General features: G+C 35.7%; 63 protein-coding genes, 3 other RNA genes and 2 riboswitches (2 of these 68 cut by a window edge). Of the genes, 10 read left to right on the top strand and 56 right to left on the bottom strand.

Annotated features, from left to right (window positions below; genetic code table 11):
• From ACVWY7_RS13610 to ACVWY7_RS13595, 4 genes are all read right to left on the bottom strand, one after another.
• A protein-coding gene (locus ACVWY7_RS13610; protein ID WP_000964960.1) for a P-type ATPase crosses the window boundary here: on the bottom strand, window positions 1-147 show its 5' portion. 579 nt of this gene lie to the left of the window's left edge; only the first 147 of its 726 coding nucleotides appear in the window; its start codon is at window positions 145-147; the stop codon falls past the left edge of the window.
• A 343-nt stretch (window positions 148-490) separates the two neighbouring features.
• Window positions 491-656: riboswitch (M-box (ykoK) riboswitch) on the bottom strand.
• Between the two features lie 183 nt (window positions 657-839).
• Complete coding sequence (locus tag ACVWY7_RS13605) at window positions 840-1226, bottom strand: DUF350 domain-containing protein (protein WP_000606864.1); 387 nt, start codon at window positions 1224-1226, stop codon at window positions 840-842.
• Window positions 1223-2458 (bottom strand): glutathionylspermidine synthase family protein, encoded by a 1236-nt coding sequence (locus ACVWY7_RS13600; RefSeq protein WP_073522642.1) that lies wholly within the window; start codon window positions 2456-2458, stop codon window positions 1223-1225. The genes ACVWY7_RS13605 and ACVWY7_RS13600 overlap by 4 nt, the downstream gene beginning before the upstream one ends.
• 3 nt (window positions 2459-2461) lie before the next feature.
• Window positions 2462-2773, bottom strand: a complete 312-nt coding sequence (locus ACVWY7_RS13595; protein WP_000169023.1) for a hypothetical protein — start codon at window positions 2771-2773, stop codon at window positions 2462-2464.
• Between the two features lie 83 nt (window positions 2774-2856).
• Between ACVWY7_RS13595 and ACVWY7_RS13590 the strand changes: the two genes are divergently transcribed.
• Window positions 2857-3306: a hypothetical protein gene (locus ACVWY7_RS13590; protein WP_001235534.1), complete on the top strand. Its 450-nt coding sequence runs from the start codon at window positions 2857-2859 to the stop codon at window positions 3304-3306.
• Between the two features lie 54 nt (window positions 3307-3360).
• Here the strand turns inward: ACVWY7_RS13590 and ssrS (ACVWY7_RS13585) are convergent.
• The 5 genes from ssrS (ACVWY7_RS13585) to ACVWY7_RS13565 all read right to left on the bottom strand — a co-directional run bounded on the left by ssrS (ACVWY7_RS13585) (window position 3361) and on the right by ACVWY7_RS13565 (window position 5468).
• A non-coding RNA gene (ssrS, locus tag ACVWY7_RS13585) (6S RNA) lies at window positions 3361-3544 on the bottom strand.
• Between the two features lie 21 nt (window positions 3545-3565).
• Window positions 3566-3748: non-coding RNA, 6S RNA (ssrS, locus tag ACVWY7_RS13580), on the bottom strand.
• A gap of 116 nt (window positions 3749-3864) precedes the next feature.
• Window positions 3865-4704, bottom strand: a complete 840-nt coding sequence (locus tag ACVWY7_RS13575; protein ID WP_000637570.1) for a sulfurtransferase — start codon at window positions 4702-4704, stop codon at window positions 3865-3867.
• A gap of 2 nt (window positions 4705-4706) precedes the next feature.
• The gene (locus tag ACVWY7_RS13570) at window positions 4707-4979 is read right to left on the bottom strand and encodes a YpbS family protein (RefSeq protein WP_000451813.1); all 273 of its coding nucleotides are present in this window, start codon (window positions 4977-4979) and stop codon (window positions 4707-4709) included.
• A gap of 21 nt (window positions 4980-5000) precedes the next feature.
• A complete protein-coding gene (locus ACVWY7_RS13565; RefSeq protein ID WP_001103517.1) occupies window positions 5001-5468 on the bottom strand; it encodes a GNAT family N-acetyltransferase in 468 nt (155 codons plus the stop codon).
• Window positions 5469-5540: 72 nt separating this feature from the next.
• On the opposite strand from ACVWY7_RS13565, the gene ACVWY7_RS13560 reads away from it, so the two are divergent.
• Window positions 5541-5795 (top strand): DUF3931 domain-containing protein, encoded by a 255-nt coding sequence (locus tag ACVWY7_RS13560; protein ID WP_105989089.1) that lies wholly within the window; start codon window positions 5541-5543, stop codon window positions 5793-5795.
• Between the two features lie 3 nt (window positions 5796-5798).
• Here the strand turns inward: ACVWY7_RS13560 and ACVWY7_RS13555 are convergent, their stop codons facing one another.
• Window positions 5799-9458, bottom strand: coding sequence for a dynamin family protein (locus ACVWY7_RS13555; RefSeq protein ID WP_326969215.1), 3660 nt, complete (start codon window positions 9456-9458; stop codon window positions 5799-5801).
• Between the two features lie 548 nt (window positions 9459-10006).
• On the opposite strand from ACVWY7_RS13555, the gene ACVWY7_RS13550 reads away from it, so the two are divergent.
• Window positions 10007-11170, top strand: a complete 1164-nt coding sequence (locus ACVWY7_RS13550; protein WP_000193081.1) for a DUF418 domain-containing protein — start codon at window positions 10007-10009, stop codon at window positions 11168-11170.
• A 72-nt stretch (window positions 11171-11242) separates the two neighbouring features.
• Here ACVWY7_RS13550 and pbuX read toward each other — a convergent pair whose 3' ends face one another.
• From pbuX to ACVWY7_RS13535, 3 genes are all read right to left on the bottom strand, one after another.
• Window positions 11243-12565 carry a xanthine permease PbuX gene (pbuX, locus tag ACVWY7_RS13545; RefSeq protein WP_000809214.1) on the bottom strand — a complete coding sequence of 441 codons (1323 nt, stop codon included), beginning with the start codon at window positions 12563-12565 and terminating at the stop codon, window positions 11243-11245.
• Window positions 12566-12568: 3 nt separating this feature from the next.
• Window positions 12569-13162 (bottom strand): xanthine phosphoribosyltransferase, encoded by a 594-nt coding sequence (locus tag ACVWY7_RS13540; RefSeq protein ID WP_000866485.1) that lies wholly within the window; start codon window positions 13160-13162, stop codon window positions 12569-12571.
• 107 nt (window positions 13163-13269) lie between these two features.
• Window positions 13270-13371: riboswitch (purine riboswitch) on the bottom strand.
• A 116-nt stretch (window positions 13372-13487) separates the two neighbouring features.
• A complete protein-coding gene (locus ACVWY7_RS13535; protein WP_000628438.1) occupies window positions 13488-14234 on the bottom strand; it encodes a type I methionyl aminopeptidase in 747 nt (248 codons plus the stop codon).
• A 533-nt stretch (window positions 14235-14767) separates the two neighbouring features.
• On the opposite strand from ACVWY7_RS13535, the gene mphL reads away from it, so the two are divergent.
• A complete protein-coding gene (mphL, locus tag ACVWY7_RS13530; protein WP_000209423.1) occupies window positions 14768-15664 on the top strand; it encodes a macrolide 2'-phosphotransferase MphL in 897 nt (298 codons plus the stop codon).
• Between the two features lie 54 nt (window positions 15665-15718).
• Here mphL and ACVWY7_RS13525 read toward each other — a convergent pair whose 3' ends face one another.
• The 10 genes from ACVWY7_RS13525 to ACVWY7_RS13480 form a co-directional block, all read right to left on the bottom strand.
• On the bottom strand, window positions 15719-16192 hold the full coding sequence (locus tag ACVWY7_RS13525; protein WP_000386781.1) for a GNAT family N-acetyltransferase: 474 nt from the start codon (window positions 16190-16192) through the stop codon (window positions 15719-15721).
• Window positions 16193-16237: 45 nt separating this feature from the next.
• Entirely contained in the window at window positions 16238-17755 is a 1518-nt protein-coding gene (gene ypwA / locus ACVWY7_RS13520) for a carboxypeptidase (protein ID WP_326969213.1), read from the bottom strand.
• 101 nt (window positions 17756-17856) lie between these two features.
• Window positions 17857-19794, bottom strand: coding sequence for an ATP-dependent DNA helicase (locus ACVWY7_RS13515; RefSeq protein WP_000493711.1), 1938 nt, complete (start codon window positions 19792-19794; stop codon window positions 17857-17859).
• Between the two features lie 137 nt (window positions 19795-19931).
• Window positions 19932-20114 (bottom strand): DUF3921 domain-containing protein, encoded by a 183-nt coding sequence (locus ACVWY7_RS13510; RefSeq protein ID WP_000376886.1) that lies wholly within the window; start codon window positions 20112-20114, stop codon window positions 19932-19934.
• A gap of 61 nt (window positions 20115-20175) precedes the next feature.
• The gene (locus ACVWY7_RS13505; RefSeq protein ID WP_000521234.1) at window positions 20176-21315 is read right to left on the bottom strand and encodes a THUMP domain-containing class I SAM-dependent RNA methyltransferase; all 1140 of its coding nucleotides are present in this window, start codon (window positions 21313-21315) and stop codon (window positions 20176-20178) included.
• Window positions 21316-21495: 180 nt separating this feature from the next.
• An RNA gene (rnpB, locus tag ACVWY7_RS13500) (RNase P RNA component class B) lies at window positions 21496-21886 on the bottom strand.
• Between the two features lie 87 nt (window positions 21887-21973).
• Window positions 21974-22312, bottom strand: coding sequence for a cell division regulator GpsB (gene gpsB / locus ACVWY7_RS13495; RefSeq protein WP_000622433.1), 339 nt, complete (start codon window positions 22310-22312; stop codon window positions 21974-21976).
• A gap of 97 nt (window positions 22313-22409) precedes the next feature.
• Complete coding sequence (locus ACVWY7_RS13490; protein ID WP_000862921.1) at window positions 22410-22964, bottom strand: DUF1273 domain-containing protein; 555 nt, start codon at window positions 22962-22964, stop codon at window positions 22410-22412.
• A gap of 56 nt (window positions 22965-23020) precedes the next feature.
• Entirely contained in the window at window positions 23021-23446 is a 426-nt protein-coding gene (locus ACVWY7_RS13485; protein WP_000546288.1) for a CotD family spore coat protein, read from the bottom strand.
• Window positions 23447-23601: 155 nt separating this feature from the next.
• Window positions 23602-24081, bottom strand: coding sequence for a YppG family protein (locus ACVWY7_RS13480; RefSeq protein WP_000487704.1), 480 nt, complete (start codon window positions 24079-24081; stop codon window positions 23602-23604).
• A 177-nt stretch (window positions 24082-24258) separates the two neighbouring features.
• Between ACVWY7_RS13480 and ACVWY7_RS13475 the strand changes: the two genes are divergently transcribed.
• Window positions 24259-24450 carry a YppF family protein gene (locus tag ACVWY7_RS13475; protein ID WP_000242663.1) on the top strand — a complete coding sequence of 64 codons (192 nt, stop codon included), beginning with the start codon at window positions 24259-24261 and terminating at the stop codon, window positions 24448-24450.
• Window positions 24451-24475: 25 nt separating this feature from the next.
• On the opposite strand, the gene ACVWY7_RS13470 is transcribed toward ACVWY7_RS13475, so the two are convergent.
• Together ACVWY7_RS13470 and ACVWY7_RS13465 are read right to left on the bottom strand one after the other, a co-directional pair.
• On the bottom strand, window positions 24476-24820 hold the full coding sequence (locus ACVWY7_RS13470) for a YppE family protein (protein WP_000872959.1): 345 nt from the start codon (window positions 24818-24820) through the stop codon (window positions 24476-24478).
• 15 nt (window positions 24821-24835) lie between these two features.
• Window positions 24836-25078 (bottom strand): hypothetical protein, encoded by a 243-nt coding sequence (locus tag ACVWY7_RS13465; RefSeq protein ID WP_001252043.1) that lies wholly within the window; start codon window positions 25076-25078, stop codon window positions 24836-24838.
• An 85-nt stretch (window positions 25079-25163) separates the two neighbouring features.
• Here ACVWY7_RS13465 and ACVWY7_RS13460 point away from each other — a divergent pair, with 85 nt between their 5' ends.
• Window positions 25164-25340, top strand: a complete 177-nt coding sequence (locus ACVWY7_RS13460) for a hypothetical protein (protein WP_001982922.1) — start codon at window positions 25164-25166, stop codon at window positions 25338-25340.
• A gap of 271 nt (window positions 25341-25611) precedes the next feature.
• On the opposite strand, the gene ACVWY7_RS13455 is transcribed toward ACVWY7_RS13460, so the two are convergent.
• A complete protein-coding gene (locus tag ACVWY7_RS13455) occupies window positions 25612-26637 on the bottom strand; it encodes a DUF2515 domain-containing protein (RefSeq protein ID WP_000495641.1) in 1026 nt (341 codons plus the stop codon).
• Window positions 26638-26740: 103 nt separating this feature from the next.
• Between ACVWY7_RS13455 and recU the strand changes: the two genes are divergently transcribed.
• Together recU and ACVWY7_RS13445 are read left to right on the top strand one after the other, a co-directional pair.
• On the top strand, window positions 26741-27343 hold the full coding sequence (gene recU / locus ACVWY7_RS13450; protein ID WP_456523834.1) for a Holliday junction resolvase RecU: 603 nt from the start codon (window positions 26741-26743) through the stop codon (window positions 27341-27343).
• A 65-nt stretch (window positions 27344-27408) separates the two neighbouring features.
• Complete coding sequence (locus tag ACVWY7_RS13445) at window positions 27409-30102, top strand: PBP1A family penicillin-binding protein (RefSeq protein WP_001283115.1); 2694 nt, start codon at window positions 27409-27411, stop codon at window positions 30100-30102.
• Between the two features lie 23 nt (window positions 30103-30125).
• Here ACVWY7_RS13445 and ACVWY7_RS13440 read toward each other — a convergent pair whose 3' ends face one another.
• The 10 genes from ACVWY7_RS13440 to panB all read right to left on the bottom strand — a co-directional run bounded on the left by ACVWY7_RS13440 (window position 30126) and on the right by panB (window position 39291).
• Window positions 30126-30644: a YpoC family protein gene (locus tag ACVWY7_RS13440; RefSeq protein WP_000442691.1), complete on the bottom strand. Its 519-nt coding sequence runs from the start codon at window positions 30642-30644 to the stop codon at window positions 30126-30128.
• Window positions 30645-30647: 3 nt separating this feature from the next.
• The gene (gene nth, locus ACVWY7_RS13435) at window positions 30648-31295 is read right to left on the bottom strand and encodes an endonuclease III (protein WP_000933025.1); all 648 of its coding nucleotides are present in this window, start codon (window positions 31293-31295) and stop codon (window positions 30648-30650) included.
• A 15-nt stretch (window positions 31296-31310) separates the two neighbouring features.
• On the bottom strand, window positions 31311-32018 hold the full coding sequence (dnaD, locus tag ACVWY7_RS13430; protein ID WP_000728549.1) for a DNA replication protein DnaD: 708 nt from the start codon (window positions 32016-32018) through the stop codon (window positions 31311-31313).
• Between the two features lie 121 nt (window positions 32019-32139).
• Entirely contained in the window at window positions 32140-33327 is a 1188-nt protein-coding gene (aspB, locus tag ACVWY7_RS13425; protein WP_000761558.1) for an aspartate transaminase AspB, read from the bottom strand.
• 18 nt (window positions 33328-33345) lie between these two features.
• Entirely contained in the window at window positions 33346-33849 is a 504-nt protein-coding gene (locus ACVWY7_RS13420; protein WP_000758754.1) for a cell wall elongation regulator TseB-like domain-containing protein, read from the bottom strand.
• 7 nt (window positions 33850-33856) lie between these two features.
• Window positions 33857-34027: a YpmA family protein gene (locus ACVWY7_RS13415; RefSeq protein ID WP_000358352.1), complete on the bottom strand. Its 171-nt coding sequence runs from the start codon at window positions 34025-34027 to the stop codon at window positions 33857-33859.
• A 250-nt stretch (window positions 34028-34277) separates the two neighbouring features.
• Window positions 34278-37082 (bottom strand): ATP-dependent DNA helicase DinG, encoded by a 2805-nt coding sequence (gene dinG, locus ACVWY7_RS13410; protein WP_000044925.1) that lies wholly within the window; start codon window positions 37080-37082, stop codon window positions 34278-34280.
• Window positions 37083-37210: 128 nt separating this feature from the next.
• Entirely contained in the window at window positions 37211-37594 is a 384-nt protein-coding gene (gene panD / locus ACVWY7_RS13405) for an aspartate 1-decarboxylase (protein ID WP_000490176.1), read from the bottom strand.
• Between the two features lie 12 nt (window positions 37595-37606).
• Window positions 37607-38455, bottom strand: coding sequence for a pantoate--beta-alanine ligase (gene panC, locus ACVWY7_RS13400; protein WP_000707009.1), 849 nt, complete (start codon window positions 38453-38455; stop codon window positions 37607-37609).
• On the bottom strand, window positions 38452-39291 hold the full coding sequence (panB, locus tag ACVWY7_RS13395; protein WP_000851103.1) for a 3-methyl-2-oxobutanoate hydroxymethyltransferase: 840 nt from the start codon (window positions 39289-39291) through the stop codon (window positions 38452-38454). The genes panC and panB overlap by 4 nt, the downstream gene beginning before the upstream one ends.
• 405 nt (window positions 39292-39696) lie before the next feature.
• Here panB and ACVWY7_RS13390 point away from each other — a divergent pair, with 405 nt between their 5' ends.
• Window positions 39697-40086, top strand: a complete 390-nt coding sequence (locus ACVWY7_RS13390) for a cupredoxin domain-containing protein (RefSeq protein WP_062922144.1) — start codon at window positions 39697-39699, stop codon at window positions 40084-40086.
• A 100-nt stretch (window positions 40087-40186) separates the two neighbouring features.
• Here the strand turns inward: ACVWY7_RS13390 and ACVWY7_RS13385 are convergent, their stop codons facing one another.
• The 7 genes from ACVWY7_RS13385 to ACVWY7_RS13355 are packed head-to-tail and all read right to left on the bottom strand — an operon-like array spanning window position 40187 to window position 45741.
• The gene (locus ACVWY7_RS13385) at window positions 40187-41167 is read right to left on the bottom strand and encodes a biotin--[acetyl-CoA-carboxylase] ligase (RefSeq protein ID WP_001192044.1); all 981 of its coding nucleotides are present in this window, start codon (window positions 41165-41167) and stop codon (window positions 40187-40189) included.
• Complete coding sequence (locus tag ACVWY7_RS13380; protein WP_431174757.1) at window positions 41152-42345, bottom strand: CCA tRNA nucleotidyltransferase; 1194 nt, start codon at window positions 42343-42345, stop codon at window positions 41152-41154. Before ACVWY7_RS13380 ends, ACVWY7_RS13385 begins: the two co-directional genes overlap by 16 nt.
• Window positions 42332-43477 carry an N-acetyl-alpha-D-glucosaminyl L-malate synthase BshA gene (gene bshA, locus ACVWY7_RS13375; RefSeq protein ID WP_000768296.1) on the bottom strand — a complete coding sequence of 382 codons (1146 nt, stop codon included), beginning with the start codon at window positions 43475-43477 and terminating at the stop codon, window positions 42332-42334. The genes ACVWY7_RS13380 and bshA overlap by 14 nt, the downstream gene beginning before the upstream one ends.
• Entirely contained in the window at window positions 43474-44178 is a 705-nt protein-coding gene (gene bshB1, locus ACVWY7_RS13370) for a bacillithiol biosynthesis deacetylase BshB1 (protein WP_000015666.1), read from the bottom strand. The genes bshA and bshB1 overlap by 4 nt, the downstream gene beginning before the upstream one ends.
• A gap of 11 nt (window positions 44179-44189) precedes the next feature.
• A complete protein-coding gene (mgsA, locus tag ACVWY7_RS13365) occupies window positions 44190-44585 on the bottom strand; it encodes a methylglyoxal synthase (protein WP_000684755.1) in 396 nt (131 codons plus the stop codon).
• A 14-nt stretch (window positions 44586-44599) separates the two neighbouring features.
• A complete protein-coding gene (dapB, locus tag ACVWY7_RS13360; protein WP_431174758.1) occupies window positions 44600-45400 on the bottom strand; it encodes a dihydrodipicolinate reductase in 801 nt (266 codons plus the stop codon).
• Window positions 45400-45741: a nucleotide pyrophosphohydrolase gene (locus ACVWY7_RS13355; RefSeq protein ID WP_002108639.1), complete on the bottom strand. Its 342-nt coding sequence runs from the start codon at window positions 45739-45741 to the stop codon at window positions 45400-45402. The genes dapB and ACVWY7_RS13355 overlap by 1 nt, the downstream gene beginning before the upstream one ends.
• Window positions 45742-46123: 382 nt before the next feature.
• On the opposite strand from ACVWY7_RS13355, the gene ACVWY7_RS13350 reads away from it, so the two are divergent.
• Window positions 46124-47005: a YitT family protein gene (locus tag ACVWY7_RS13350; RefSeq protein ID WP_000203305.1), complete on the top strand. Its 882-nt coding sequence runs from the start codon at window positions 46124-46126 to the stop codon at window positions 47003-47005.
• A 28-nt stretch (window positions 47006-47033) separates the two neighbouring features.
• Here ACVWY7_RS13350 and ACVWY7_RS13345 read toward each other — a convergent pair whose 3' ends face one another.
• The 13 genes from ACVWY7_RS13345 to aroB all read right to left on the bottom strand — a co-directional run.
• Window positions 47034-47675 carry a uracil-DNA glycosylase gene (locus ACVWY7_RS13345; protein ID WP_000876857.1) on the bottom strand — a complete coding sequence of 214 codons (642 nt, stop codon included), beginning with the start codon at window positions 47673-47675 and terminating at the stop codon, window positions 47034-47036.
• Between the two features lie 101 nt (window positions 47676-47776).
• Window positions 47777-48457: a zinc metallopeptidase gene (locus ACVWY7_RS13340; protein WP_000499536.1), complete on the bottom strand. Its 681-nt coding sequence runs from the start codon at window positions 48455-48457 to the stop codon at window positions 47777-47779.
• A 104-nt stretch (window positions 48458-48561) separates the two neighbouring features.
• Window positions 48562-49350: a sporulation protein YpjB gene (gene ypjB / locus ACVWY7_RS13335; RefSeq protein WP_000831595.1), complete on the bottom strand. Its 789-nt coding sequence runs from the start codon at window positions 49348-49350 to the stop codon at window positions 48562-48564.
• A 107-nt stretch (window positions 49351-49457) separates the two neighbouring features.
• Window positions 49458-50144, bottom strand: coding sequence for a lipoprotein intramolecular transacylase Lit (gene lit / locus ACVWY7_RS13330; RefSeq protein ID WP_000739804.1), 687 nt, complete (start codon window positions 50142-50144; stop codon window positions 49458-49460).
• A 25-nt stretch (window positions 50145-50169) separates the two neighbouring features.
• Complete coding sequence (lhaT, locus tag ACVWY7_RS13325) at window positions 50170-50760, bottom strand: lipoprotein heptaprenylglyceryl N-acetyltransferase LhaT (protein WP_002198578.1); 591 nt, start codon at window positions 50758-50760, stop codon at window positions 50170-50172.
• A gap of 106 nt (window positions 50761-50866) precedes the next feature.
• Window positions 50867-51634: a menaquinol-cytochrome c reductase cytochrome b/c subunit gene (gene qcrC, locus ACVWY7_RS13320; RefSeq protein ID WP_000554610.1), complete on the bottom strand. Its 768-nt coding sequence runs from the start codon at window positions 51632-51634 to the stop codon at window positions 50867-50869.
• 43 nt (window positions 51635-51677) lie between these two features.
• On the bottom strand, window positions 51678-52352 hold the full coding sequence (gene qcrB / locus ACVWY7_RS13315) for a menaquinol-cytochrome c reductase cytochrome b subunit (RefSeq protein WP_000932700.1): 675 nt from the start codon (window positions 52350-52352) through the stop codon (window positions 51678-51680).
• Window positions 52353-52865 carry a menaquinol-cytochrome c reductase iron-sulfur subunit gene (gene qcrA / locus ACVWY7_RS13310; RefSeq protein ID WP_001290422.1) on the bottom strand — a complete coding sequence of 171 codons (513 nt, stop codon included), beginning with the start codon at window positions 52863-52865 and terminating at the stop codon, window positions 52353-52355.
• A gap of 143 nt (window positions 52866-53008) precedes the next feature.
• The gene (locus ACVWY7_RS13305; RefSeq protein ID WP_000871323.1) at window positions 53009-53464 is read right to left on the bottom strand and encodes a YpiF family protein; all 456 of its coding nucleotides are present in this window, start codon (window positions 53462-53464) and stop codon (window positions 53009-53011) included.
• 154 nt (window positions 53465-53618) lie between these two features.
• On the bottom strand, window positions 53619-54155 hold the full coding sequence (locus tag ACVWY7_RS13300) for a ReoY family proteolytic degradation factor (RefSeq protein ID WP_001095923.1): 537 nt from the start codon (window positions 54153-54155) through the stop codon (window positions 53619-53621).
• A 73-nt stretch (window positions 54156-54228) separates the two neighbouring features.
• Window positions 54229-55491 (bottom strand): tetratricopeptide repeat protein, encoded by a 1263-nt coding sequence (locus ACVWY7_RS13295; protein ID WP_001168680.1) that lies wholly within the window; start codon window positions 55489-55491, stop codon window positions 54229-54231.
• A gap of 312 nt (window positions 55492-55803) precedes the next feature.
• Window positions 55804-56916, bottom strand: coding sequence for a histidinol-phosphate transaminase (gene hisC / locus ACVWY7_RS13290; protein WP_001264007.1), 1113 nt, complete (start codon window positions 56914-56916; stop codon window positions 55804-55806).
• Window positions 56917-57053: 137 nt separating this feature from the next.
• On the bottom strand, window positions 57054-57671 hold the 3' portion of the coding sequence (gene aroB / locus ACVWY7_RS13285; RefSeq protein WP_456523833.1) for a 3-dehydroquinate synthase. The gene runs 468 nt beyond the window's last position; only the last 618 of its 1086 coding nucleotides appear in the window; the start codon falls outside the window, past its right edge — the gene reads right to left on this strand; its stop codon occupies window positions 57054-57056.

The raw sequence follows: 57671 nt of genomic DNA, 5'->3' as shown, positions 1-57671 counted from the left end.
TTTAAAATACGCAAATACAGATTTTACATCTCTCGTTGCGATTTCAATTAATAAATCTTTATTTTTTTGAAGCAATGTTTGTTCTTTCATTGATTTTTTACTTAATTTATATGACGTGTTACCCACAGTTTTGTTTGCATATAACATATTATCGTCTCCTCCTTTACAACATAGGAAGAAACGCTTTGTTTCTCAATTTATCCACTTTCCTGTGAAAGTGTCTAGCGCTTAAACATACATATAAACGCTACATGATGATAAATATAAAGGGAGGAACAAGTCGTTTCCTGCCTACATCATATATTTTTGATTTGAAGTATATGGGTAACGGAACCGAGTCAGAATTTGACATGCTCCTCACCTCCTCGTTTCATTTTATAGTTTATACTATGAAATTACGCATAGCTTTGTAACAAAAAGACCTTTACTCTGAAAAGAGTAAAGGCCATGACATACACAAATAAACGATTCCTAATACAATTAGAAATCTACGGACCTCTCCCTCGCCGAGTTTTAGCACTGTATAGCATAGGTACATTACCAGCTACGTTAAGAAAAACCTTAATTCGATCATTCCTGTTGACCCATTGGCGTCTCTCGACATTTTTGGGCAGTAGCATTTCTCTATACAGGAGCCTCACCTAACAGAGACTTATTTTTATTACATAGAAAATGTTACTCTTATTTAAAATAGATGTCAACACTTTGAATGGAATCTTTTCCTTATTACAACAACTCCCTCTCATATACATATTATTTCTCTTTCGACGCATCAAATGAATAAAGCACCCATTTCAAAATTAGTAAAAATAAAAACCTTACGTTTAAACGTAAGGCTTTTAATAAGTTATACAACCAGCAATTACGATCCCAATTGAAAGCGATAAAAACATAAGAAAAAGACCGACTGCTTGATTATCTTCTTCAAGACTTTTGTTTATATTAAAGCGTGGTGTAAGCCACTCAGCTAAATAAAAGACGATAATTTGAGCCAAAATCCCAACCGCTCCCCACGAAACCATATCAAGAAGTGAAATGGAATTAGCTGCTGTCGAATATAAAACAATAGCTAAACCAAGTAATCGCCCTCCAAGTACATAGCTTACCGCCTTATTTCCTTGGGCCATTAGCTTAAATTCTTTTACTTTCGTTGTCACTTCCATCAGGAGAAGACCAATGCATAAAAGGCCAAGTGTTACTGCTAAATATAATAAAAAATTAATCATATACTTTCCTCCTTTTTTATACCTACCGGTAAATAGTACGATTCATTCCCCGTAATTTTTTCCCCCGCACGAATACCGATACTACTCGCTTTTCCAGCAATTAAAAATGAACCAAACACATACGACAATTCCTCCACCCCTTTTTCTGTTTCCAAAGATACGACTGGAAGTTCTGTATACTTTTGAAATATCGGCAGCGACGCTTTATACGTTTGGTGTGCATTTTGAAGCATAATATGTTCGTTCTTATCGCGAATGGTGATCGTGTCTCCTTCTCTACCAAATGAAGGTTTTTGAACGAAAGAACCTTTTCCTAAAAACAAATCCGGTTCTAAAAATGTAGGTAACATATATTCTTTAATCCACTGTTGTTCCTCATTTGTATAAAAAGCCTCTTCTTCTGCTAACCCCCAAATAAGACACTGAACTGACTTGGGCTGAAGTAAAAATGCTGACAATGGATTGATTATAAAAAGCTTTCCGGCTTTTACAAGTTGCAACAATTCCACACCTACCAAATCTCCTGTTTCAGGATCTTGATCCTCAATTAAATCTTCTATTGGATATGTTTGGCGATATAACACATCAATTTGCACTCCATCCCTATCCACTAAAGCATCTTTTGTAATTCTAAGTTCTGACATTGGCACTACTTTATTTTCAACATGGCATAGCTGACTCAAATACATAGTCGTATTCCAATCCTCAATATGTTCATGATGTGCTGTAAAAACAACATTTGGGTTGTCTATTCCCTGTGTCGCTTCCATTACGGCTTTTGTAATACCAGAAGATAGTAATCGTTCTTGATCCGAATTTGGATCATCATAGCCTAGTTGCTCGCAAACTTTCCCATTCATTTGAAAGCATTCCATAATAAAAGTTGGTGTATCACTATTAAATTCAAGCATTTTAATTTGGTTATCATCTGTTAAAACGAAATCAAACCGTGAAATAACAGATTCAGGATATAATCCTTTTATTCTAATGAACGATAAGCTCGCGGGAGGAAACCCAAGTTCAAGAAGCTGGTCATCATTTAAATTACGCAGAAGTCTAGCAGTCTTAAAAAATATTTTCCCCATTCGTTCAGTTGCTAACTTTAATTGTTTCATAGTCTCATTTGTTATAGAGAAAACATGAAACAAACTATACTCACATTCATATAAATCCGACCAAAAATTCGGATGTTTCGAATAAAACTCTTTTCGATCCCTTATGTATTGCGACATGTTTTAGCCCCCAAATCCTCCCTTTGAACCGCTTCCAATTCCACCTTTAAATTCCGCAGACGATTGATAAGATTTAAACGCCGATGAATTTTTGAAAGTCGATTTATTTTGATAGTATCTCCCGCCATAGAAGTAATGCCCACGATAACTTGAGCTACTCTCATCACACTGCCATACCCCAAGTTCATCATCCCAATCCCAATCTGAACAACTCTTATCATTCGGTTTTGGGGGAAGATCTTGCGCACAGCCAAATAAAGTGCCAGTCATTAAAGACGTTACGACACCACCTACTAGCCATTTCGTTTTTGTCACCTTCGCACTCCCCTTTATAAATTCTATTCCTATTATATAGGATAGCATGATAAAGTAGAAGAAAAAGGAAGAAGAGTGATAAAATGCGCTTAGAATATCGACTTAATGATGAAACGAAAAAGTATCCTGCTTTATGGAATTACACAAATATTTCTAATGCTGAAATTATCGCACGCATGACTTGTGAATATTTTATAAAAGATAAAAATACATATGTTGTTACTGCAACTTCTGTAGATCCGGACGGAACAGCAGTTATATATATTCAAAAAGAAGAGTTTGCAAATGACCCTTCAGACCCGATATACTCCCACATCGGTTTTGAAGTTAGAGAACTAAATGAAACGAGTTCAAGCATAATAAATAGTAAAGATGTATGGAACTATGAGGAGATTTTGCCATCTCTTCATTCAGATATTATATATATTCAGCACGACGGCATGCATATGGAGTTTACTTTAGATTCAAGAGAAATTGATGAAGATAGAAAATGCTATATTTATTATGGAAACTTTACAGGTGAATCGAGATAACATGAATATATTTACGCAACAAAAAAACCTTACGTATAAAACGTAAGGTTTTTATATAGCCCCACATATGCCGTTCTCTCTAGATGTCCATAAACCTGCTCTCACAGGTGGATGCTCTCACAAATGTTTGTAACTTCCTTCTTAAAAAGATGGCATGTTAGCTACATTTAAATATTGAACTTCCATATTAAACTTATTGGTTTAAGACATGCATAAGCTACGTACACCGTAGGAATTTTATATAATGTTAGTTGAAATAAGACCCCCGCACGTGCCGCTCCTCGTAAATGTCCAAAAACCCGCTACTCGCAGGTGGATGCCCTCACAGTTACCGTACATCTTCCTCCACAAGGAAGGCTTGATGATGGTCACTAAATATTGAGCTTCCGTATAACTAACATCGGTTTTAGACATAAATAAGTTACGTACACCGCAGGATGTGTTATTTACTTGTCGTTATATTATCACATTGTTTCCAATGTGTAAAATACAAAGTTTTTCGAGCAATCTCTTGCTTGTGACCTTATTTTAATACAAATTATTTTTGCATGCAAGTGATTAATCTTCTTCTTTTGCAATTTGATTTTCTGGATAAGAAATCCAATCACTCCAGCTACCTGCATACAATTTAACATTTTGGAATCCAGCTAATTTCAATGCAATGATATTTGGACATGCTGTAACACCAGAACCACAATATACAATTGTTTCCTTATCTTTCGAAAGATTTTGGAATCGTTCTTGTTGCTGAGCTTCATTCTTAAATTGTCCTGATTGCAGCATACCATCCTTCCAAAAATAGTTTACTGCCGTTGGAATATGTCCTGCTTTTGGATCAACAAGTTCCTCTACACCAGCATAACGCTTTGGCTCTCTGGAATCAATTAATGTAACATCTTTACCTTTACCTGCATCGATGTTCTCTCTAACCGTTTCCATCGTTACAAGCATATGATCTTGTATATTTGCTTTGAATGTCTTTCGTATAACAACAGGAATTTCCGGTGTTACCGGTAGTCCATTCTCTTTCCAAGCTGGAAATCCGCCATCTAATATATATACTTTCTCATGTCCTACATAGTTTAATAACCACCAAAGACGAGAAGCATTTGCACCCGCTTCACTGTCATATGCAATTACTGTCATATGTTCATCAATACCAGCTTGCGAAAGCTTGTCTGCAAACTCCTCAACATTTGGCAACGGATGGCGGCCACCATGTTCTGTTACAGGACTTGATAAATCTACATTCAAATCAAAATATAATGCATGAGGAATATGTTCTTCTTGATACTTTTCTCTACCCCAATTAGGATTCGCTAAATCAAAACGACAATCGATTATACGGACGTTCTCATCTTCTATATGCTCACGTAACCATTCGACTGTAACTATCATCTTTAACGACCTTCTTTCTCTTTCAAACGACTTACATACTCCATAACCATTTCTTTTGTAACATATTTACGCTGCAAGGTAACACCATTTTTTGCAAGAGCATTAATTTGCTTCGTTACAACATTAATGACATCAACCGAAAATTCTTTCCCATTTGACGCAAGTGATACGGCAGCTTCAATAGCCGCTTCACGCTGCGCATCTAATTGTAAACATGCTTTTACACTTTCATTTTGTTTACGAGAATGTGCTGTAATTGCTTTATGTACTTCCATCTTCTCTTCCCCCTAAATAAGTTATACGTTCTCATTCAATTCCATTGCAAGCCGAATCATATCACGACATACAATCCCATTTTCAATAATCTCTTCTTCATAATGCTTCGAAAAGTAATCAAAATCAATAGAAAAAATACGAAATCCACATTTTTGATATAAAGCAAGTTGTGAGACACTAGAATTACCTGTACCAACTTCAAGTTTTGACATACCATGTTCTTTAGCAGTTTCTACCGCATGCTCTAATAATTTCTTTCCAATACCTTTCCCTTGCAAATGTTCTACAACCGCAATATTCATAATTTCCATCGTCTTCGGTCTTGTTTCCAAAAGAACATATACACCGATTACATTATCATCTTGCTTTGCTACGTATGTTAACCCTCTTCGTACATATGCACCAATTTGTTGTTCACTTGGATCAGCAAGTAGTAATAAAGACTTCGGTATAGCTTCTTTTGAAATACGTTCTATTACAACGTTCATAAAAAATTCCCCCTTCTCTATTGTTCTAAACCCTCCTTGTCTACCATAAGTAATAGAAAGGAGGGATTCACCATGGACAACAATGAGAAAAAATGCAACGTCATCTCTATTGATGGAAAGAAGAAGAAGAACGACACGTATGCCTATCCAAAATTAGTAGTAGAAAACAAAACATATGAATTTTCTTCATTCGTCTTATGCGGTGAAACACCGGACGGCAGACGACTCGTTCTTACTCATATGATTTCTACCGATGAATTTGCTGGGTTTGTCAAATCTTTAGATACGGTACTACAAAAGAAAATTGAACGAATCTTTTTTTCATAACGACTACATCACATAAATTTCTTTTTCAATCTCTACTAATTGCTTTTGCAATTGTTCTTTACTTTGTTCATACAGTGATACATCAATCGTTGCAGCCAATGCAAATAATACACTTTCATAATAATTCATCACATCTTGCTGCATCACTTTTTGGAATAAGTCCCATTTTAAATCCCACTCTTGCTTATAATGATGAACAAATAAATCTTTTTCATCAGCTACATAGTTTGATACGAGAGGTTCTAATACAGATTTAGCGTCTTCTTGCATAAAAGCTTTGTCATTCTTTTCAAAAAAGCTTTTCTCATTTTTAAAGTGTGCCAGTGCTTTTTTGAAATCTTTTATTTCAACTGAAGGGAACGGTTCTTTATGTGTAATATCTTTATATTCATATTCCACTGTTCCATTCATAGAAATTGATTCATTTTCTACTTTACAGCTCACCACAATTTCATTTTTAGCACGCTTCATCGTTTCGTCTATCCATTTCTCAAGACGTAATGATGTTGCACGCATTTCTTGTAATAAATCATGCTGAATAAATGCTACTAATTCCATAACACACTGCTGCAACTGCACTTTCACATTTCCGTCCGTTCGAAGCGATGCCGGATTAATAAATTCAGTAAACACATCGTTATAACGTAGGAATAGTCGTTGTTGTACGTAATAAAGCAATTCTTTCACTTCATTTTGCATCGCCTGTTCTTCAGCAAGCACACTATATGATGAAATAATATGAAGTAGTTGATCACGCTCTGCTTCATATTTTTTCGTTTGCTTCTCTTTCTCTTCATTCCCCTGCTTTGCACCATTTATCATATTTACTAACAGGTGATCTGCCCCTTGCAATGCACCATATAAAGCATGAACAGATACGAGCATTAAATCCCTCATCATAAAAGATGTAAATGATTCCTCGAACTTAGCAATCCCAGAATTTTGTAAAATACCGTACTTCTCTTTTCCAATATTTTTTCCTTGTTTCTCTTCAAGCGCACATAAACTTGAAATTGCAAATAAACGTGGATTTCTAATACCGTATTGCAGTAGCTGGTCTGCGATATAACCTTTTACCATTTCAAGTTCTTCTTCAGACTCTGCTAAATCGGCCGCATTAATTAAGAAGAACATTTTATCAAGAGCAAAAGTATCCTTTACACGACCAAGCTGAATTAAAAATTCACGGTCAGCACGAGAAAACACGTGATTATAATACGTTACAAATAAAATAGCATCTGCGTTTTTAATATACTGGAACGCAACGTCTGTATGGCGGGCGTTAATAGAATCCGCTCCAGGTGTGTCTACAAGCGCTACCCCTTGCCTTGTTAAAGCACAATCATAATATAGCTCCATATACTCAACAAAACATGATTTTTCTTCATTCGCTACATAATCAGAAAACTCTTCTAATGTAACTTGTACTTGCTCACCTAAATGTGTAGAAACCGTATCATATCCTTTTTGTACCGCTCGTAAAAAGCTAAATGTTGTTTTTTGCTTCCCAGTTGGTGAAGGATATTTCATAACTTTATCAATTTGTGCTAACGCTTCATCTAACGTAGTAATCTCATAATGAAACAGCTTATAAACAGCTTTCATATCTTCTAATAAGGCTTGCTTTGATTTAAATTGAACCATTACTGTTCCGTGTGGTTTTTCCTCTGTAACCGGCAAAATTTGATTAATCGTTGCCGTCGTCGGATTTGGTGATACAGGAAGTACCTTCTCACCAAGCAATGCATTGGCAAATGATGATTTTCCGGCACTAAAAGCTCCGAATAACGCTACTGTAAATTGTTTCGTTTCCACACGGCGCCTTTTTTCTATTATCTCTTGTTGTACATGTTTTAGCGCTGGCAATGGCTCTAATATCGTTTCAGCTTTCTTCACTTCCTCTAATATACGCTGAATATTTAAAGCTGCCGTTCCTTTTATCTCTTCCTCATGAGCCGCTACGTTATCATTTACAACTTCCTGCTCTTGTAATGTGAATTTCTCACTAACAATTTGTTTTTCACTTTGCAATATCTCTTCTATTTGCAACCCTTCTGGCGTAGCAACACGCTCATGCCAAACATTTTGTAAATAACTTTCATATGTCTCCAAATTGTTACTGTATTGCAATTTTGTTTCTTTTGCCGTTTGCAACATCGTATATGTTTCAATCTCTTCTTCAATACGAGCAACTGCTTCCTTTACCTTTTTCTTTAAAACGACTGCACTTTTATCAAAAATTTGTTGTGCTTTTGTAAAATAACGTTTCTTCAGTTCATTCGCTACATCCGCTGTATAAAGAAGTAAGTAATCACCTGTGAAACCTGCACCTTGTTTAATTACTTCGGCTAACATTTCTGGTCCGAAGGCAATCTCTAGAGCATATATGTCTTTCCCAATTTCCTCTGTAAACAACCCTTCTTCTTTTAAGAAGGCAACAATAAATTCTTTCACATGAAAATCAAGTTGCGTTTCAACCGTCTTTTGCAAAGCTGAATAAAAAGCATCTAAACGTCTCTGTTTTTCTTGCTCAGTCTTTCCTTTCGCAAATAGCAAACCAACTTTAAATTTTGTTAATTTCGTTTCTAAGTACGCATTTGCCAATTCTCTCATTTCAAACGGCATTAAATACGCGTTATCTAATATAGCTTGTAAGCCTTTTATAAATTCGTTTCTCACATGAGACTCTTTACTAGCCTCTCGATGTTTCGTTTCAGTTAGCTCTTCTTTCTTTTCAACTATCTCTGAAATAGAAAGCGGTGATGCTAACTCTTCCTCATATTTCAAAAGAGCTTTTTCATTTTCAGAAAGAATAAACGAGACATGTTCTCCCATTAAATATTCTGTTTCTCGCTCCATTCCAGCTCTTACATACTGCTCTTTTTCTTTCATAATAGAAGTAATTAATGTTTCCAAGTTTCCAATTTCATTATGTGGATGGTTCATCATTCGTAATGAAGTATAATAAACGCCATCCACTTCAATATCCCAGTTAGAGAACGATTGTTTTACACTGTCTCTATAATCCTCAAATGATAATTCATTTTCTTTATGTTTATCTATTTGATTTACAACGAGATAAACCGTTTTATTACGTTGTTTCAATTCTTTAACAAATTGTAAATTCACTTCCGATTGGACGTGATTATAATCCATCATATAAAAAATTACGTCTGCTAGATGCAGCGTTGATTCTGTCGCTAGTTGATGGGCATCATCTGTTGAATCAATCCCTGGTGTATCAACTAACATAACACCTTCTGGAATTGGCGCATCATTTCGATAAATATGAACACCAATTACCTCATCGCCATCTTTACAAATTTGTTTTAATTCTTCTGCTGAATATGCACCGTCATATTCGTACTGCTCTCCAGATTTAATCGTTACAACAACACGATCAGACCCCTTTTCAATTTTAACGACGTTAGCGCTTGTCGGAATTGGACTTGTCGGTAACAACTGCGCTTTATATAGATGATTCATCATCGTAGATTTCCCTGCTGAGAAGTGACCGCAGAATGCTATCATAAGCTGCTCTCGTTTATATTTTCGAATCACTTCAAACAACTTTAAGCTATTCTCTGCATCGCCGTGTTTTTGCCACTCTTCATAAAAACAAACAAGTTTTTTCATACCGTTTGTCTGTACTATGTTTGTCATCCCCTTGTTCCCCTTTATCCAAGATGTATATACTTTCCCCCGCTATTTGCGAGCTCATAATCAACAGGAGATACATCCTCTCATTGATTACCGTTTCACTTTACTATCATACTAAATTTTCAGCATATTCTCATTAAAAATAAAAAATCCCTTTCATTCTTTTTACAAATGAAAGGGATTTTATGTAATATCACTCATTTTGCTGTTCCTACTCCATTTAAAACATACTTTGCAATAACTGCATATACAGCGACTGTACCTGCTACTAATGCATATACCATACTCATGCACCAACCTTTTTGATAATGATTATCACTTTTGAATACATTTTATCATTAAAGAGAATCATTATCAACACTTTTCATAAAGAAAGCTCCTTATAAGAAGGAGCTTCACTGCCTGTTTTGAAAAAGGTTAAAACTTGTTGTGCACTCTTATTATATCTCATCTTACATAACTTAATAGTTAAAAAAAATGGAAATCTACCCTATACCCTCCATCTTACATTTTGTATAATAAAAGGGAATTACTTAACAAGGAGGAAAATAATGACACAAAATATTTCACAAGGCGAGAGGATACACTCCATCGATATTATTAGAGGAATAGCTGTACTAGGTATTTTTCTTGTTAACTGGCCCATTATCGCTGGGATTGACTCACGTGATCTTTCAGGAGTTTACGAGGGGCTAGATAGCTATATCCGTCTATTTTACGATATGTTCATTCAAACAAAGTTTTATACTATCTTTTCATTTTTATTCGGCCTAGGCTTTTACATTTTTATGACTCGTGCTGAAGCAAAAACAGATCGACCAAAAACTTTATTTGTTCGTCGTTTACTTATTTTATTATTATTCGGTTTCTTACATTACGTTCTTTTATGGGACGGAGACATTTTACATAGTTATGCAATCGCTGGATTTTTCTTATTTTTATTTTATAAGAGAAAACCTCGTACTATTTTAATATGGGCAATCGTTTTATTAAGTATTTTTCAATTTCTTATGCTAATCGCTACTATTGGTATTGCCTTCATGCCAAAGGAGGAACTTGGGTTATCCTTACCAATCATGCCACTTGAAGACTGGGTGTCACAAATACAAAATCGTTTCCATGCTTTTTATGCTAATGGAATTGGACTAAATGTATCAATGCTCCCAGAAACAGTTGGGCTATTTTTACTCGGTTTATATGCCGGTAAAAAAGACATTTTCCGCCGCACGAAAGAGTTAGATCCAAAGCTAAAAAAATGGCAAATCATTATGTTTGTTTTAACATTACCGTTTTGGTTCTTTATGGTTCGTTATTTCTTATCAACATCGTCATATGAACCACTTTATATGCAAGGGCTTGCAATGTTTAGCGGAAAAACATTATTCATCTTCTACATTTTCACTCTTATGCGTTTATTACAAAAAGAAAAATGGCAAACATTATTACGTCCATTCCAGTACGTTGGTCGAATGGCATTAACAAATTACATCTCGCATACAATTGTTACATTACTTGTATTCGGACTACTGTTCAAAAATGGTTACCTTGCTCCATTATGGGTAGGACCACTATTTTGCGTCGGTTTCTACACATTACAAATCTTTATTAGCCGCTGGTGGCTATCACGTTATCAATACGGGCCACTTGAGTACATTTGGCGTCTTGGTACGTACGGGAAAATGATGCCACTTAAAAAGAAAAGCAAGGTCTCATAACAGTAACGAATCGGTTTTGAAATACAAAAATAAAAGGTTCAAATCGCATACGATTTGAACCTTTTATCAATTTTACGCTTCTCTTACCGCACTTTGCATCGGAACTGGTTCATCCTTTACTTTCACTTTACGCTGCGGCACCATATTAAATACGATATTTAAAAGTACTGCTGACGCACTTCCAAGTACGATTCCGTTATCTGTTAAAATACGAATGCTTTCTGGAAGTTGTGAGAATAATGTAGGAACGACAGTAACTCCTAGCCCGATTCCAACAGAACATGCAACGATTAATAAGTTTTCTTGTCTTCCAAAATCAACGCTACTTAACATTTTAATACCATATGCCATTACCATACCGAACATTGCTAACATCGCACCGCCAAGTACTGATTTCGGAATGATTGTTGTAATAGCTGCGATTTTTGGAATGAATCCAAGAGCGATTAACATACCACCACAAGTGTAAATAATCACGCGATTTCTTACTCCAGTTAATTGAACAAGCCCTACGTTTTGAGAGTATGTTGTATATGGGAAGGCGTTGAAAATACCACCTAACACCATTGCTAATCCTTCTGCACGATAACCTTTTGTTAATTCTTTTTCACCAATCTTTTTATTGCAAATATCAGATAATGCAAAGTATACACCTGTTGCTTCTACAATCCCTACGCAAGCAACTAGAATCATCGTAATAATTGGCGTTAATTCAAACGTTGGTGTACCGAAGTAAAATGGCTGAATACCATGGAACCAATCTGCTTCTCCAACCGCTTGCAAGCTTACTTTCCCCATAAATGCTGCAACAATTGTACCGAATAAAAGACCTAGTAAAATAGAGATTGAACGAATAAACCCGTCGAAGAAACGATACATAATGATGATAAATAGTAACACACCAAATGCTAATGCTAAGTTTTCAAGACTACCGAAATCCTTACTTCCTACTCCTCCAGCCATATCATTAATTGCTGCTGGAACAAGTGTAACTCCAATTACGGTAACGACAGATCCTGTTACAACAGGAGGAAACAGTTTTACAAGCTTTCCAAATAATTTCGCAAAAATAACAACGAATAACCCCGCAGCAATAATTGCTCCATAAATAGAAGACACGCCGTATTGTTTTCCGATTGCAATCATCGGCCCAACGGCTGTAAATGTACAACCTAGTACAACTGGGAGTCCAATACCGAAAAAGCGATTTGATAATGCTTGTAAAATTGTCGCAACGCCGCACATTAATAAATCAATTGAGACTAAATATGTTAACTCTTTTTGATTTAAACCAAGTCCGCCGCCCACAATAAGCGGAACGATAATTGCGCCAGCATACATAGCAAGCATATGCTGCATACCAAGCGATGCGATTTTAAATGGATGTTGCTTCATCGTTTATTTCACCTCCGCAGTTTCTTGCTGTACAAATGTAACTGCGTTATTATCAAGTGATGCAATTTCTGCTAGTGACTCAACACGAATTCCTTGTTCACGAAGCTTCTTTCCTCCATCTTGAAATGCTTTTTCAATAACAATACCAATTCCTGCAATACTTGCTCCAGCTTGCTCTACTAGGCTCATTAAACCTAAAGCAGCCTGACCGTTTGCTAAAAAGTCATCAATAATTAAAACGCGATCACTTTCATCAATATGATTTCGAGATAATGAAATTTCATTCGTTTCTTGTTTTGTAAATGAATATACGTTTGCAACATACATATTATCTTGTAACGTTAACGATTTACGCTTTCTAGCAAAGATTACTTTTACACCAAGCTCTAATGCAGCCATAACTGCTGGTGCAATACCTGAAGATTCAATCGTCACGATTTTTGTAATGTTCTCTTCTTTAAAACGTTTAGCAAATTCTTTTCCGATTTCTTGCATAAGTACTGGATCAATTTGGTGATTTAAAAATGCATCTACCTTTAATACATCACCAGATAAAACCTTTCCTTCGTTCAAAATCTTTTCTTGTAATACTTTCATGTTTGTTCCCCCTCTTATGCAATAAAAAAACTCCAAAAGCCGCCACCACTCGTTACAAGTGAGAGACGCGCTTTTGGAGTTTCGCAAAAAAGAATGCTAAACAAGCAAGTATATTCGTCCTCACTCATAGTCAAAGTATTTACGGTACTTCGGTAGAAACTTGCAGGCCATATCCCCGCGATTATATGAGTGTTGCTAACTATTTATTTTATAGAAGGATTATAACGCACTTTTTATACTTTGAAAAGTATTTATCAAAAAAACACGTACAAATTTTTAAAAACTACCATTTTCGTTCGAGTTTTGTAAACTCTTTCATTCCAAATTACAATTTCGTTAAAATGATTGGTCCATCTTTTGTAATCACAATTGTATGCTCATATTGAGCTGATAATTTCCCGTCCATCGTTCTTGCAGTCCATCCATTTAAATCTACTTTACAATATCGCATACCTACATTGACAATCGGCTCAATCGTAATTACCATTCCTTCTTGTAGCTCAGGACCTTGTCCTTGTTTACCAAAATGAAAAATTGCTGGTTCTTCATGAATCTCTTTACCAATCCCATGTCCAGTGAAGTCTCTCGCGACAGAAAAACCTTCATTTGCTACATAGCTTTCAATTTCGTAGCCAATATCTCCTACATGATTACCGATTATCGCCTGATCAATTCCTTTATACAAAGCATTCTCAGCTACTAACAATAACTTTTCTGCTTCATCAGAAACTTTTCCAATTCTATACGTCCAAGCAGAATCTGAAAGACCACCATTTAAGTTTACTACCATATCAATTGTTACAATATCACCCTCAGTTAAAGGACTATCGGTCGGAAATGCATGACACATTTCATCGTTTACAGATGCACATATCGCATATGGATATCCGTTGTACCCTTTCTGCTCAGACGTTGCACCATGCTGTTCTAAATATGCTTCCACAAACGTATCAATTTCTTTTGTTGTAATACCTGGTTTCATCATTTTCGCAATTTCTCTATGACATGAAGCAAGTAATTTTCCAGATTCATGCATTAAATCTATTTCATTTTTCGTTTTAATTGTAATCATGCTTATCTCTACCTTCCTTGCTAGACCTACTATTTGCTACTAAATTTCAATGATACACATACTCTTCCAACACTTTCAATTAATATTACATCTAGTATTTTTAGTTGATGTTTACTTATAAACAAAGTATATTGTTACTATACTATTAAAAGGAGGATTGTTAAAGATGATGCACGCAGGAAGACTACGTCAGCAAACTTTGAACAATAAGTAACTTAATATGTTCAAAGGCTCTGTTTTCATAAAGCAGAGTAAACGGGATTAGTCTGCACATTTTTAATAATCTTCAACGGAAGAGTACACTTTCCACATGGAGAAAGGCAGATATACATCTGTCTTTTTTTCGTATATTTTTCATACAAAGAGAGACGTTTATTCCTTATATCCTCGTTTACTCTTAACCACAGACAGAAGCCCGTCTGTGGTTTTTTTATGATTACATTTCTTTAATCATATTGATGTATTTAGGATGATTAGTAACAGAAAACGTATAACAGCATTAAAATCAGAATAAACAATTGGAGGAAATAAAAATGACTACACTTAAAGTGAAACAATTAGCAAATAAAAAAGGACTAAATATTTTAGAAGATTCAATAGAAATCAATGAATCTGGCGTTGACTTTCAAGTAGCGCACGTTACAGAACAAAACGGAGATAAATGGATACTAAGAATTCCTCGTAGACCAGAATCCATGAGACATGCTCTACAAGAAAAAGAAGCGTTAGAAATTATGAAAAAACATGCAGCATTCCAAGTTCCTAATTGGTCTATATTTTCTGAAGAACTAATTGCTTATAAACAACTAAGTGGCTTTCCTGCTGCTACTATCGATATAGAACAACAAAGATATGTATGGAACTTTAATGAAAAGAATGTACCAATCGAATACTATATTTCATTAGGAAAAGTTCTAGCGAATGTACATTCATTACCTCAGCAAAAATTTAATAATATAGGTGTTGAAATTCTTACTGCTAATGAATTAAGAACTTCTATGAAACAAAGGATGAATCGAGTGAAGGAACAATACCATATTAATCAAAACTTATGGGATCGTTGGCAAGCATGGCTAGCTGAAGATTCTTTTTGGCCATCTCACGTGGGAGTAAAGCATGGGGATATACATCCAGGTCATATTCTGATTGATAAGAAAAATAATGTAACTGGTTTAATTGATTGGACAGAAGTAGGGATAGGTGATGTATCTATAGATTTCACATCGCATTATCTACTCTTTGGGAAAGATGGATTAACAAAGTTAATTCACTCTTATGACAACGCTGGCGGTAAAACTTGGTCAAGAATGGACGAACATATTATCGAACTTCTAACAACAAGTAGCATCACTGTTGCTGAATACGCTCAAGTATCAGGTTTGAAAGACATGCATGAAGCAGCTATACACATGCTAGCAACTGAAGGTTAATACAGTTGCTAAAAAAACATTAAACTAAAAAACAGAAGAACTCTCTTCTGTTTTTTAGTTATTTTTACATATATAATTCATTTTCAAAAATTCAAAACAACTACCATTTGTTTTCTGTATAAACGTTCCAACTGCTTCAAACCCTGCCCTTTTATACACTTTAATTGCTCTTTTATTAAATGTAGCTACTGATAGTGTTATATAATTACATCCATATTTTTCTTCACTAAAAGCTAGTATAGCATTTATGAACTGTAAACCAAATCCATTCCCAGTTATATTAGGTCTCATTCCAAGACCTATATCAACCGTTCCACCAGTTATTTTACAAACAGTAAAATAACCAATGAGAGTGCCATTTTCCTTCACAGAAAATGTATGATTCCCTCTACTCTCATCATGTAAAAATTCGGCTAAATCTTCTTCATCTGCCTCTATATCGTAAAAAGAATATTTCCCTTCATAATGCCAGTTGTATGCAATTTCTTCTGCTTCTTCTTGCGTCATTACTGTATATGTATAGTCCATTCTCCCACCCCCTTAAAAAAAGAGCTGCAATTAAGCAGCCCTTTTTTATAACTCGTAAATCTCTCTATACTTCGCTTCTAAATAATCTGCTAAGTAATTTGCATTCAATCCTTCACCTGTTACATCTTCTAAAATTTCAAGTGGCTTTTTCGTTTTACCGTATTGGTGAATGTTTTCTGTTAACCATTCACGAATTGGCGTTACGTTTCCTTCTTCTAATAATGCATCAAAGTTCGGAATATCTTTTACCATTCTTTGCTTAAATTGCGCTGCATACATATAACCAAGCGCATAAGATGGGAAGTATCCAAATGAACCACCAGCCCAGTGAACATCTTGTAATACGCCTTGTGCATCGTTAGCCGGACGAATTCCTAAATATGCTTCCATCTTATCGTTCCAAGCCGCTGGTAAATCCTTCACTTGTAATGTGCCATCAAATAACTCTTTCTCAAGTTCATAACGAACCATAACGTGAAGCGGATATGTAAGCTCATCTGCTTCTATGCGAATAAATGAAGGCTTCGATTCATTTATTGCATCATAAAACTCATCTACTGATATATCATTGAATTGACCATTGCTATACTCTTTTAATAAATCATAATTTTTCTTCCAGAATGATTTATTACGACCGATAAAGTTCTCAAAGAATAATGATTGTGACTCATGAATACCCATAGATGTTCCACTACATAGCGGTGTACCTTCAAATTTCTCTGCAATATTTTGTTCATATACAGCATGACCACATTCATGAATTGTTCCAAACACAGCCATACGGAAATCTTTTTCGTCATAGCGCGTTGTAATACGAACATCTCCTCTATTTAATGTGATCTCGAAAGGATGTACGGTTTCATCAAGACGACCTGCTTCAAAGTCATAATTTAATTGCTTTAATAACTCTAATGTAAAGTTTTTTTGTTTTTCTTTTGAAAAATGTTCTGATAAAGCACTTGTCTTTAATCTCTTTTGCGAATCCGATATTTCTTTTACGAGCGGTACGATACGCTCACGAAGTTGACCAAATACGTGGTCTAACACCTCTACTGTAATGCCCGGCTCATACATATCTAATAATGTATTATATTTATATGTTTCATAACCCCAATATGTAATGAATTTCTTTTTAAATTCAACTATTTGTTCTAAATACGGACGGAACATTTCGAAATCAGATTTTTCGCGAGCTTCTTCCCACACACTTTCCGCTTTCGCTTCTAATTTCACATATGCTTCATATTCCGCTTGTGGAATTTTCTTATTTCTATCATATTCTTTACGGCACTCTTCCACCATTTTCTTCGTCGTTTCAGAAAGTTTATCTTCACTTATTAAAGATTCAAGCTCTGTTAAATAGTTTCCCATTTCATCTGAAGTCGACATAGCAAACACTTCTGATGAAAGCATGCCAATTACTTCTGAACGCTGGTCTACACCTTTTTTAGGCGCACCTGTTCTTAAGTCCCAAAACATTAAGCTTAACGCTTCTCCGTAATTTTGTATCTTCTTTACATATGTTAAAAATTGCTTTTCTACTTCATATGTAGCTACTGTCATCGTATAAAAACCTCCTTTTTCTACCTCAAACTTAATTCGACATGAAAATCTAAATTCCTTTTATAATAGAAAAAAAGCTTGGCAAGCGCCAAGCTTTCTCCTTATAATTCTTTACCTTCTACTGGTAGTACGTTTTTCACCGCTTCAATCACTTTCTCATCTTCAGTATCAGATAAGAAGATTGATATAGCCCCTTTATCGTCGCTCGTACGAATTAAACGTCCAATTCCTTGACGAAGACGTAAAATCATATACGGTACATCTACATCCCAGAATGGATCATTCACATGTTTACGCTTCGCTTCAAACACAGGATCGTTTGGAGGGAATGGTAATGACCAAATAATAACATGTGATAATGATGAACCAGGAATATCTAAACCTTCCCATAAATGAACAGCACAAAGTACAGTTTCTTCTTCATTTTGGAAACGAGAAACAAGCTGACTAATTTCTTGGTCCCCTTCATATAGGAATGGAACTGACATTTGTTCTTTACTTACATACTCTTTAAACGCTGCAAGTTCTTGCGTTGTACGGAATAATACAAGTGTACGTCCATTTGTTTTTTGTATATTTTCAAGTGTATATTGACACTTTCTTTCCCATTCGTTTTCTTTCGTATGAGATAGTAAGTTTACTGCCATTTGCTCCTCATAATCAAACGGTGAGGCAACTGAGAATGACAAGTAATCTTTTACCCCTAGGCTATTTGCTGTAAATGAGAATGAATCGTTGTTAGATAATGTAGCAGAAGAGAAAATATACGGGATTTTCTTCGAGAATACTTTCTCTTGTAATACTTCTTCAACTGCACGCGGCATAATTACTAACGTGAAGGCTCCATCACCTTCTTCACCCCATGTAATTACATTTTTCTCGTGCATAAACAGACGAAGTGAATGCTCTAATACATCTAAATGTTCATCAACGATATTTAAATCATACGTGTTTACTGTATGCATTTCACTTTCAAATACTAATGCATCACCGACTTCACCAATTTTCGCATAAAGTCGCTTCGCTTCAGCCGTTACTTTTTCTGTCACAGTAATTTCTAAACGATCAGAACCAGCAATTTCTTTTTTATTCTCTTGTAACACATCAAAGAATCGCTCTGTTTGCCAAATTGTTTCTTCTACTAAATGCGCAAACTCCTCGCGAATATCATTTTGTAATAATCTCGTTAACAGTTGCTCCATCATCGTTTGCTTTAAACGATATGTTAAAGCTTTTTGAGCTGCATATTCTACAAGATGTCCTTCATCGAATACAACACAACTGCTTTCTGGTAATAACGGAATTTGCCCTTCACGCTTACGAGCATCGTACGTCCAAATATGATCCATATAGAAATCTTGAGAACAAATAATTAAATCTGCCGCTTTACGATAATGTTCACGTGATAGAGTTTGCCCACAACGATGACGAGAATCACAAGTAAAGCAATCTTGGAAGTAATCCCAATTTACTTTTGACCATTCTTCGTCATTTAAAAGTGGAAATTCTTTTCGGTCACCATAGTGAGTAAAGTTTTGCATCGTACCGTGGTCAAATACAAACTGTGGTAATTCGTAGTATACATCTTCAATTACTTCTGGAGCTCGTCCACTCATAACATCTTCAAGTTTACGTAAGCATAAATAATTATCCATTGATTTCGCAAGTCTTACATCTACCGATAAGCCTAATGCCTCAGATAATTTAGCAATGTCCCCTTCTTCTTTTACAAGCTGCTCAATTAACGTTTCATCTGCACAAGCGATAATCGCTGGTTTCCCAGTATAACGCGCATAGCAAATTGCATATAGAAGATATACAATTGTTTTCCCGGTTCCTACACCCGCTTCTGCGAACATAACTTTCTTTTCTTGGAAAGCACGTTCTAATTGAAACGCCATAAAAATTTGTTCATCACGCTCTTCAAAGCCTTTTTCCGGAAGGATGTCGTAAAACACATCTCCAATCCACTCATTCAACTTATCATAAAAATTATCTTGTTTTCCTACTTCAAATGGTAATCTCTTCTCAGTAAACATCCTTAGCCTCCAACCAAAAAGTTTTTCTATAAAAGATATAGCAACTGCTACTCATATAGGTGCAGCCACTTTCCCCTGTTGCAATACATAGAAATACACGAAAAAAAATTTTCCTTTCGAAAAAGGAAAATTTTCTTCTATATTAATGACTTTAAATAACGTTTATCAATCGCCGTTTCATGTGAAAGAGCTGACAAATATTCTTCTTGCGCTTTTTGTATTTCATCTACAATCGCACCTTGGCTATCCAATTCTTTTCCGATCTCATCATACGTACGGTGAATAGCCTTTTGAATCATTGATAATTGGAAACTATCCATATTAGTTCCTCCTTTACGCATTACATAATAGCCAGTATATGCGCGCTGGAGTAGTTTTATACTATGAATTACGAGGTGGACGTTTTCCGAAGTATTGGTAGTAATCTGTACGAATAAATCCATTAAACAGTTTACGTTTCTTCGATGCATCTTTTCCGTAGCACTTCTCAAATGCTTCGTAACTTGTTAATACATACGCCGACCATGTATCTAATGGACGGAATACTTGTCCCATTTCTTTATACAATTGTTCAACAAGTGCTTTTTCACTTAAACGTTCTCCGTATGGAGGATTCGTTACAACATAGCCATAATCCTCTTTTGTTGTGAAATCTTTTACTTGCATTTGTTTAAATGTAATTAAATCACCTAAACCAACTTCTTCTGCGTTATCTTGAGCAACTCGAATCATACGATGATCAATATCTGATCCAATGATTTGCAATGGTTGATCATAGTTCGCTAAATCTTCAGCTTCTTGACGAGCTTCACGCCAGTTTTGTTTACCAACCCAGCCCCATTCATCCGATGCAAAGCCACGGTTAAATCCTGGTGCAATATTTTGTCCAATTAATGCTGCTTCAATCGGAATTGTACCTGATCCGCAGAAAGGATCCACGAAAGGACGATCTGGCTTCCAGTTTGTTAATTTAATTAAAGACGCAGCTAATGTTTCTTTTAAAGGAGCTTCTCCTTGATCCACGCGGTATCCACGTTTATGAAGTCCAACACCGCTCGCATCAATTGTTAATGTTGCAATATCCTTGAGCATTGCAATCTCAATACGGAATAACGGGCCATCTTCTTCAAACCAAGTTGTACGTTTATATGTTGTTTTTAATTTTTCAACAACAGCCTTCTTAACGATACGTTGGCAATCCGAAACACTGAATAACTCAGATTTTAAAGATTTACCAATAACAGGGAACTCACCGTTCTCTGGAATATAATCTCCCCAGTTTAATGCTTTCGTTTTCTCAAACAGCTCATCAAATGTTGTCGCTTTAAATTCGCCAACTTTAATTTTCACACGGTCCGCAGTACGTAACCATAAATTCGTGCGACAAATCGCCTTTTCATCTGCTTCAAATGTTACTTTGCTGTTTTCTACTTGGCATTCATAACCAAGGTCACGAACTTCTCGGGCAACTAAAGCTTCAATACCCATTGCCGCTGTTGCGATTAAAGTAACTTTTCCCATTTGCATTCACCTCTTATGTATATTCAAACAATAATTAATAGCCATTTATCCTATTAATCATTACATTTTACGAAGAATTTTCTCATTAACCATTTTAACTCATAATTTATAACTTCATACAAATAAAAAGCCCTCCTCTAACAAAGGAGAGCTGAGTTATTTCATAGTTGGTTCATAACGTTCTGTAAGCCATGTTCTGTTCCTTTGTACTGCAAACGGCCCACGCCTCGTACTCCGGTGGCAATCATCTATCTACAGGTTATACAACCTGTCCTTTCCCATCGTTCATTTCCTTGGAAAAGATTCCCCTACCATTATTTGGGTTTCTCGCTCGTGGGGTTTACCTCGTTCCACTCCTATCATTTCTTCAAGGACTTCGTCACTGTGGCACTTTAAAGGTAGTCAAACCATATCCGAAAGGACTTAGGTTTTTTCCCTGCCGTTAAACCAGCCTTACAGCCAGAATACCCTAGCTTATGAATTGGCTAGGCACGAACACTACAGCCATCTCAGGCCGTGCGAGCATGGACTTTCCTCTACAACGTTGGCGTTGCAGCGATTACCCAAACGTTATGACATCCATTAGTATAGTGGAAACAAAAAGATTTTGCAATGTTTTTTTCTATGTAAAATGCTTTAACCTTTTTATCACCAGAAATTATTCGTATAACTTACTTCCAAATACAGCTTTTTCTAAATTCGATAAACGTTTTAAAATGTCCGTATTCGTGTTGTTATATACTGGTTGTGCAACTGGTGTTTGTACAACTGGTTGTTGTGGAACTTGCGTTGCTACTAGCTTTTGCTCTTCTAGTTCACGCTTTAAACGAGCATTTTGTTGCTTTAATTGCTCAAATTCCTTGTGAAAAGCTTCGTAATCTTTAATGATCATATCAAGAAACTTGTCTACTTCTTCTTGTTGATAACCTCTCATACCTGTTTTAAATTCTTTTTCTAAAATATCTTTCGCCGTTAATTTAATTTTATCCGAAATCATTTTCTTCACCTCAAATTTTTGCCAAAACTTTCATTAACTAAATTTTTTCAGAAACAATGCTTTTTGTCAATCATATATACGAGTACTATATTACATATTACTCAGCATTATTCCACTGTTCCTCTTCTATTATATCTTGTAAATCGGAAAAAAGAATGAAATAACTGTGATAATTTTCTATTTCTCCTTTTTTCTTTGCCGCTTCTACAATATATTTAGGACTCCCTGGTTTTTCTTCATCATATACAGCTAAAAGTGCATCACTTTTTTCAATAAAAAATTGATTTTTTAATTTAAATTGCTCTGGGCTTTCGTACTTACGTTTCGTGATACTATCAACATGGTCTGCTTGAGAGAGAATAAATTCGTAATATTCACGGTTATCTTCCTTCCAACCTTCTTCTTGTTCTAAAAATGGAGTAAATACCGCTAATTTTAAATCTGGATATTCTACTTGTATTTCAAAAACAACTTCAGCAGCCCATAATTCTACACCTAACTGGCCACTTATTATAACCCACTCTAAACCATCTTCTACAAAAGCAGTTAATTTACGACGCAGCGCCTTTTTTATACATTCTACTCCTGGATGATCATTTTTAAATATTCCAAGTTCAAATGGCTTATAGCCTGTTACTGCAATAACTTTCATATCAACACTCCAATTACAAAAAAAGAACTAGCATTTCGCTAGTTCTAACATATCATTTACTTTTTAAATATTCCACCAACGTTTGGTCCAATATTCGGACCTACTGGTGATACATTATTTGGTAAAAACGGTGATACATTTGGTCCTGGTCCAAACGGTGATACATTCGGTCCTGGTCCGAATGGAGATATTTGATGACCGTGGTGGTGATGATGATGACCATGGCCACATGGTCCACATCCGCCGAATCCTGGGTCGATTGGGTCCACAACATTTACATTTGAATTTGTTTGCGGGAAGAAGTTTTGGTTTTTAATTTGTTGATGATGTACATGTGTTGTATGTGTCGGGAAAATGTGTGGCACCACCGTTGTTGAAAAAGAGTGTGTTACGCATTGTTTTGTCGGATGAACGACAGGAGCAGTTGTACAAATAGGTCCTACAGGCTTATGCCCTCCAAAACAAGGATGACAATGATGCATAGTTTTTCTCTCCTCTCTCATAAAAAAAATCTGATTACACTTTACAGTATGAGAAAAGAGGGTAAGCCGCTTGTTATATATACCCATTTATTCTAAGGAAATTTGTCTAGTCCTTGATTTTCTATCCAATGCTTTTTATAGACAAACCTTCGACATTACTTACCAAAAAATCCTCCCACTTGCTTTACAATACCTGTCACTTGATTCATCGCATTCATCATTTGTCCAGCTGTATTCATCATTTTATTTACATCATAGTTACCATCTGAATTTTTAAATTGGGAAACAAAACTAGAAAATTGACTTGGTTGCTGCTGTTGCTTTTGTTTATTTTGTGTCGGGTACGGTTGTTTTGGTGGATAAAACATCGCTTGTTGATTGCCATAGGGAGATGGTGGTGGCATATAGTATTGTGAATTCATATAAGGTTGCGGTTGTTGATTCATATACGGTTGCTGTGGTTGTTGCGGTTGATTCATAAACGACACTTCAAATGGCTGGTAATAATTTTGATTTCCATAATGAGGTTCGAAAGGATACATATTATAACGTAAATATGTATCCGTATTATATTGGTACATATTTTGCTGTGCATATGGATTAGATTGCTGATATACGTTAGATTGTTGAAACATGCATTCTCTCCTCCTTCACATAAGTTTCTACATATATAATATGTACTTATAAAATAATTTGTGTGACGGAGTATGTGTCTATTTTTGTCGGAAGTTTAAATTTTTAAAAAATTAAAAAAGAAAACCCTTCCATGCTATGATAATAAAGAAGAAGATTCTCATGGGGGAGGAATCAACATGGTATTAGGGGATTTAAAACAAGCGTTTTCTCAAAAAAAGGGGTATTACACAGAAAATGTAAATGAATTATTGGACTTTGCGAGACATTGGTATCTCGAAGGAAAAATATGCATTTCAGATTACCGAACAGTAATAAAAGAATTAGAAATAAACGGTGCAACAAAACCTACAACAATGACAGAAGCATAAAAAAACAAGAGGGTTTCCCCTCTTGTTACTTACATTGCTCAATTATATTTTGCAAAGTATACGAAATGGCTTGATGCGTTTCAAAGAATCGCTTACCTTTACCTTTATTTACAAAACATTGCAGCACATTTGTTTGTAAATTATCATACACTTGATCAATTTGCTGTACATGTATATACTTCGGTTTTTCTTCCTTAATCCATTCATAAGCCAATTCTTTCCACACTTTTAATTCCTCATCTACCATATCTACAAACGGTTTCATATCCTTATAAAAATCGTATTCAATCATTTCTCTTTTTTTCACATTTGCTTCATTATTATGTTGCATAAGTTTTTCCGAAGACTGTATTAATGCTTCATACTTCATTTTATTCCCACCTTATTATGCACTCACTACGACGTTTTGAAATGCCTTCACCCAATTCCCTTTTTCTTCGTGATGCACTAATTTATTTTCCATATGCTCAATGTGCATTTCTGTTATTTCTATCTTGTTGCATATTTTTTCACTCTTATCCTTTAATGCATGATTCGTTCTAATCCCTATATTCATTTCCAGCAAATCGAGAGAACTTAACATTTGATCCATTGTTTTCATTACATCTTCCTTCTGAACCATCGCCATATACAAAACGCCTCCTTCTTTGCTTTTCCTTTGTCATGTAATTTCGCCGAATGATTCTTCACTCCTGCCCACATGACAAAACTAGTTGTTATTCGTCAAAGAAATCATTTTGTATGTCATTTATAGAAATGGTAACAATACAAAAAGGAGGTGCATGAAAATGGCAAAGAACAAAAACGAAAAAAAGAAAAAACAAAACAAACAAAATAAACCCGAAACTGGAAATCCAAAATTAGATGGTCCAAACTTCCCTGCTACATAAAGTGAAACTTTAATCATTGGGGGTGACCCCCCCGATGATTATTAGTTGAACCAATCGGGCATTTACGGGCAGTTGATCCCCCACCTAAATTCTTGGATTTCGCTGAATTTTCAGACGTGGGGTCTTACTGCCCGTTAATGCGGGGTAAAGTGAAACTTCCTTAATCTCTTGTATGCATTACATTTTGAGATTAAATGTTTAGCACGCATAGCAGGATTACTTCACATTAAGAAGTCCCGTCTTCATAAATGAAGACGGGACTTCTTTTTTATTATATCACGAACTCATCCATCCTCTTAACAAAACGATTTATGATAGAAGCAAAATAAATTTGCTCCCTCTTTCTTTTATACCATTCTGTTATATCAACTTCACCCTTATACCCTTCTCGTAAAAATAGTTCATTTATTTCCATATCTCTACAAAACCAATCTCTCATACTTATTTCCTTATGTGCAACAGCAGGATAAACTTCTCTAAGAGTTGGCGTACAAGATTTTCTAGCTTCTCTTATGTACTGTTCATAATCTGCCCTTGACCCTGTGTGAACAGTTTGCAATGCAAACCTATGGAATAAACTTTTATAATTCGGATGAAATAGTAACGCTGCTAATTTCTTCCCTAGTTCTACACGCTTTTGCAACGTTTCAAATTGATAAACTGAAAAACCATACATCTTCCCTTCAACGGTTGGAAAAATAACAGCACTAACATGAAGCATTTCTTGCAATTTAAAAAGTGCTGTATGAAATACATGTTTTTTAAAATATGTATTCTCAATAATTGGTTTTTGAATTTTATTTTGTTCATTTATAATAAGCGCTGTCATAAGCCTATTTATATCTTTTTTCTCCCAAAAATATATCCATTCTTTTTCCATAAAAATTGACACATTAAAATATTGTAACAAATGGAATAATGGCACCTGCCTCCTCTTACTTTCTTCATATAACAACAGCTGAGGAAATGCATCTAAAAAAATAATCCAATTCGCTTCTTCATAAGTCAAAAACAAATGTTTTTTTACTGTTTGAGGTAAAACAGTGGCATAATACCTCCCTTTTAAATCAGTCATATTCCACCCCGCATTTCTCGAGACCATACTCGCTAAAAAAGCCCACCTAATTTCACTATTTCTTACATAATAGTCTTGATAAGACTGCGTTCGAGAAATGTTATCCATATTAGCTATTTCTATTTCCTTCTTAATGTTGTAAACCGTTGTTTTTTCTTCTTCTGTACAGACCGCACGTTTACGATATTGTTTAATTTTTTCATAATCATTCCATGTAAACATGAATAAGTCATCACACCTTTCTTCAAAAAGGTCACATCTTTTTTCATTTTTTGTTATAATCACCTTTGTAAGTAATTCTTAGCAAGTTGGGAGTGGACACACTATGACCATTCGTTACCCAAATGGAAAACGGTACAATCAAGCTTCACAACCTCATAAAACACCAATTAAAAAACATACCTATAGTAACAGAGGTATGTCCCTTGAAGAGGAATTGAATGAAACAAATGAATATTACTTAACCCATAATATTGCATGTGTACATAAAAAACCTACACCTCTTCAAATTGTAAAAGTAGATTACCCCGCTCGAAGTACTGCAGTGGTAAAAGAGGCGTATTTTAAACAACCTTCTACAACAGATTACAACGGTGTATATAAAGGGAAATACATCGATTTTGAAGCGAAAGAAACAAAAAATAAAACCAGCTTTCCACTTCAAAACTTCCACCTTCATCAAATTGAACATATGAAGCAAGTAATTGCTCATAATGGAATTGCATTTGTTATTATTAAATTTACACTTTTTGATGAACTTTATTTATTAGATGCAAAACATATTATTACATTTTGGAATCGTCAAAATACTGGTGGACGAAAATCGATTACGAAAGAAGAAATAGTAGAGCATGGATCTTTATTATCATGCGGTTATCACCCTCGGATTGATTATATCCGTGTACTAGACACGGTTTATTTTTCGTGATAGAGTCATCACTAAGGCTCTTTTTTCGACTTTTGGGGAGAGAATGAAAGGTAGGAGAAAGTATAATGTCAGATAATTATCGTTCTCGTACAGAACGAAATCATGTAAAAAATCAAAAGCAAGAAACAAATAAAGAAAAAAAACCAAAGAAAAAAGGCTCCTTTTTTAAAAAATTCCTTATAGGTTGTCTACTTCTTGGTATCGTTGGTCTTGTAGCTGGCGTTTCCGCTTTCTTTGTTATGGTGAAGGACGCTCCAAAATTAGACAAATCAAAACTTGTCAATCCTTTATCAACAAAGTTTCTTGATAAAGACGGGAACTTTTTCTATGAATACGGTGCTGAAAAACGAACCCACGTTACGTATGATCAAATTCCAAAAGTAGTTGAAAATGCATTCCTTGCAACTGAGGACTCACGTTTCTACGATCATAATGGAATTGATTTTAAACGAACTACAAAAGCAGTTATGGAAAATGTCACTGGAGGTTTCGGATCTCAAGGTGGTAGTACGATTACACAACAAGTAGTCAAAAACTATTTTCTAACGATGGACAAAACTGCAAAGAGAAAAGTACAAGAATGGTACTTATCTTATAAATTAGAGCAACAATACTCTAAACATGAGATTTTAGAAATGTACTTAAATAAGATTAATTTAGGTAACCGTTCATATGGTATTGCGACAGCAGCGCAAAAATATTATGGTAAAGATTTAAAAGACTTGCAATTACATGAAGCTGCTATGCTCGCTGGTTTACCCCAAGGTCCAAACATTTACGATCCAACGAAAAAGGAAAATGTTGAACGAGCAACAAATCGTCGTAATGTCGTATTGTCATTAATGAATCGACATGGTTATATAACAAAAGAAGAAATGAATAACGCAGTTAAGATCCCAGTAACAGAGGGTCTTCAACCGTCTTCAGAAATAACTGAGATGAAGTATCAAGCATTTCTAGATGCGGTTGTAAAAGAAGTTGAAAAAGAATATCCTGATGTAAATATTGGTTCAGATGGTTTAACGATTCATACAACACTTGATCAAGATGCTCAAGATTATGCTGAAAAAATTATGGATGGCAATCTTATTAAGTATCCAAACGATCAATTCCAAGGATCATTCGTATTTATGGATACACAATCTGGTGAAGTTCGAGCAATTGGAGCTGGGCGTAAAGGAAGTAAGTCTACTTTCAAAGGTCATAATATGGCCACCGATTTAAAACGCCAAGTCGGTTCAACAATGAAACCAATTTTTGACTACGGACCAGCAATTGAAAATTTACAATGGTCTACATACCATCAATTAAATGACTCAGAGTATACGTATTCCAATGGTAAAAAGATACGAAATGCAACAAATAGTTACAAAGGTGACGTTTCACTACGTGAAGCTTTGAAAAAGTCATTAAACATCCCAGCTTTAAAAACAGCCCAAGCGGTTGGTCTTCCTAAGTCACAAGCGTTTGCTGAAGGTTTAGGTATGACATTTAAAGATGGCAAAACATTTGAATCAACAGCAATTGGTAGTAACGATAGTTCACCATTACAATTAGCGGGTGCATATGCAGCCTTTGGTAATGGTGGGAACTACAATAAACCGCACTTCGTAAAAGAAGTTACCTTCCCAGATGGGAAAAAGAAAAGTTTTAAACCGAAAGAACAACGTGCGATGCAAGACTACACAGCTTACATGGTGACTGACGTTCTTCGTGATGTCGTAAAACCTGGTTCTGGCGGTACTGGTCCAACAGCATACGTTTCAGGTGTTGATGTTGCCGGTAAAACAGGAACACAAAACTTTGATGCAGACGTTATAAAAGAATATGGTATTCCAGCCGATGCAAACAGAGATAGCTGGTTCGCTGGATATACACCGCAATATACAATGGCAGTATGGACTGGGTACGAAAAAAATGGCCCAGAAAACTACATTAGTGATCGTTATACTAGAATTGCACAGCAAATGTTCCAAGTAATGATGAGTAAATTCGCTACAGATAAAACTCGTTTCGAACGCCCTTCTTCTGTACAAGAAATAAACGGAGAGTTATATGTAAAAGGTGCGAAGAAAGATGCAATTAAACAAATTAAAGTAGATGCACCTAGTGGTCTTAATGTCACTTTCGATGGCGCTAGCACAGTTACACTAAACTGGTCTGGACCAACAGAAGTTGATGCGTATGCAGCAAGCTATAAAGCGACTGACGGTTCAAGTGGTAGTTTATCAGTAAAAGGTACAACAGCTACTCTTGGTGGTATTAAACCAGGCGTTACTTACAGCTTCTCTGTAGTAGCGAAAAAAGGTACTGGAACAAGCCCTGCAGTTGGAGCATCCTTCACTGCGCCTGGCGGAACTCCAGACGCGAAGAAAGCCGAGGAAGAAGCTAAGAAGAAGGCTGAAGAAGAAGCTAAGAAAAAAGCTGATGAGGAAGCTCAGAAAAAGGCCAATGAAGATAAACTAAAACAAGAAGAAGCTACTAAAAAAGCTGAAGAAGAAGCTAAGAAACAACAAGAACAACAACGTAAACAGCAAGAAGAAGCTCAAAAGAAAGCTGAAGAGGAAGCTAGAAAAAAAGCTGAAGAAGAAGCTAAGAAACAGCAAGAAGAGGCTCAAAAGAAAGCTGAAGAGGAAGCTAGAAAAAAAGCTGAAGAAGAAGCTAAAAAACAACAAGAGCAACAGCAGCAAGAACAACAACAAAATACCGGAGGAGATACACCTCACGCAGACGGAAATTTTGTTACAACAGAGTCTTAATACAAAAAAAGAAGTCCTTTCTCTTAACGAGAACAGGACTTCTTTTTTGTTATCATTTTCTTTACATATAGCTTTTCTATTTCAATATACAACTGTGCTAACTGAATATAAGAATGATAATTATTCGGTTTCTTTATAATGAACGAATATCGCTCTATAAAATTAACTGGTTGCACTTCCAATTCACTCGTAAAATCTTCTATTTTATTCAAACTATGAACAGGTTGCTCATTTAGCCAATATACAATTGATAATAAATGTGCTGCAAAAAGAATCATCGGACCTTCAGCTTCTTGTTTCTTTCTGTTTCGAAATAAAGTAGCAATGTCCTCATGCTTATTTTTCCATACATTCAATAGTACCGGAATACTGTTTTCAATTTCATTCCATGGCTCATATTGTTTTTCAATATCATATATAAAATAAGTCTTTTGTATTGTTTCTTCGAAAGACTGTTCTGCATAATACACAATCGAATTTACACTTTCTTTAAAAAATGGTAAGCACCGAAATTCTCTCGGTATTTCTATAACTCGCTCCATCCTTTATTTCCCCTTCATTCGCTTCTTTCCTTCTCGGCATACTTCTAGTAACGGGCACTCTTCGCATTGTGGTCGCTGTGCCTTGCAGTGATAACGTCCAAAGAAAATCATACGGTGATGTGTAACGCTCCATTCATCCATCGGAATTTTCTTCATTAATGTCTTTTCTACTTCTAACACTGAATCTTTCCATCTACAAATCGCTAACCGTTTACTCACTCTCTCTACATGCGTATCAACAGCAATTGCCGGAATACCAAACGCTACCGAAACAACTACGTTTGCTGTTTTCCGACCTACACCTGGTAACTTCGTAAGCTCATCTCGATCTTTCGGCACTTCCCCATTGTAATCATCTAATAACATTCTGCACAATTTTTGAATATTTTTTGCTTTATTTCTATACAATCCAATAGAACGTATATCTTGTTGTAATTCTTCTAGAGAAACACTTAAATAATCTTCTGGTGTTTTATATTTTTGAAATAAATTTTTCGTCACTTTATTTACAAGTGCATCTGTACATTGCGCAGATAATGCTACCGCGATTACTAGTTCAAATGGATTATCATGAATTAATTCACAATGTGCTTCTGGGTACATATCCGCCATTGTATCTAAACAATAGCGAATTTGCGTTTTATTTAACATATACTTCCTCCTACACTACTGCTCCAACCAATTATAAAAAGGCACTTTTCCAGTAAATTTCGTCTCTTGTTTTGTCGTTTGCTGCGTTCGTTGTTGATTTGCTCTAAATTTCCGTCCTTGGTTTTGAGCTTGATCTACTGTTTTAATACCATTCTTTTTCCACTCAAATAAAATACGATCAATATATCGGAAATTAAGCTTACCACTCATTACAGCTTCCCTGAGGGCCGCTTGAATTAAATTCGGATGATGTTGATCTTGATCTTCCCACATTCCCAACGTTTCACATTCAAATGGAGAAAGTGGTCTTCCAAATTCTTTTTCAAATACTGTATATAAATTTACTTGCAATTGCTTTATTTCTTTTTGTTCTTCCTCTATTGATTCATTCATTAAGAAATGCAATATTTTTTCCCATAGCGGTTGTAAAGAATAACTTTCACACATCATCGCTTCTGATTTTTGTCCACCTTCTAGTGATAAAAAACCTTTTTGAATCAATGTCTGAATGACTTCCATACATTTCATTTCAGTAATCGTCATCCGTTCTGAAATCTCTGACGGAGTCGGAAACGAATTGCCCGATTCTAAAAATGTATGTACATGAAGTACAACCATAAATTCCGTTTCATTTAACCCTAATTTTTTATAATGCATCATAAGTAATTTTGGAATTGCAATGCTTCCCTGTTCAAACCACTGTAACATCATTTTCTTTTTCATCACCAAACACCTCGCTCTCTAGTATAACACACCTTTCGTCATTTCTTTTTGCCACAATTCGTCAAAAAAACCTCCCTATTATGTAGGAAGGTTTTTTGTATTGCATTAATAAAATATAGAATTAAGCTTGCACTTTACTTTTCATAAACGTATGAATGCGTTCTAATGCTTTCTCTACTTGTTCAAGAGATGTCGCATATGATAAACGAACGTTATTTGGTGCACCAAATCCTGTACCTGGTACAAGAGCCACTTTTTCCTCTTCTAATAAAGCTTTTGCCCATTCATCAACCGTTTCGTATCCTGATAACGCTACAGCTTCTTTTACATTCGGGAATAAATAAAATGCACCTTGTGGTTTAATGCAAGTAAAGCCAGGGATTTGAATTAATTTATCATAAATAATGTTTAATCTTTCTTCAAATGCTTGACGCATTGTTTCAACAGGTTCTTGTGAGCCTGCATATGCCGCGATTGCGCCGTATTGAGCGATTGAAGTAGGGTTTGACGTACTATGACTCGCTAAGTTCGTCATCGCTTTAATAAGCTGCTTATTTCCTGCTGCATATCCAATACGCCATCCTGTCATAGAATGAGATTTAGATACACCATTAATAATAAGTGTTTGTTCTTTTAATGCATTAGAAAGCTGGGCAATTGAAGTATATTCTGCTCCACCATAAATTAATTTTTCATAAATTTCATCTGAAACGATTAAGATATCATGTTCTAAACATACTTCTCCAAGCTGTTGTAATTCTTCTTTGCTGTAAATCATTCCTGTTGGATTGCTCGGTGAATTAATAATAACTGCTTTCGTTTTCTCTGTAATTGCCTCACGCAGCTGCTCTGCTGTAATTTTGTACTCATTGCCTTCCAGACCTTCTACATAAACTGGCTTACCTCCAGCGAGTTTTACTTGCTCAGGATAACTTACCCAGTAAGGCGTTGGGATGATAACTTCATCTCCTTCATCAAGTAACACCTGGAATAATGTATATAATGCATGCTTTGCACCGTTACATACAATAATTTCGGACGGATCATACGCAATTCCTTGATCGCGAGTAAACTTCTTCACAATCTCTTGTTTTAACGCTTGTAATCCACCTGTTGGTGTATACTTCGTATGTCCTTCTAACATCGCTTTATGTGCAGCATCCATAATATGTTCTGGCGTATTAAAGTCAGGCTCTCCTGCTCCTAATCCAATTACATCATGACCTTCTACTTTTAATGCTTGTGCCTTTGCTGTAATTTCTAAAGTTGCAGATGGTGTTAAAGCAGCTACTCGCTTTGCTAATTTCATTTGTAGTTCCCCCTACATCTATTTTTCAATGCTATATCGTTTTAAAAACTGACCATCTTGAAATGCAAGATTGTAGTAACTATAACGATTGTCATCATCAATATATGTAACTTCCCATAGTGGTATATTATTTTCAACGCCTAATTTTACTTTTAAAATTTCTTTAGGCTTACTTTTGGGCTCTTTACTTTCATCTCCGACTTGTTCAATCGTTCTTTGTAAAGCATCTTTTTCAGAAATACCTTCGCTCTTTTTCCTTACTATTGTTTCCCCTTTTTTCTCAGGCACCCAAACGATAAGTTGTTCTCCATTTTCATCGGTACCTTGCACGACTGTATATGAAGATTCTCCGTTATAATAATCCACAGATTTTACTTTTGTAAGCTTTGCTTTTTCTTTTGCAATTTCTACAGATTTTGCCTCTTTAGGAAGTTTCTTTTCCATTGCTTTATTATAAACATACGCCCCATATATTCCGCTAGCAACGATTACGATAATGATTGTAAAGATCCACTTTTTCATTTTATCACTACGTTCTGTAAATCGTAAATACAGCTGTTTCTTTATCTTTTTCGTCTAATGCTAATCCGAACATGAGGTCCTGCTCTTTTAACGTACGATTCAAGCTATCAACAATTTTATACAAGTCAGACGAATATTTAATACGCGTCGTTGATAGGACTTCGATTTTCTTATCCATGAAAAAACTCCTCCGTTACACAAAAATTTCTAATTATAGAAGAACGCAATGCGGTTACAATAAGAGTACATTCTTTACAACCCCTGCTTCATCACCCATCTATTATAGCAGGACATGTACAGCAAAAAAAGGTTTCAAGTCGAAAACCAAGACATTTTGTATACAAGAAGTAAGAAAAATAAAATTCCTCCTACCCACATTTTTTACGCCTGAAGATTAAATGTACTTCAGGCGTATTTTTCTTCCAATTTTATTCAGTTGGCCGTTCCTTTACTTGTTCTAACAATTCTTCTAAAGGACCTTCATAGAGCGGGACAGTTGGAATTGATTGTAAAAAATATTTTCCATAAGAAGAGCTTGTCAAACGACGGTCTAATACAAATACTGTTCCGGTATCTGTACTTGTTCTAATGAGACGACCAAATCCTTGTTTGAAACGCAGTATTGCTTGTGGAAGTGCTAACTTAGCAAATACGTCCTCTCCTTGATTTTTTAACCACTCTCCTTTTGCTTCTATCATCGGTTGGTAAGGAGGCGTAAAGGGAAGCCGGACAATAACAAGACAACTAAGTGCATCTCCAGGTATATCGATTCCTTCCCAAAAACTACTTGTTCCTAACAAAATTGATTTGTCGAACTCTTGAAACTTACGAATAAGACGACTTCGGCTCTTATTATTCACACTTTGCGTTAATAATAAATACCCTTCTAACTCCTCGTCATTTTTCAAATTCGTATACGCTTCTTTCAACATTTCATACGAGGTGAATAAAACGAGCATTCTACCTTTTGTAGCTTTCGCTATTTTTGCAATATGTGCTGACACAGATTCAATATATTCTTCATTACTTGCTTTCTTAATAAAAGGCACATCCGTTGAAACCATTAATTTCATCTGTTCTTCAAAACGGAATGGTGACGGAACCTGTAATGTATTAGGAGCAAAATCATGTAAACCTAGCTCCTCTTTTATATAGGCAAATGAATCGTTTACTGTCAGCGTTGCTGATGTGAAAATAACACTCTTTTTCTCTGTTAAAAATTCATCAGCAAACCTTTCAGCAATATGAACAGGTTGCCCATATAAAACAGTTGAATGAATGGTTCCCTTCGTTTCAGTCTCCATCCATGTCACATATGAATTTTTTTCTAAAATGAGTAATTGTAAAGCTTGTGCCATCTTTTTCAACAACTCAATTAAATGCATAAATTCACCAGTAACAACATGCATTTCCCATTCTATTTTACTTTGCAATATATCAACTTGCTTCTCAAGTGTAGTCAATAATTTTCTTATATCATATACAAAACGATTTGTTAACTCGGTAATGCTATCCCATAACTTACCTTTCTCTACTTCTGTGTTATATCGATAAATGAGTGGCATATTGCTTATCCCTTGTTCCTGCTTTGTTTGTTTAAAGATGAACGCACGTAACATTTGGAATAGCTCATCCGCATCAAATTTCAATTCCTTCAAACTATGACTCACCATCCGGAAAGTCGAACGAGAGGCTTGTTCTGATTTTTTCATCATTTTATATACTTTAGAAAGTACATCATCTGTTTCTAGCGTACCAAGACGAGATAAGACTAACTGGAAATACATACAGGAGAACTGTTCACCTAATGTTCTACTTGCCGCTTCCTCAATATGATGAGCTTCATCAAAAATAATATGTTCACATGAAGCAAACAATGGTTCTTCACTTGAAAAATCTTGAAATAATAACGCATGATTTGTAATAACGATATCTGCAAATAACGCTTTATTCTTTGCCCGTTGATAAAAACAACGACTAAACCAGTTGCTTTGCATCCCGCCCGGACTATGTACATCACTACAAATACGGTTCCAAAGTAACTTTCCGCCCTCAGGGATATTTAATTCATCCCGATCGCCAGTTTCCGTTTGCAATAACCATACTAAAATTTTTGCCTTTGTGAGCGCCATATCATAATTTTTCTCTTCCTCTTGCAAAGCATATTCAAATTTATGTAGGCAAAGATAATGCTTTCTTCCTTTCAAAAGAGCTACTTCAAATGAAAATGGCATTATTTTCTGTAATAATGGAATTTCTTTTTCTAGTATTTGTTGTTGCAGTTGTACGGTTTGGGTACTTATGATGACAGGTTCTTCTTTTTTCTTTGCAAAATAAATACTTGGAAGCAAATACGCAAGAGTCTTCCCTGTACCTGTTCCTGCTTCGATTAAGGAAAACCTAGAATCTCTTAGCGCTGTATATATTTCCTTCATCATAATTTGTTGGCTTTCTCTTTTTTCAAACTTTGGCATATTCAATGCAAGTTTATCGATTGTCTTATGCAAAAAAGCATCAAATTTAGAGGAACATGTTTCACTGAGATTTAAAGAATAATTTCGTTTTCGAAGCGCAATATTTCGATACACTTCATATCCCTCTGCCGCTTTTTTACCATGCATCATTTTCTTTAAAATATTTTCAGAAAGTACATCCGCAATATCACTTTGAAAAACATCACTTAATTCATAAAGCGATTGTAAGGTGACAAGTGGTAATTTCTCAATTTCATTTAAAAATTGTAAAAATAATTCCGCTGTTGCAAGAGCATCACTATCCGCACGATGCGGTTGATCGTGCTCTAGTTCGTGTTGTTTAGCTAAATCACGTAATTTATAACTATCAGCTGTTGGCAAAAGAATTTGCGCCAACTCAACTGTATCAACTTTTGGACAATGTATTTCTGTATATCCAGCCTGCCTTAATTCTTCCGTTAAAAAATTCCAATCAAAGTGAACGTTATGGGCAACGAAAGCTGCACCTTGTAATAGCTCAACAACCATCGGGGCTACATCTTCAAATAACGGGGCTTGCTTAACCATACTCTCATCAATCCCTGTTAACTCTGTAATAAATGGCGGAATCTCTCTCTTCGGATTAATAAAAGATGAAAAAATCTCTAATATCTCTCCATCTTCCACTACAACAGCTGCAATTTGGGTAATTTTATCTTTCCCATCCTTCCAGGAGTTCCCTGTCGTCTCTAAATCTACAACGACATAACGCTTACTCATATATGTAACACCTCAATTTCTTACCTATCAAACAGAAAATTATATAATGTTACTATACCACGTTTTATCTCATCTTAATGAAAAGATGCACAAAAAAGCTATCTCCATAATAGAGATAGCCACCTTACTTATAATATCGTGCCCGCTTTTTCAGCACCTAACATTTCAATGATTTGATTATCATCATCTAATACTGCAATTTTCGGCTCTTGTTTATGAATATTTTCTTCTGCCACTAGACCGTAGCAAATAATAATAACTTTATCTCCTGGCTGTACAAGCCTTGCAGCTGCACCATTTAAACAAACAACACCGCTACCTCGTTCGCCTTTAATAACATATGTCTCTAAGCGAGCACCATTATTATTATTTACAATTTGAACTTTTTCGTTTTCTACAATATTTACTGCATCCATTAAATCTTCATCAATTGTAATACTACCTACATAATTTAAATTTGCTTCTGTTACTGTTGCGCGATGTAACTTCGCTCTCATCATTGTGCGAAACATAGATGCTCCCCCTTATTTAACTGTTAATGTTATATTGTCAATTAATCGTACATTTTCAAATTTAACTGCAATTGCTAAAATGATTCGCCCTTCAATTTGATCCACTACTTGTAGTGAAGGGTAGGCATATAAATCCGCATAATCTACAGTGCCTTTCGTATACGTCTCAATATATTCTTTTACAAGAGTTGTAATAATTTCTGCATTACGTTCTCCTGCCTCAATTCTTTCTTTTGCCATACATAGACTGCGGTATAAATGAGGAGCCTCTTTACGCTCTTCTTGTGATAAATACACGTTACGAGAACTTTTCGCTAATCCATCTTCTTCCCTTACAATATCCACCGGTACGATTGTAACCGGAATATTAAAATCAGCGACAAATCCTTCAATGACAGCAACTTGCTGTGCATCTTTCATACCGAAATACACGCGTGTTGGCAATGTAATATTAAATAGTTTCATGAGTACAGTCGCAACACCAGCGAAATGACCTGGTCTTTGTTTACCGCATAATACATCGGTACGCTTCACAACTTCTACCGTTGTCGTTTGTTCTACTGGATACATTTCTTCTACGCTCGGATAAAATAAATAATCTACACCGTTTTCTTTTGCTACATTCTCATCTCTATCAATATCACGAGGGTATCGATCTAAATCTTCATTCGGCCCAAACTGTAGCGGATTTACAAACACGCTTAAAACTACAATTCCATTTTCTTCTCTTGCCTTACGTAATAAAGTCGCATGCCCTTCATGTAAATAACCCATCGTTGGAACAAAACCAATACTTTTTCCACTTGCATGCAGTTCGTTTGTAATTTGCTGCATCTCTTGTACTGTCGTTACGATTTTCATGATTGTTTTCCTCCGTATAACGCTAAGCATTCTTCCTCTTTCATTGTGAACGAATGTTTTTCTTCAGGAAATTGCCTTGTCTTTACTTCAGCAACATATTGAGAAATCCCGCGTACAATTTCTTCTTGAACAGACGTATATTGCTTCACAAATTTCGGAACACGATTTACCCCATATGAGATAAGATCATGATAAACAAGCACTTGCCCATCTACTTTTTGTCCTGCGCCAATCCCGATTGTTGGAATTGTTAATTGCTCTGAAATAAGTTCTGCTAACTGCATTGGCACACACTCTAACACGAGTGCAATTGCACCAGCTTCCTCACATTTCTTCGCATCTTCTATTAATTTTTTTGCACTTTCAGCGTCTTTTCCTTGTACTTTATATCCACCTAGCACTCCTACAGATTGAGGAGTTAAACCTAAGTGCGCCACGACAGGAATTCCCGCATTCGTCAAATAGTGAATAGTCGATATCACTTCTCCCGCACCTTCTACCTTCAGTGCATGGGCACCACTCTCTTGAACGATGCGGCGTGCATTCACCATCGTATCTTGCAGTGACACATGATACGACATAAATGGCATATCAGTTACAATAAACGTCTCTTTCGCTCCGCGGCGTACAGCTTTTGTATGATGAATCATATCCTCTACTGTTACTGGTACTGTTGAATCATAGCCGAGCACAACCATCCCGAGAGAATCTCCAACTAGAATCATATCAACTTCAGCTTCTTCTGCTAATTTAGCAGAAGGATAATCATACGCCGTTAGCATTGTAATCGGCTCACCTTGCTCTTTCATTTTCAAAAAATCTGTTTTTGTTTTCAAAAACTACTCCTCCTTTATACAGGAGAGAGGAGATGGCCGAAATCATATAAAAAACCCCTCTGGCCATAAAAGGGCAGAAGGGTTGTGTGTTAGTCGGCATTATTCATCCCTCTGTCCCAGTCCGTTATTGGATCAAGGCAGAATCCAAGTTATTATTTTTCGTATTGCTTCGAATCATGGTGCAGTTCGCTCTGATACTGCCCACATTCGAACTAATTATAGCAAACTCCAAAAAGGAATTACTACATTTTTTGAAAAAATAATTTTTATTCTTATTACGATATGTGAAATTTATAAGTAAATGATTCAATCATAGAAAGATAAACTTTTTAAATACATGGTATAACTCATAAAATAATGATGCAGGTTAATTGAGGGGATATACTTACAAAAGGAGAATTGCGAATGTCTATAAACAAATGGTTATTTCGATTCATCGGTTTTCTTGTGATGCTTGTGGTAATAACAACTTTAAATTCCCTCAATGTATTTGCCTCAGTTAACACCTTGGCACAACCTATTGCGTCAGCGAAAGTGATTGAAGTTGAGCTAAACGATGATTACTTTAATCCAAACGTCATCACGATTCCAATTAACGAATCAACAACATTACTGTTGAAAAATAAAGGTAAGAGTGAGCATACCTTTACAGTCAAAAAACTCGGTATTGACGTCGTCGTCGAGTCAGGAAAAGAAAAAAACATTACCGTGAAACCTAAAAGTGCCGGTACATATGAATTAATATGTCGATACCATCTCCTCAAAGGAATGGAAGGTAAAGTAATCGTCAAATAAGAAGCAAACTCAACTGGACGATCTTTTAAAATGAAACTTAAATATTAAAAGATTTTATTAATATGGAAATAAAAAAGAAGTTCCAAAAGAGGAACTTCTTTTACTTAATTTCGATATCCGCAGAATGAATATGATGTACTTTTCCTTCATGGTCTTCTAGGAGCAATACACCATCCTCTGTAATTCCTTTTGCTACACCCGTAATCGTCTCTCTCATCGTTCGAGCGGTAATTTCTTTCCCAATGCTTACAGCGTAACTTTCCCAAAGAATTTTAATAACAGAGAAACCATTTTGTAAATACTCTTCATATAATTTTTCTAGTTGTAAAAAGATTTGTTGCATAAGCTCTGCACGAACAATTGGCTTACCAGATTCAATCGCTAAAGAAGTAGCAATATGCTGAATTTCCTCATCAAAATGTTCTTGCTTTTGATTCGCATTAATACCAATACCCATAATGACAGCATTAATTTTATCAGGATCAGCCTGCATTTCTGTTAATATACCTACAGCCTTTTTTCCTTGAATTAAAATATCATTCGGCCATTTTATTCCTACGTTTACACCTGTGCATTTTTCAATTGCTTGCGCAACGCTAACAGCGGCTAACAAAGTAAGTTGTGGTGCATGATGAACTGGGATTGACGGACGTAAAATAATACTCATCCAAATTCCCGTTCCTTTTGGAGAGTGCCATTTTCTGCTTAAACGACCTCTACCCGCTGTTTGTTCTTCTGCCACAACAATTGTTCCTTCTTCTGCACCTTCATAAGCAAGCTTTGCTGCAATATGCTGCGTTGATTCAACAGACTCTTCAAAATACACTGTTCTACCAATATGTTTCGTTTGTAACCCTAACTGTATTTCATTCGCAGTCACTTTGTCTGGCTTACTTGCAATTCGATAACCTAATCGACGCACTGCTTCAAGTTCGTAGCCCTCATTCCGAAGGTCCTCCATATGTTTCCATACAGCGGTTCTCGAGCAACCAAGTTTATCACTAATCGTTTGGCCAGATACAAACTCTCCATCCGCCTCAGAAAAAACTTGCAATAACTGCTTTCTTATAGTAGATTGCATCCTTGCAGCCACTCCCTTATACACTCTTTCTCATTAACTACATTTCCTTGTACGATTGCTTCCTCAATCTTTTGAATCATTTCAGCAACCCATGGACCGGGTTTTTTACTTGCCCAGTTTAACAAATCATTCCCAGTCACATCCATCTCTTGTCGACTTTTGATTGGCAATGCTTGAAACAACGTTTGTACCCGTTCAACAGATGTATGATCATAGCTTTCCATCATCGCTTCATATACTCTTTCTGCCATTTCAGCTATATGAATTCCCGTTTTATAAAGAAAAACTGTATCCCAATCCTTCTCCTTTCTCTTACGGATTGTTAATAAAACTGCGACGATATCTTTTATTTTTTTATTTGAAAACTTCCATTGACGTAAAAAGACAGATGGATGTTCTTCTCCAATACAATATAAGAAAAACGACCATGTCTCAATGTCTGTTTCAAAAGAATCCCAGTTATACTGCGTAGCTTTTAATAATCTCTCTTCTGACATTTGTAGATATGGCAGATGAGAATATAGTTTCGTTTCCACTAATTCTTTGAGACCCTTCACGCAATATGTGCCAGTTAACAGTTTTTCAAACTCCACTGTAATTCTCTCAATTGCTATATGTTCCAGCAAATGTCCATATGTTTCAATTGCTTGTTTCGTTTTCGTCTCTAAAGAAAAACCTAACGTACTTACGAACCGAATACCACGCATCATTCGCAGGGCATCTTCTTGAAAACGATCCGCAGCATTTCCCACTGTCACAATTTCTCTCTTTTGAATCGCTTCCTGTCCTGCAAATAAATCGACCATTTCGCCTTCTTCTGTCATGGCAATTGCATTCATTGTGAAATCACGACGTTTTAAATCCTCTTCTAATAAACGAACAAATTGAACACTACTAGGTCTTCGAAAATCTTCATATTCACTCTCTGTTCGAAAAGTGGTTACCTCATAAGGCTCACCATTTTCTACTACAATTACAGTTCCATGTTCAAGACCAACAGGAACATGTCTTGGAAATATAGCCATCACTTCTTCTGGTAAAGCAGATGTCGCAATATCAATATCTCCAATCGGCCTATCGATAATAAGGTCTCTTACGCTTCCACCGACAAAGTAAGCCTCATGTCCTTGCTGCTTTAAAGTCTCAATAATAGAACTAGCTTTTTTAAATCTTTCCATTTTTGTCATCCCTTAGTACATCATAGTAAATCGTTTCATATTGTGAGACGATTTTTTCAGAGCGAAACTGCTCGTAAACACTTTCTCTCGCTCGCTCTCCCATATTACGGTGAAGTTCTTCATCCTTTAATAGCTGAATGGCTTGATCTGCCACTCCTGTTGTATCGCCAACTTCACATAAATATCCTGTATCACCATGTTGAATGACTTCTGGAATACCTCCAACCCTTGTTCCGATACAAGGTACACCACACGCCATCGCTTCTAATAAAACAAGACCAAAACTCTCCTTCTCTGATAAAAGCAACATTAAATCACTCATCGCAAGTAGTTCTGCAACATTATCTTGCTTCCCTAAGAATAAGACGCGATCTTCAATATGTAAATTTTTCACCAACTGTAAAATCGTGCAAAATTCTGGTCCATCTCCAACAAGAAGCAACTTCGCATCTACTTCTGTAACAATTTTAGCAAATGCCTGCACAACATCTTGCACACGTTTCACTTTACGGAAGTTTGAAATGTGAATGAGTATCTTTTCACTCTCACTTATACCGTATTCTTTCTTTAATTGGGTCATATCACGTTTGAAATATACACGTTCGTCTATAAAGTTATATACCGTTTGAATGTCTTTATTTGGTTTTACAAGCTCATGCGTTTCGTTAATTAATGAATGCGAGACAGCTGTCACAACATCAGATTGCTCAATACCAAAACGAATTAAATTATTTAGCGAAGGGTCGGATCCTAACACAGTAATATCTGTTCCATGCAAGGTTGTAACAATTTTAATACGCTCTCCAATCATTTGTTTTGCTAAATAAGCACAAATGGCATGTGGTATTGCGTAATGCACATGTAAAATGTCTAGGTTTTCTCTTTGTGCAACCTCTGCCATTTTACTCGCTAACGCTAAATCGTATGGTGGATATTGAAATACAGAGTATTGATTTACCGTCACTTCATGAAAATAAATGTTTGGATACACTTTATTTAACCGGAATGGTAAACCCGATGTAATAAAATGAATTTCATGCCCGCGTTCCGCTAATTGCTTTCCTAATTCTGTTCCAACAACTCCAGAACCACCTACAGAAGGATAACATGTAATACCTATTTTTAATTTCATTTACATCCCCCTATTAAATCAGCATGTAATAAAACCGGCTTCTTACTCATAAATCCTTCGGCATATAAGACTCCAACTTCTTTTCCAAACATTTTCTCACGAGCGACTACAGTTTCAACGTAACCTTCTGTTAACGGCGTTTTCACACCATCACTCCCTGTTGAAAACTGACTTTCATACGCTTCTAATGCTTCCACTTTTTGCGATACGTATTCACTAATATCTATACAAAAATTCGGTTTATGAAAACCATTAATCATATAATGATAAAAAGACTCCACACGATGTGGTGGAACCTCTGGCATATATTTGCGAATTCCCGCTGAAAAAATAGCTTCTTCCACAAGTTTTGCACAATTTGCATGATCTGGATGACGATCTTCATAATACGGCGCAAAAACTAGTTTTGGTTTATATGTACGAATTACCTTTACAATTTCACGTATATACTCTTCTTTCATATACAAACCACGGTCTGGCATCGCTAAATTTAGTCTCGTTTTTACTCCCATTATACGAGCTGCCGCCTTTGCTTCTTCTTTTCTTAACTCTATCGTTCCGTTAGAAGAAAGATCAGCTTCTGTTAAATCACAAATACCTACTTCATACCCTTGCTTCGTATATTTAGCAATAGTACCCGCCATGCCGATTTCAACATCATCGGCATGGGCACCAAACGCTAATATATGTAATCCACTCATAATTGTTCCCCTCATTTTCTTAACTTGCGGTAATCTAAATCTCCTCGCTCTAATGCGTGCATTAACATTTCAGCACTTGCCATATTCGTCGCAAGTGGAATTGCATATACATCACATAAACGAAGCAATGCATTCACATCCGGTTCATGCGGTTGTGCTGTTAATGGATCGCGGAAGAAAATTACCATGTCTAAATCATTTTTTGCAATCATTGCCCCAATTTCTTGATCGCCGCCAAGAGGACCAGATTGATATCTTGTTACAACTAAGCCGGTCGCTTCCATAATACGAAGTCCTGTCGTTCCTGTTGCAAATAATTCATGTTGTTCAAAAATTGGTTTATATGCGTATGCAAACGAAACCATGTCGTCTTTCTTTTTGTCATGTGCGATTAAGGCAATTTTCATCCATTGTCTCCCCTTTAGTCGATAATATTTTCTAAACCGTACACAAGATGATCTAGATTCATTACTGTCTCAATTGATAGTTTTACACCAGACATAAATGATGCACGATTGAATGAATCATGACGAACTGTTAACATTTGTCCGTCTCCACCAAACATTACTTCTTGGTGTGCAATAAGTCCTGGTAAACGTACACTATGAATATGAATGCCGTCTACATTTGCACCACGAGCCCCTTCTAGTTGCTCTACTTCATTTGGATGACCTTGCTGCTTTGATTCACGATTTTGACGAATCAATTCTACTGTTTTTACCGCTGTACCAGATGGTGCATCTAGTTTTTGATCATGATGCAATTCAATTACTTCAACATCTTGGAAGTATTTCGCTGCCATTTGTGAGAATTTCATCATAAGAACTGCACCAATTGCAAAGTTTGGAGCGATAATTGTTCCTACTTCTTTTTCTTTCGCAGTCTCGGTTAATTGTTTTAGCTCTTCTTCTGTAAATCCAGTTGTACCAATAACAGAACGAAGTCCACGCTCAACTGCTAGTGTAACGTGTTGTTTCCCAACTTCTGGAGTTGTTAAATCTAACAACACATCTGCTTCTACTTCCTCTAAACAAGTATGTAAATCTGCGTAAATAGGTGCATCTAGCGCTGGCATTCCCGGTAAATCAGAGATTTTCTCTCCACCATGCTTATAATCCACTGCTGCTACTAAATTAAAATGTTCCGTTCTTTCCATAAGAAGAACTGCTTCATGTCCCATACGTCCTCTTGGTCCAGCGATAATTACTTTAATTTCTTTCATTATTCTTTCTCTCCCTCATCAATACGTGTCCAGCGATCTTTATCGCGAGTATTAAATTTATTCATTACAATGTTATGTGCTGTTTCTAAATCAATATTTAAACTATTTGCCATACAAATCATAACAAATAATACATCTCCAAGCTCTTCTTCAATACTACGTTCTTTTTCAGTTGTTTTCTTCGGTTTCTCACCATAATAATGATTAACCTCTCTTGCAAGCTCCCCCATTTCTTCCGTTAAACGAGCCATCATTGCAAGTGGACTGAAATAACCTTCTTTAAACTGACCAATATATGCATCAACTTCTTTCTGCATATCCTTCATCGTTTTCGCTTCCATACAATTCACCTCTAATCCTTCCTCTTTCATGTTAGCCAATTCATCGCGATTTGACAAATATTATTCCCCGCCAAACACCTATTTGCGACCCTTTTTGGGAAAGATTATAATAAAGTGAAACTTCTTTTGCCTTTTTTGCAAAAGATCAGCCCGCACCAATCGGGTTCCTACGGCTGGTTTGCCTTTCTTCAAAGCTTTATCTCCTACCAGCCGTTGGAACGGGGTAAAGTGAAACTTCTTTTGCGTTTTTGGCAAAAAATCAACCAGAACCAATCGATTTTTATAGCCTTCACTATTTTCACTAGCAACTAGAAATTACTTATCATTATGTTTTACCGTTTCAGCGGAGCAATGCCATTTACATAATTAGGGGGATTTCTATATGACATCAAATTTGAAGATTCGAAATATCATTTTTATTTTAATCGGTTCCGCTATTTTTTCTTTCGGTATTGTGAATATCAATATTGAAAATCACCTTGCAGAAGGTGGATTTACCGGTATTACACTATTATTGTATTTTCTATTTAAGTTTGATCCTTCTTATTCAAACTTAATTTTAAATATCCCTATATTTTTCATTGGTTGGAAATTACTTGGAAGAACAACGTTTATCTATACACTAATCGGTACCTTTAGCGTATCTTTATTTCTATGGATTTTTCAGCGTTACGAAGTTCTCAACTTACATTTAAACTTACAAAATGATATGACACTCGCAGCTTTATTTGCTGGGGCATTTATTGGTATCGGTCTCGGGATCATATTTAAATACGGCGGAACTACTGGCGGTGTAGATATTATTGCGAGACTCGCTCATAAATATGTTGGCTGGAGTATGGGGAAAACGATGTTTATGTTTGATGCTATCGTCATTATCGTCTCTATCCTTACCTATTTATCATATCGCGAGGGTATGTATACGTTAGTTGCTGTTTTTATCGGGGCGAAAGTCATTGATTTTATGCAAGAAGGAGCCTATGCAGCAAAAGGAGCAACTATTATCTCAGATAAAAACGATGAAATTGCTGCTAAGATTTTATCTGAGATGGAGCGCGGAGCAACCTTTTTAAAAGCTGTTGGATCTTATACAAAAGTGGAACGGAACGTATTGTATTGCGTTGTTGCTAAAAATGAAATTGTGAAATTAAAAAATATTATTACTTCTGTAGATCCTCATGCATTTGTTGCAGTAAGTGACGTACATGATGTAGTTGGTGAAGGTTTTACGTTGGATGAAAATAAAAACCCATTACATACATAAACACAACTAGAAAAGCTTTTTAGCTTTTCTAGTTTTTTATTACATATTGCTTAAGTTTCTCTAAATCCTCATAAATAAGTTCCAATAAGCTCCGATTATAAAAAATGGAAGCAGGATGGAAGGTCGGAAAAATATGATATTCTTTCTCTGACCATGTAAATTCTGCACTTTGCATATCCTTTAATTTTTGAATGGGCTGTTTTAATAATTGCCCGTGTACATCTGTGATTTTTTTATCTTTTCCTGTTAAACGTTGAAGACCGATATTGCCAAGCGTGACGATTAGCTTCGGATTTAGTTTCTCTAATTCATAATCTAACAAAGGTGCATGGGCAACTATTTCTCCTTGATTTGGCGTTCTATTATACTTTTTTTGTATAATAGAACCATTTCGTTCTTTTTTCTCTCGCCACTTATAAGGTCTACTCCGAACAGCACTCGTAATATATACTTCTTCCCTTGTAACGTGAATACGTTCTAAAAAACCCATTAATTGTTTTCCCGCTCTCCCGCTAAACGGAATCCCATTATGAATTTCTGTTTCACCAGGCGCTTCTCCTAACAACATAAATTTCGGATTTTCAGGGCCTTGTCCACTTAAAAAACCTTCTAATTGATAAGGAGCACTACGCTCTTTCACCTGTTTTACTAAATGGTCTGGATATTTCATTTCCCCCCACCGCCTTTCCGCATTACTTCTATTATTTCTATTTGCAATACATTATATAATTCAATCCATAAAACAAAAAAGACTATCAAAATTGATAGTCTTTAGTCGTCGCTACGCTGCATACCAGTATAAATTAATACGAGACGTAATAATTCAAATACTGCTACAGCTGCAGCTGCTACATATGTTAATGCTGCCGCATTTAATACTTTACGGGCTTGGCCATATTCATCTGTTGATACGATTCCTAACGCTTCAATTTGTTGCATCGCACGCTTTGATGCATCAAACTCAACTGGTAATGTAACGAGTTGGAACACAACACCTGCTGCCATTAAAATGATACCTAAAAATATCATATTAGCCATTGATGCAAAAATACCGATCATAATAAATATCCAAGAAATATTTGAACCAAAGTTTGCAACTGGCACTAACGAATGACGAATACGCATAAAGTTATAATCTTTTGCATCTTGAATTGCGTGTCCTACTTCGTGTGCTGCAACTGCTGTACCAGCAACTGAATGACCGTAATAGTTATCTGTTGATAATCGAACTGTTTTCGCAGTTGGATCATAGTGGTCTGATAAATGACCTGGTGTTTCTTCAACAGCTACATTGTATAATCCATTTTCATCCAAAATTTTCCGAGCCACTTCTGCTCCTGTCATACCTGATGTTGAATAAACTTGTGAATACTTGCTATAGGCACTACGTACTTTTGACTGTGCATACAACGGTATGATCAAAATGATCGCGAAGTAAATTAAATAAAACATCATGAACCTCCATTGAAGTTTTAATTATAGTACTTCTCATTCTATTTTCTTCTGCCACCATTGTCAATGAATAAACCTTACAATCCGTATCTTTATTTATTACATTATCTATTCTTAGAATGGACATTACTTTTTCTTTTTTCTCTCTCTCCTTTATACTTTCTCCACCCAACATAAGTTAATGTGAATAAAATAAGACCTCCAGTAATTGTCATAAACCAAATGAGAGAAGGTGCAATTTCATCTTTTTTTACTGTATGAAATATTTTTTGCAAATCCCCTTTAATGATTCCTAATTGCATTTGCCCACCTTTTGTTTTTAACATAACGTTACGAAATTCATCCAAATAAGATAAATGGGCATTTACACGCTGCACTTCATTTTCTGGCAAGGCAATCATTAAGCTTGGATAAATAATATTAAATTCATGTAAAAATGTGTTTAACGTTTGTTGAAACTGTCCCGTATCTTCTTTTTTCATCGCTTTTTCCATTTGAGAAAAGGCATCCATTACTTTTCCTTCTCTTTCCATCCAAAGTGGTTGATATTTCGATACTTGCGCATCGACAGCGAGCTGCAGGGCTAACACATTATCAATTTTAACTTGTTTCCTTACATCTTCTTCCGCGAGAGATTGTTTCGCCTTGTCGTAAGCTAAAGAAATAACTCTAACTTGATCTGGCGTTACTTCCTGCTTCTTTTCATTCCCCTTTATTACAAACTGCTCCGAAAAATGTTGTAGTACTTGTACTGCTTTTTCATCTTCATTACGCTTCACTAATTGTAATGAGTCATCTAACAAACCTGTTAGTTCACTCCACTCCTCAGCATATATACGTAACGGAAACATGATAATTAGAAATGCAATCAGTCCAATTAATGTTCTCTTCATCACGGTCCCCCCTATAACTACTAGTACAAAATATGTTAATGTGGACAAGAATAGAACAGAACTGGACCGAAAAATATATTATCGTTTTACAAACAAAAAAATTCTCTTTAAGCAGAGAATTTTTTATTTGACATCCTTTTCTTTTTTAAAAAGTATCTATACAAACTGTAACAAAGTATGCTACCAAATAAAATGAATAATAAAATAGCACACGCAGCATGCATAAAGAATTCTTCTGGTAACATTAATATAATCGGATCCTTCTCAGGATCAAAAACCCAATAATCATTACTGAATAAAAGCTTATGGAATATCACAAAACTCTTTTCAAAATTAATAGCAATAGGTAACATTAACGCTATCGGAAAAATGATTGTTAAAATAGATCCATGTAGTAAAAACTTTTCATTTTTCTTTTTTAACAAATACATGCCGCCTATCATTGCAATCATAATTGTTGCATACATTACATATTGAATCTTTACTAAAATGTTTTTCACATCTACAAAATGAATACGGCCATTTGTAGACATATCTAGTGTTGGCAAATGTAATGCTCCGTCATAAAATGGCGATAAATATGTGATCAGCACATTATAATTTCTTTTAATGTCACCTTTCGTCATATCCGCTAAATCTGGAATGTTTAAAAAATCAATTTCAAAATAATATAGCCATTTTCCGTATACAACCGCCGTTGTTGCGAGTGCAAATATAGAAAATGCTATGCTATATGAAACAACTATCGTAATCAATCGATTCAATATTTTTGTACCAGTCTTATTTTTCTTCATTTTCTCCCCCTACATATTCTAACTATCATAAAGAAAACTGTTTTCGGTTCTCACGTAAGCAATAATAATATGTAATACATAGCACAGTAATACTTAGCCAAAACGTAAAATAACCAATTTCTCCTACAAACAAATGCATAATTCCATATCTCGGCATTTGCCAAAATAAATAATCAATTGCATCATTATGTAATGTCCATATAGCTGCTACCGCAAAATGCCATTTTTTTATACGGTAAAACGGTGCATATAGCACTGCTTGTACTGCCATCGCAAAATGCGAAAGCATTAACATATACCCGATAAAACCAATAGGACCTTTTACATAAATCATAACCCCATTTACAACAACAGCCCATATTCCATATTTTATTAAAGTAACAATCGCTAGCGCCTCTATTAATCCCCAGTTTCTCTTGATTAAAAAAGCAATTAAAACAAAGACAAAAAAGAGACTCGCCATAGGGCTATCGGGTACAAACGGCCAAAATATAGGAGAAGTTTCTTTTAATTGATTCCCATACCATATAAATCCGTAAATTGTACCTAATAAGTTAACAACTAATAAAAATAACAATACCGAGCGTTGCCTTAATATTGCATACATGTAAACCAAGCTGTATGTCCAACACCTTTCTTTCATCAAACTCTACTCTATTATATAGTAAACTTTCTTTCATCAAAATAAAAAGCTGACTACAAATTTTGTAGTCAGCTCCCTATTACTTTTTATTATACTTTGCAATGAATTCCGAAAGCTTCTTCAGCTCCTCATCGGTACCTTTAAATATATCTTTTGGCATCGCACCTTTTCCATCTTTCGCAATTTTAGCAATTTCTTCTGGCTTTAAAGTTAAGTTTTGCAGTGCCGGTGCTGCTGCCCCGCCCTGTAAATTGTCACCGTGACATGTTAAACAAGTATTTTTTTGCATTAACTTATAGCCATCATCATTTTTATCAACTGGTACTGTTTTTACAATTGCTCCTTGTTTTTTTGCAGCTTCCCAGTCGTGGTGCGCTACAGATTCCCAAGTTAAAAAGATAATCGATGCAACTGATAAAAGCATAAATCCTGTTGCTACAGGACGCTTCAATGGGCGTCTTTCTGGACCTCGATCAAGAAATGGAGCTAATAGTAATGCGCCAAAGGCAATCCCTGGCATAATAAACGCTCCAATTACAGTAAATGAGCCAGAAGCATAAGAATACTTTAATAACTGATACAAGAATAAGAAATACCAATCTGGAAGTGGTATATATCCGGCATCAGTTGGATCCGCCATTCTCTCAAGTGGTGACGGATGTGCCACTGTTAAACATAAATAACCGATTAAAAAAACTGCACCTACCATCCATTCTTTTAACAAGAAGTTCGGCCAAAATGCTTCTGTTTTTCCTGGGTATTCAGAATAGTCTTTCGGAATATTAGGCTTCCGAGCTACTGGTACCCGAGAATCTCCTACAAACTTCATCCCTTTGCCGCGATGCATAATCTCCCTCCTTTAGTTCTTTCCCCTTTAATTTAGCAATCTCTTATAGTGGACCGGAAATACCTTGTTTGCGAATCATGATGAAGTGGAAGGCCATTAAACCTAGAAGTGCTGCTGGTAAGAAGAAGACGTGAATAGCAAAGAAGCGAGTTAATGTTTGAGCGCCAACAATTTCGGAATGACCAGCGAGTAATGTTTTAATATAAGGACCAATGAGCGGTGTTTGCTCTGCAATTTGAATCCCTACTTTCGTAGCAAATAACGCTTTCATATCCCATGGTAATAAATATCCGGTAAAACCAAGACCTAACATAACAAAGAAAATAAGAACACCAACAATCCAGTTTAACTCACGAGGCTTTTTATACGCACCCTGGAAGAAAACCCTAAGTGTATGTAAAAACATCATTACAATGACGAGACTAGCACCCCAGTGGTGCATACCACGAACAATTTGTCCGTACGCAACCTCATTTTGTAAATAATAAACTGATTCCCATGCATTTTTAATATCAGGCACATAATACATCGTCAAAAACATTCCAGATAAAATTTGAATTACAGTAACGAAAAAGGTAAGTCCTCCAAAACAATAAACGAATGCAGAGAAGTGATGTGCCGGGTTTACATGCTCAGGTACTTCATGATCAGCGATATCGCGCCATATTGGTGTAATATCTAATCTTTCATCTACCCAATCATAAATTTTATTTAGCATCTACTTTGCACCCCCTCTTGGCTTCGCTTTACCTAAATACAGCGTCCCGTCTTTCACTTTAGATTCGTATACATCAAGTGGTGCAATGGGCGGCGTACCTTTAATGTTCATCCCATCTTTTGTATAACGACCCCCGTGACATGGACAAAAGAATTGATTCGGATGTGATTTGTCCGAATTCCAGTTCACTGTACATCCTAAATGTTTACATACTGGAGAGAACGCAACAATGTCTCCGCTTTCATCTTTATGAACCCAAGCTGATTTTGGCTCTTCGGACTTGTACCAACCATCAACCTGCTTCACCTTAAAGTCGAAACGTTTCGGCTCTGTTGTAATATCCTTTACTTGTGCAACAGCAACCATATCCGTTCCCGCTTCTTTTCTTAACACCGGATCAAGCGCAAATCGCGTCATCGGCATTAAAATACCCGCCGCCATAAAGCCTCCTACCCCTGTAAGGGTATAATTTAAAAACTGTCTTCTTGACACACGATGTTCTTTCTCGCTCACGAAAATTTCCCCCCTCTATCAGAAATTGTCCCCTCGTGATAAATTATATAAAAAATAAAAACTAGGACACTATCATGATATAATACGCTCATGCACAGGTCAATATCATACTACTCATAATAATAAGAACTTTCTGTTTATTATTATTTTCCCCATTTTTCTTCTAGCATCACCATTACATTTTTTATATGTGCATGAATCACTTCTCTTTTCGCTTGATCACTAAATTGTTCTAACGCTAACGAAGGAAACCAAAATAAATCCCCCTGTAATTCTTGCATATCTTCTTTCCATGAAAAATCACTTGTAACATAAGCAATATGCTTAAAACCTTGCTTTTGTAAATGCTTTGTCCATTCTTGCAAACGACCTTTTTCATTTTTTTGACTTTCTACTAAATACGTAAATGCAGGTAGTAAAAGGACTCTTCCTTTATATTCTCTTTCCAACTCCCTACTCAACAATTCAATAAATTCACCTTGTTCTACTACCGTTTTCATTTCTTTCGCTGCCGAAATTGATAAAAGTGGTATAACACCTGTATCTACATATTCTCTTGCTTGCTCAAACTGTTCCACATCTTTTACAATCCATTTCAAATGTCTTCCCTCCCCCACCTATAAATGACAGAACTTTCACTTTATATATATTAAACCATACTAAAAGAGGTAAAAAAAGAAAAACTACCTATATTAAGGTAGTTTTTCTTGAAAAAGTCTGAAATTTGTAAAATTTTATGAATCCAAATGAATTCTATAACATCTTTAACTCCGCTGTTAACCTATGAAACGCTTCCTTATCTTGCTTATCCAGCGCTTCATCAATTTGTTTCAAAAGACGTTCTCTTCTAAAAGAAAATACACTTTCTTCTAAAAATCTTTCTGCAAGTAAACGATCTTTTTCATTTACTTCAATGTGCTTTGGTAAATACGGGTTTTCTTCTAATACAGCTACGTAATTGGCATTTTGAAACGATGATTTAAAATTGAGTTGAATATAAATATCCTCATCTCGATTTAAGCGAATATCATGAAACGATTTTTCAGCATCTGTTGTCATAACATTTTGTTTAAAAAAGTGAAACGGTGTGTCTTTTACACAATTCGCGGACATTACTAAGCCACGCGGACAATATTTTGCATGCTCTACGAAGTGGACTTTATGCATCAATTGGTCGTGACTCATTAAGTAATTCAAAATCCATACACATTCACGCTGTTTCAGTTGGTAATTATTCAAAAACCATTTTACAAAATCCTTCTTCTCGTTTACAGAAACAGGGGTATTCATAGCAATTAAGTCCCTCCTCTGTCTTTCTCTTTTCTTTTTAGATTCAAGAAGCGGTATTCAGTTTCCTTCCAACTTATGAAAAATCCTCTAAATTATATAACAATTCTTCAATATGAATTTGTGTCGGGTCTAGTTGTATTAACTGAGTAAATACTTCTTTCGCCTCTTTTCGCATACCTTCTTCCAATAAGAAATAACCGTACTCTTCCAAGAAGTCTGGATGATTCTTAAAAGAAGTATATGCACTTTCATAGTGTTTTAATGCATCAGAATACATTTCTAATTGTTTTTTTGCATACGCAAGATCCCAAAGTAGTTGTGTATCTGGTTCTCCACTATCGATAGCACGCTCTACAACGGCAATTAGCTCTTCATACTTTTCTTGTTCCTTTAAGATATATGCATATTTTAATGTTGCACCTAAATGTCCTGGATCTAACTCAAGCGCTTTTTGAAGCACTTCCTCTGCTTCCGCTATTTTCCCTAATTTCGCTGCAATGTTCGCTAATTCTACATAAAATGGTACAGAAAGTTCATCTACTTTAATTCCTTCATGAAGTGTTTCATAGCTTTCTTGAAGCATTCCTTCTTTTTCATAGCTTTTCGCTAAATACATGTAAAGGGATGCATACTCAGGATCTAATTCTTTTAGTTCTTGCCAAGCACCAATTGCTCTTTGGTATTCTTCACCTTGATATAATGTGAAGGCATATCCAAACAATGAGTGAATATCTTTTTGTTCTTCTAAACCTGCTTCGTAGTAAGAAATCGCCTCTTCCCAATTTCCAATCGCACTTAACGTTTCTCCAAGGCGTAGTGCAATGACAACACCACCCATTACTTTATGTTCCGCTAATAGCGACTCATAATAAGTGATTGCCTTTTGTTCTTCACCTTTACTACTATATAACTCTGCTAATCCAAACGTAATGACAGGTTCGTCAGGCATCATTTCTTTCGCCTTTAATAGTTTTTGTTCTGCTACATCATCAAAACCTTGCATTTGGAATAAATCCGCAACTAGTAATAACGATTGAACATATAAATCATCATTTTCTGGAATATCATGAAGCACTTCAATCGCTTCATCTTCTTTGTCTAGATCAATATATAATTCTGCTAAAAATACAGTGAATTCACTTTCTTCTGGATACAATAAACGCAAGTCTTCTGTAATAGATAACGCTTCATCCGTAAATCCAAGTGTATGATAATAGCGAGCGATATCATACTTCTCTTCATCATTCGCAATTTTTAATTGTTCTTTTAACAATTGTAATCCTTTTTCCGCTTCACCATTTTCAATATATGAAACAGCTTGTTCAAACTTTTGCATAAACGTCTCCTTTAATTCTAAAAAATATTCTTTTCTGTTCATTTATCATAAGCAACTCATTGTTAGAACGCAACCTTTAGAATGTGCATGCTTCTTCTTACAGAGTAGTTAATTGTTCAAAAGGTTCGGATATGATACCGATACCTTCTTATCTTCTTCTATTGTACCGCTTTCTTTTATGACCGTGCAAATAACTTCTCCCACTAATTATCGAGCCATACAAATCGTAATTTACAGAACAACTTAATTACCAAACTTCAACTTTTTTAATGCGATAAAAAAGACTCCTCTAATAGGAGCCTTCACAATCTCTTAAGAATATGTTTCCTCTTTCTGTACTTGCTCATTTACAAGTTCTTTCAGTAACTCTATAATTTCATCATTTTCTTCTTTCAAACCGACAGTAATACGAATGCCATCATCGATACCAAATGCAGCACCAGAACGAACAATATATCCTTTTTTCATTAATCGTTCGAAAGCTTCATTACCAGGAATACCGAGTTTTAAGAAAATGAAATTTGTTTGAGATGGATAATAGAATACGTTATATTCCTTACAAAATGCGTAATATTGATGTAATCCTTCTTCATTCTTTTTCACACATTCTTGTAAAAATGCTTGATCTTCTAATGCAGCAAGTGCTACAGATTGCGCTACAGTCGATGTATTAAATGGTAACCTCGCTACTTCTAACTGCCCGATTAACTCCGTATTACCAACTGCATATCCGATACGGAAAGCAGCTAGACCATATGCTTTTGAAAACGTACGTAATACCATAAGATTTTCATACTTTTCAAGAAGTGGTAATGTTTGCGGATAGTCTTCTGCTCCCGCATATTCATAATATGCTTCGTCCATAATAACAAGCGCTGACTTAGGAACTGATTCTAAAAATGAAAGTAATTTTTGTTTTTCTACATATGTACCTGTCGGATTATTCGGGTTACAAATCCATACAATCTTCGTTTGATCATCTACTTGCTGTAACATCGCATCTAAATCGTGAATGCCATCTTTAAGTGATACTTCACGAACTTCTGCTCCTTCAATAACAGCATGGTGATGGTATTGCGAGAATGTTGGATTCGCCATTACAACATTTGTTCCTTCGTGTAGTAACGCACGACTAATCATTTGAATAACTTCATCTAATCCACTACCAAATAACAGTTGTTCCGCTTTAACACCTAAATGTTTTGCTATTTGTGTCCGAAGTTCAAAGGCATGTCCATCTGGATAAAGAGCATATTGACTCGCTAAAGAAGTTAATGCTTCTGTTACGCGTGCTGAGCAACCGAACGGATTTTCGTTCGATGCCAATTTCACAATTTTTGATAACCCATATTCCCTTTTTACTTCTTCAATATTTTTCCCAGGTACATATGCTCTCAAAGTTAACAATTGCTCTTTCACTCTCATTTTTCTTCCCCCAGTCATTTTATTGAATTCGATTACAATACAATTTTAGTCCTTTACTGTAATCTTTTATCCTAACCGTCACTATTACGAAAACACCTCAAAATAAGCACTTCATGGCTACTCTCTATCATTTATTTTTAAACCATATCCTTTTGAAATGCCTCTAACGCAATATGAACAGTCTCATCAGGAATAGATACAACATTCACTACCCCATATTCCTGCATAAGTACCATATGAATTGTCCCTGCATTCGCTTTCTTATCTTGTTTCATCAACCCGACGAGGCGTTCTACACTTAAATCACTTGGCATTTTTGGATAGCCGTACTTCAAGAACCACTGCTTCATCTCTTCATAAGCAAGATTCACCTTATACACTTGTTCACTTAAGAATATAGCAAATAACATTCCAACCGCTACTCCATCACCGTGAGTAATATTTCCGTATCCTAGTTCTTTTTCGAGAGCATGGCCTAACGTATGCCCAAAGTTCAAATGAGCACGTACACCTTTTTCTGTTTCATCTTGCGCTACAATGTTTGCCTTTACAGGAATCGCCTTCGTTAATATGTGGATTAATTTCTCATCACGAAGATCTGCTAATGTTTGCACTTCTTCTTTTAGCCAATGATATAGCTTTACATCACCAATTAGAGCATGTTTTATCACTTCTGCATAACCTGAGCGCCACTCTTTTTCAGGGAGAGACTGTAAAAACGGCGTATGATATACAACTGCTTCCGGTTGATGGAA

This window comes from Bacillus sp. TE9106W (assembly GCF_054062215.1).
The sequence above is the reverse complement of the archived record's forward strand: the minus strand, read 5'-3'. Positions and strand labels throughout refer to the sequence as shown.

Bases quoted from the DNA above. Each gene is read 5' to 3' on its own strand.
- ACVWY7_RS13605 (WP_000606864.1), bottom strand. From the start codon at position 1,226: ATGATTAATTTTTTATTATATTTAGCAGTAACACTTGGCCTTTTATGC.
- ACVWY7_RS13600 (WP_073522642.1), bottom strand. From the start codon at position 2,458: ATGTCGCAATACATAAGGGATCGAAAAGAGTTTTATTCGAAACATCCG.
- ACVWY7_RS13590 (WP_001235534.1), top strand. From the start codon at position 2,857: ATGCGCTTAGAATATCGACTTAATGATGAAACGAAAAAGTATCCTGCT.
- ACVWY7_RS13575 (WP_000637570.1), bottom strand. From the start codon at position 4,704: ATGATAGTTACAGTCGAATGGTTACGTGAGCATATAGAAGATGAGAAC.
- ACVWY7_RS13570 (WP_000451813.1), bottom strand. From the start codon at position 4,979: ATGGAAGTACATAAAGCAATTACAGCACATTCTCGTAAACAAAATGAA.
- ACVWY7_RS13565 (WP_001103517.1), bottom strand. From the start codon at position 5,468: ATGAACGTTGTAATAGAACGTATTTCAAAAGAAGCTATACCGAAGTCT.
- ACVWY7_RS13560 (WP_105989089.1), top strand. From the start codon at position 5,541: ATGGACAACAATGAGAAAAAATGCAACGTCATCTCTATTGATGGAAAG.
- ACVWY7_RS13555 (WP_326969215.1), bottom strand. From the start codon at position 9,458: ATGACAAACATAGTACAGACAAACGGTATGAAAAAACTTGTTTGTTTT.
- ACVWY7_RS13550 (WP_000193081.1), top strand. From the start codon at position 10,007: ATGACACAAAATATTTCACAAGGCGAGAGGATACACTCCATCGATATT.
- pbuX (WP_000809214.1), bottom strand. From the start codon at position 12,565: ATGAAGCAACATCCATTTAAAATCGCATCGCTTGGTATGCAGCATATG.
- ACVWY7_RS13540 (WP_000866485.1), bottom strand. From the start codon at position 13,162: ATGAAAGTATTACAAGAAAAGATTTTGAACGAAGGAAAGGTTTTATCT.
- ACVWY7_RS13535 (WP_000628438.1), bottom strand. From the start codon at position 14,234: ATGATTACAATTAAAACGAAAAATGAAATAGATTTAATGCATGAATCT.
- mphL (WP_000209423.1), top strand. From the start codon at position 14,768: ATGACTACACTTAAAGTGAAACAATTAGCAAATAAAAAAGGACTAAAT.
- ACVWY7_RS13525 (WP_000386781.1), bottom strand. From the start codon at position 16,192: ATGGACTATACATATACAGTAATGACGCAAGAAGAAGCAGAAGAAATT.
- ypwA (WP_326969213.1), bottom strand. From the start codon at position 17,755: ATGACAGTAGCTACATATGAAGTAGAAAAGCAATTTTTAACATATGTA.
- ACVWY7_RS13515 (WP_000493711.1), bottom strand. From the start codon at position 19,794: ATGTTTACTGAGAAGAGATTACCATTTGAAGTAGGAAAACAAGATAAT.
- ACVWY7_RS13510 (WP_000376886.1), bottom strand. From the start codon at position 20,114: ATGGATAGTTTCCAATTATCAATGATTCAAAAGGCTATTCACCGTACG.
- ACVWY7_RS13505 (WP_000521234.1), bottom strand. From the start codon at position 21,315: ATGGGAAAAGTTACTTTAATCGCAACAGCGGCAATGGGTATTGAAGCT.
- gpsB (WP_000622433.1), bottom strand. From the start codon at position 22,312: ATGATTTCGGATAAAATTAAATTAACGGCGAAAGATATTTTAGAAAAA.
- ACVWY7_RS13490 (WP_000862921.1), bottom strand. From the start codon at position 22,964: ATGAAAGTTATTGCAGTAACAGGCTATAAGCCATTTGAACTTGGAATA.
- ACVWY7_RS13485 (WP_000546288.1), bottom strand. From the start codon at position 23,446: ATGCATCATTGTCATCCTTGTTTTGGAGGGCATAAGCCTGTAGGACCT.
- ACVWY7_RS13480 (WP_000487704.1), bottom strand. From the start codon at position 24,081: ATGTTTCAACAATCTAACGTATATCAGCAATCTAATCCATATGCACAG.
- ACVWY7_RS13475 (WP_000242663.1), top strand. From the start codon at position 24,259: ATGGTATTAGGGGATTTAAAACAAGCGTTTTCTCAAAAAAAGGGGTAT.
- ACVWY7_RS13470 (WP_000872959.1), bottom strand. From the start codon at position 24,820: ATGAAGTATGAAGCATTAATACAGTCTTCGGAAAAACTTATGCAACAT.
- ACVWY7_RS13465 (WP_001252043.1), bottom strand. From the start codon at position 25,078: ATGGCGATGGTTCAGAAGGAAGATGTAATGAAAACAATGGATCAAATG.
- ACVWY7_RS13455 (WP_000495641.1), bottom strand. From the start codon at position 26,637: ATGTTTACATGGAATGATTATGAAAAAATTAAACAATATCGTAAACGT.
- recU (WP_456523834.1), top strand. From the start codon at position 26,741: ATGACCATTCGTTACCCAAATGGAAAACGGTACAATCAAGCTTCACAA.
- ACVWY7_RS13445 (WP_001283115.1), top strand. From the start codon at position 27,409: ATGTCAGATAATTATCGTTCTCGTACAGAACGAAATCATGTAAAAAAT.
- ACVWY7_RS13440 (WP_000442691.1), bottom strand. From the start codon at position 30,644: ATGGAGCGAGTTATAGAAATACCGAGAGAATTTCGGTGCTTACCATTT.
- nth (WP_000933025.1), bottom strand. From the start codon at position 31,295: ATGTTAAATAAAACGCAAATTCGCTATTGTTTAGATACAATGGCGGAT.
- dnaD (WP_000728549.1), bottom strand. From the start codon at position 32,018: ATGAAAAAGAAAATGATGTTACAGTGGTTTGAACAGGGAAGCATTGCA.
- aspB (WP_000761558.1), bottom strand. From the start codon at position 33,327: ATGAAATTAGCAAAGCGAGTAGCTGCTTTAACACCATCTGCAACTTTA.
- ACVWY7_RS13420 (WP_000758754.1), bottom strand. From the start codon at position 33,849: ATGAAAAAGTGGATCTTTACAATCATTATCGTAATCGTTGCTAGCGGA.
- ACVWY7_RS13415 (WP_000358352.1), bottom strand. From the start codon at position 34,027: ATGGATAAGAAAATCGAAGTCCTATCAACGACGCGTATTAAATATTCG.
- dinG (WP_000044925.1), bottom strand. From the start codon at position 37,082: ATGAGTAAGCGTTATGTCGTTGTAGATTTAGAGACGACAGGGAACTCC.
- panD (WP_000490176.1), bottom strand. From the start codon at position 37,594: ATGTTTCGCACAATGATGAGAGCGAAGTTACATCGCGCAACAGTAACA.
- panC (WP_000707009.1), bottom strand. From the start codon at position 38,455: ATGAAAATCGTAACGACAGTACAAGAGATGCAGCAAATTACAAACGAA.
- ACVWY7_RS13390 (WP_062922144.1), top strand. From the start codon at position 39,697: ATGTCTATAAACAAATGGTTATTTCGATTCATCGGTTTTCTTGTGATG.
- ACVWY7_RS13385 (WP_001192044.1), bottom strand. From the start codon at position 41,167: ATGCAATCTACTATAAGAAAGCAGTTATTGCAAGTTTTTTCTGAGGCG.
- ACVWY7_RS13380 (WP_431174757.1), bottom strand. From the start codon at position 42,345: ATGGAAAGATTTAAAAAAGCTAGTTCTATTATTGAGACTTTAAAGCAG.
- bshA (WP_000768296.1), bottom strand. From the start codon at position 43,477: ATGAAATTAAAAATAGGTATTACATGTTATCCTTCTGTAGGTGGTTCT.
- bshB1 (WP_000015666.1), bottom strand. From the start codon at position 44,178: ATGAGTGGATTACATATATTAGCGTTTGGTGCCCATGCCGATGATGTT.
- mgsA (WP_000684755.1), bottom strand. From the start codon at position 44,585: ATGAAAATTGCCTTAATCGCACATGACAAAAAGAAAGACGACATGGTT.
- dapB (WP_431174758.1), bottom strand. From the start codon at position 45,400: ATGAAAGAAATTAAAGTAATTATCGCTGGACCAAGAGGACGTATGGGA.
- ACVWY7_RS13355 (WP_002108639.1), bottom strand. From the start codon at position 45,741: ATGGAAGCGAAAACGATGAAGGATATGCAGAAAGAAGTTGATGCATAT.
- ACVWY7_RS13350 (WP_000203305.1), top strand. From the start codon at position 46,124: ATGACATCAAATTTGAAGATTCGAAATATCATTTTTATTTTAATCGGT.
- ACVWY7_RS13345 (WP_000876857.1), bottom strand. From the start codon at position 47,675: ATGAAATATCCAGACCATTTAGTAAAACAGGTGAAAGAGCGTAGTGCT.
- ACVWY7_RS13340 (WP_000499536.1), bottom strand. From the start codon at position 48,457: ATGTTTTATTTAATTTACTTCGCGATCATTTTGATCATACCGTTGTAT.
- ypjB (WP_000831595.1), bottom strand. From the start codon at position 49,350: ATGAAGAGAACATTAATTGGACTGATTGCATTTCTAATTATCATGTTT.
- lit (WP_000739804.1), bottom strand. From the start codon at position 50,144: ATGAAGAAAAATAAGACTGGTACAAAAATATTGAATCGATTGATTACG.
- qcrC (WP_000554610.1), bottom strand. From the start codon at position 51,634: ATGCATCGCGGCAAAGGGATGAAGTTTGTAGGAGATTCTCGGGTACCA.
- qcrB (WP_000932700.1), bottom strand. From the start codon at position 52,352: ATGCTAAATAAAATTTATGATTGGGTAGATGAAAGATTAGATATTACA.
- ACVWY7_RS13300 (WP_001095923.1), bottom strand. From the start codon at position 54,155: ATGAATACCCCTGTTTCTGTAAACGAGAAGAAGGATTTTGTAAAATGG.
- ACVWY7_RS13295 (WP_001168680.1), bottom strand. From the start codon at position 55,491: ATGCAAAAGTTTGAACAAGCTGTTTCATATATTGAAAATGGTGAAGCG.
- hisC (WP_001264007.1), bottom strand. From the start codon at position 56,916: ATGAGAGTGAAAGAGCAATTGTTAACTTTGAGAGCATATGTACCTGGG.